Origin of the sequence: Paracoccus sp. SMMA_5_TC, assembly GCF_009696685.2 — a bacterium.
Taxonomy (GTDB): domain Bacteria; phylum Pseudomonadota; class Alphaproteobacteria; order Rhodobacterales; family Rhodobacteraceae; genus Paracoccus.
Map to the genome: position 1 here is coordinate 1,593,603 of NZ_CP102355.1, position 56,820 is coordinate 1,650,422.

Here is a 56,820-nt window from a genome sequence, read left to right on the forward strand (position 1 = left end):
CGCCATGACACCCGCGATGCGGCCGGGTTGCGCGCGGCTTACCTGGCGCGTCTGGGCGAACGCCGGGCGCTGCTGGCGCAGGCGGCGCAGACCGCCGGCTGGCATTTCGGCGCCCATGACAGCAGCCAGCCCGCTGCGCAGGCGCTGCTGTGGCTGTGGTCGGTGCTGGAGGGCTGATGCTGCTGCTGGGGCCCTTGGGTTTTTCCGTGCCTTGGCTGCTGGCGGCACTGGCGGCCTTGCCGGTGCTGTGGCTGATCCTGCGCGCCATGCCGCCGGCGCCGCGCCGCATCCGCTTTCCCGGCACGCGGCTGCTGCTGGGGCTGCGAGATCCGCGGCCGGTGGCGCGGCACACGCCCTGGTGGCTGCTGCTGATCCGGGTGCTGGCGATCGCGGCGCTGATCCTGGGCTTTGCCGGCCCGGTCTGGAGGCCGGCGCCGGATCAGATCGGGCAGGGGCCGCTGCTGATCGTGATGGATGCCGGCTGGGCCGCGGCGCCCGACTGGCCGCAGCGGCAGGCGCGCGCCCTGCGGGCGTTGGATCAGGCCGCCACGTCTGGCCAGCCCGCGGCGCTGCTGATCGCGGACGGCCGCAGCCAGGGCGCGCTGGCCTTTCAACCCGCGCCGGAACTGGCGCCGGTGCTGCGTGGCCTGCGTCCCGCCGCCTGGCCCAGCCGCTACCCCCCTTCGCCGGACGACACCCTGGCCGAGGCGCCCGCGGGCCTGCGCACTCTGTGGCTTGCCGACGGGCTGGATCACCCCGGCCGTGCCGATTGGCTGGCGGCGTTGCGCGCGCGCGGGCCGGTGTTGGTGGTTCCGCCTGCCGGTCCGCGCCTGGCGCTGGACCCTGGGGCCGGGGATCAACCCGCGCTGCGGCTGCGCAGCACTGGCGGTCCGGTGCCGCAGGTTCGCGCCATCGGCGTCGATCCGCAGGGGACGCCGCGCGAGCTTGCCTTGCTGACCCCGGCGGCCGGAGAGGTTCGCGATGGCATCGTCACCCATGCGGTGCCCCTGGACCTGCCTTCGGAATTGCGCAACCGCATTACCCGGTTCGAGGTCGTCGACCATGCCTCGGCCGGGGCGGTGGTGCTGGCCGATGATGCCCTGCGCCGGCGCAAGGTCGCGCTGATCGGCAGCGAGCGCGACGGCGAGGGGCAGCGGCTGCTGTCGCCGCTGCATTACCTGCGGCGCGCGCTGGCGCCTGTCTCGGATCTGGTCGAGGGCGGGCTGGACGAGGTCTTGCCGGCGGCCCCCGATGTGATCGTGCTGGTCGATCAGCCCGGCCTGCCGGCGACAGGTCCGCTGCGCGACTGGGTCGAGGGGGGCGGCACGCTGATCCGCTTTGCCGGTCCGCGCATGGCCGCCGCCACGCAGCTGGCGCAAGAGCCGCTGCTGCCGGTGCGGCTGCGGGCGGGGGGGCGCGATGTGGGTGGCGCGCTGAGCTGGGGTGCGCCGCGCGGCATCGCCGCTTTCGCCGGCGATGGCCCCTTTGCCGGGCTGACGGTGCCGCGTGATGCGCTGGTGCGGGCGCAGCTGCTGGCCGAACCCGCGCCCGACCTGGCCAGCCGCAGCATTGCCAGCCTGGTGGACGGCACGCCGCTGGTCACCCGTGCGACCCTGGGTCAGGGGCAATTGGTGCTGTTTCACACCACGGCCAATGCCGAATGGTCGAACCTGGCCTTGTCGGGACTGTTCGTCGAGATGCTCGAGCGGCTGGTGCGCAGCGCGCGGGCCGGGGCGGGGCGGGCGTCGGATGCGCCGGTTGCCCCCGAACAGACGCCCTGGGTGCCGGAACAGGTGCTGGACGGCTTTGGTCGGGCGCTGCCTGCGGAAAACCTGCAGCCCGTCAGCCCGGCGGATTTCGCTGCCGCCCCGGCCCCCGGCGCGCCGGCGGGGCTTTATCGCGCGGGTGAGCGGGTGGCGGCGCTGAACGCGGGGTCGGCGCCGATGGTCCGCGCCGACTGGCCCGGCGCCCGGATCGAGGCCGCCGCCCAGCCCCCCGGCATCGATCTGCGCGGCTGGTTGGTCGCGCTGGCGGCGCTGCTGCTGGCGCTGGATGCGCTGGCCAGCGCGCTGCTGGCGCGCGGCCGCGGCCCTTTGGCGGGGATGCGCCCATGATCCGCGCGTTGCTGCTGATGACGCTGATGCTGTGGGCGCTGCCGCTGCGCGCCCAGCAGGACCCGGACCCCCGGCTGGTCAGTGCCGCCGATCAGGTGGCGCTGGCCTATGTCGTCACCGGCGACGCGGCGGTGGACGCGGCATCGAAGGCCGGATTGCAGGGCCTGTCGCAGATCCTTGCCCAGCGCACCACGGTCGAGCCCGGCCCCCCCATCGGCGTCGATCCCGACCGGGACGACCTGTCGCTGCTGACGTTTCTGTATTGGCCGGTGACGGATGCGCAGGCGGCGCCCTCGCCACAGGGTTATGTGCGCCTGAACCATTTCCTGCGTTCGGGCGGGATGATCCTGTTCGACACCCGCGACGGCGATATCGCCGGGCTGGGCGGGCCGGATGGCTCGGACGCGTTGCAGGCGCTGGCCGCGCCGCTGGACATCCCGCCGCTGGCCCCTGTGCCCGCCGATCATGTGCTGACGCGCACTTTCTATCTGCTGCGCGATTTTCCCGGCCGCTATCAGGGTGCACCGCTGTGGGCCGAGGCGCCGCCCGCGGATGCCCAGGCAGCGCAAGGCGTGCCCTTTCGCAACCTCAACGATGGCGTCTCGCCGGTGCTGATCGGCGGCAATGCCTGGGCCGAGGCCTGGGCCGTGGACGCCAACGGCCTGCCCATGTTCAGCATGGGATCGGCTTTTGACGGCGAGGAACAGCGCGAGATGGCCTATCGCTTTGGCGTGAACCTGATCATGTATGTGCTGACCGGCAACTACAAATCCGACCAGGTGCATGTGCCCGCCCTGCTCGAGCGTCTGCGCCAGGAGGAGGTGCGATGAGCGCGCTGGTGCTGGATCCGATGTTGCCCTGGCCCATGGTGGCGGCGCTGGCCGGGTTGGCGCTGCTGGTCGGGGCCTGGGCATTGTGGCGCGGCCTGCGCGGCTGGGCGCTGCGGGCGCTGGCCGGGCTGGCTGCGGCGGCGGCGCTGGCGGGGCCGGCACTGGAAAGCGGGCTGCGCCAGCCGCTGTCCGATATCGTCATCCTGCTGGATGACCGCAGCGCCAGCCAGTCGCTGCCCGGCCGCAGCGCGCAGACCGACGCGGCGGTCGAGGCGATGGCCCGCCAGCTGGCGGCGTTGCCCGACACCGAAATCCGCCGGGTCAGCGTCGGCGACGACCCCGATGGCACGCTGATCGGCAAGGCGCTGACGCGCGCGATCGCGGCCGAACCGGCCGGGCGGCTGGCCGGGGTGATCGCGGTGACCGACGGCCTGGCCCATGATGCTGCCAACCTGCCGACCGAGGCGCCGGCCCCCATCCATGTGCTGCTGACCGGTCAGCCTCGCGACTGGGATCGGCGGCTGGTGATCGAACAGGCGCCGGCCTATGGCTTGATCGGCCAGCCCGTCACCATCCGCCTTCGGGTCGAGGATGAGGGCGCCGTTCCCGCCGATGTCGCGGGCAAGCCTGCGCGTCTGCGCATCCTTCTGGACGGGGAGGACAGCCAGAGCCTCGACCTGCCGCCCGGGGTCAGCATGGATCTGGCCGTGGTGACGCGCCATGCCGGTCAGAACGTGGTCTCGATCGCCTTCGATGCGCCGGACGCCCAGCCCGCCGAACTGACCGACCGCAACAACAGCGCCGCGATCCGGATCGAGGGCGTGCGCGACCGGCTGCGGGTGCTGCTGATTTCGGGCGAGCCCCATGCCGGCGAACGCACCTGGCGCAACCTGCTGAAATCGGACGCGAATGTCGATCTGATCCATTTCACCATCCTGCGACCGCCGGAAAAGATAGATTTCGTGCCGGTCCAGGAAATGTCGCTGATCGCCTTTCCCACGCATGAGTTGTTCATGGAAAGGATCACCGATTTCGACCTGATCATCTTTGATCGCGACCGCGTGCGTGGCATCCTGACCCCGCAATATTACGAAAACATCCGCAATTACGTCGAGCAGGGCGGCGCGGTGCTGGTCTCGGCCGGGCCGGAAATGGCCTCGGTCGAAAGCCTGAACCTGTCGCCGATGGGGGCGATCCTGCCGGCGCGACCGACCGGTGTGATCTACCAGGAGCCGTTTCTGCCGCGTCTGACCGAGGCGGGCGAACGCCACCCTGTCACGGCAGGCCTGCCCGGCGCCCCGGCCGAAGGCGCGGCCCGGCATTGGGGGCGCTGGCTGCGCATGTCCCAGGTCGTCCCCGATCCGCAGGCGCAGGTGGTGATGACCGGTGCCCAGGGCGCGCCTTTGCTGATTCTGGACCGCGTGGGCAAGGGGCGGGTGGCGCTGCTGACCTCGGACCAGGTCTGGCTGTGGGGGCGCGGGTTCGAGGGCGGCGGGCCGCAGCTGGAATTGCTGCGCCGGATCGCGCATTGGTCGATGCAGGAACCCGAGCTTGAGGAAGAGGCGCTGCTGGCCGATGTCGCCGGCGACATGACGGTTACCATCACCCGTCGCAGCATGCAGCCGGTGGCGGGGCCGGTGCGCATCACACATCCCGACGGCCGGACCGAGGATGTTGCGCTGCGCGAGGCCGGGCCGGGCCGCTTCACCGCCCGCTGGACCGCGCCGGGGCCGGGGCTCTACCGCCTGGCCGATGGCGACATTCGCCGTGTTCTGGCGCTGGGCCCGTCCGCCCCGCGCGAATTCGAACAGACAGTGGCCGCGGCGCAGGTGCTGGCGCCTGTGGCGCAGGCGACCGGCGGGGCGGTGCTGCAATTGTCCGAAGGTGTGCCGGTGCTGCGCAGCGTGCGACCCGGACGGCCGGCCCATGGCCAGGGCGTCGGCGGGCCATGGATCGCCATCACCCCGCGTGGCGCGGCCACCGTCAGCGGCATGACGCACCATCCGCTATTGCCGGCCTGGGGCTGGCTGGGGGTGATTGCCGGGCTTGCGCTGTGCGGCTGGCTGCTCGAAGGGCGCGTCCGCCGCGGCTGACGCGCGAACTTGCCAAGCCCTTCGCCCGTTGCTAGGCAAATGAAAACGCTTCACGAGGACGCGCATGGCCGCCGATCAGACCGACTACATCCCGCCGACAGCCGTCGATCTTGCCATGATCAAGCGGATCCTGCCGCACCGTTACCCCTTTCTGCTGGTCGATCGGGTGCGCGACATCGTGCCAAATGTCAGTTGCGTGGGCGTGAAGATGGTGACCTCGAACGAGCCGCATTTCGAGGGGCATTTTCCGCAGGAACCGGTGATGCCCGGCGTGCTGATCATCGAGGCGATGGCGCAATCGGCGGCGGTGCTGGTCGGCGTCAGCCTGAACCTGGCCGACAAGGGCATGGGCACCTATTTCATGTCCATCGACAAATGCCGCTTTCGCCAGAAGGTTGTTCCCGGCGACGTGCTGGAACTGCACATGAAAACGCTGCGCGGTGGCGGCAAGGTGTGGAAATTCGAAGGCCGCGCGATGGTCAATGGCGAGCTGGCGGCCGAGGCCGAGGTCATGGCCATGCTGAACCGCGGCGACAATGGCTGATCTGAGCATCCACCCCTCGGCCGTGGTGGACCCGGCGGCCCGGATCGAGGATGGCTGCGAGATCGGCCCGTTCTGCGTTGTGGGCCCCCAGGTCGCGCTGGGTCGCGGGGTTGTGCTGAAATCGCATGTGGTGGTGACCGGCAACACGGTGATCGGCGATGAGACGGTCGTATTCCCCTTTGCCTCGATCGGCGAGGTGCCGCAGGATCTGAAGTTCCGCGGCGAGCAGGTGCGGCTGGAAATCGGCGCCCGAAACCGCATCCGCGAGTATGTGACGATGAACCCGGGCACCGAAGGGGGTGGCGGGGTGACGCGCGTGGGCAACGACGGGCTGTTCATGGCTGGCAGCCATGTCGCCCATGACTGCCAGATCGGCGACCGGGTGATCCTGGTCAACAATGCCTCGGTCGCGGGCCATTGCCATCTGGGCGATGACGTCATCATCGGCGGCTTGTCGGGCGTGCATCAATGGGTGCGGATCGGCCGCGGGGCGATGATCGGGGCCGTGACCATGGTGACGGCCGATGTCATTCCCTATGGCCTCGTCCAGGGGCCGCGCGGGCATCTGGACGGGTTGAACCTGGTGGGCCTGAAGCGCCGCGGCGCCTCGCGCGAGGAAATCCAGTCGCTGCGCGAAATGCTGTCGCAGCTGGGCGAGGGCAGCTTTCGCGACAAGGCCCGCCAGCTGTCGGATTCGGCCAGCAGCAGCATGGTGCGCGAGGTGCTCGACTTTATCCTTGGTCCCTCGGATCGCAGCTTTCTGACCCCACGGACATGAGCAGAATCGCCCTGATCGCCGGCGAGGGAGTTCTGGCCCCCGCCATTGCCCAGGCGCTGGATCAGCCGCTGGTCTATGCGCTGGATCATCTTTCGCCGCAGCTTCCCGCGCGCCCGTTCCGGCTGGAGCGACTGGTGCCGTTCCTGGACGAGCTGATAGATCAGGGCGTGGACCGCGTGGTCTTTGCAGGGGCCATCCGGCGCCCGCGGATCGAACCGGAACTGTTCGATCCGCGCACCATGGCGATTGTGCCGCGCATCCTGATGGGGATGCAGTCGGGCGATGATGCCGCCCTGCGCGCGGTGCTGGAAGTTTTCGAGGAAACAGGCATAAATATCCTGTCTGTCGATCAGATATTGCCCGAACTTGTCCCCGGCGAAGGCATTCTGGCTGGCGCGCCCGGACCGGGCGATCAGAAGGACGCCGCCCGGGCGGCCCAGATCGTGCAGGGCCTGGGCGATCTGGATATCGGGCAGGGCGCCGTGGTGGCCCAGGGTCTGTGCCTTGCTGTCGAGGCGCTGCCGGGCACCCAGGCGATGCTGGAATTCGCCGGTCTGCATGTCGGGTTGCGGCCCAACCCCAATGGGCCTCGCGGCCTTCTTTACAAGGCGCCGAAGCCCGGACAGGATCGCCGCATCGATCTGCCGACCATCGGGCCCGACACGGTGCATCAGGTGGCAAGGGCCGGACTGGCCGGCATCGCCTGGCAGGCTGGCGGTGTCATCGTGCTGCAACGCGACGAGGCTATTGCGGCCGCCGAAGCAGCGGGGTTGTTTCTGTGGGCGCGGGCGTGATCCGGCCACGCCGGCGCCAATGTTACGGCCGGCCGTCTATCGCCAGTCCGGCATCCCGATGACCAGCAGCAGGACGCCATGAAGTTCTTTGTGATCGCGGGCGAGCCTTCGGGCGACAATCTGGGTGCGGCACTGATGGCGGGGCTGCGGCAGTTGCAGCCCGACGTCGTCTTTGACGGCATCGGCGGCCCCGCGATGGCGGCGCAGGGGCTCGACAGCCGCTTTCCCATGCAAGAGCTGAGCCTGATGGGCATATGGGAGGTTCTGCCCCGCTATCGTGCCTTGCAGGCGCGGGTCCGGGAAACCGCCCAGGCCATTGCAGAGGCCCGGCCAGATGCGCTGATTACCATCGACAGTCCGGATTTCTGCCTGCGGGTGGCGCGGCAGGCGCGGGTGCTGCACCCCGGCCTGCGCACGATCCACTACGTTGCGCCGTCGGTCTGGGCCTGGCGGGCAGGGCGCGCGCGCAAGATGGCCCAGGTCATCGACCATGTTCTGGCGATTCTGCCCTTTGAACCGCCGTTGATGCAGGCTGCGGGGATGAGCTGCGATTTCGTCGGCCATCCGATCGTTGCCGAGCCTGTGGCCGGCGCGGCCGAGGCTGCGGCCTTTCGCCAGGCCCACGGTATCGCGCCCGATGCGCCGCTGATCCTGTGCCTGCCGGGCTCGCGCCGGACCGAGGTGGCGCGTCTGGGCCCCCGTTTTGACGAGGCGCTGATCCGCTTGCGCGACCGGGTGCCGGAAATCCGGGTTGTGATCCCGACCGTGCGGGGCGTGTCGGCCCTTGTGCGCGACATGGCGCGGCGCTGGCCCACCGCCCCGGTGGTGGTCGAGGCTGCCGAGGAAAAGCGCGCGGCCTTCGCGGCCGCCGATCTGGCGCTGGCGGCTTCGGGCACGGTCAGCCTGGATCTGGCGGCCAATGGCGTGCCCATGGTGATCGGCTATGACGTGGCACCGCTCAGCCGGTTGATCATCGGGCTGATGTTGAAAACCGATACGGTGACGCTGGTCAATCTGGTCAGCGAGACGCGTGTCGTCCCCGAATTTCTGGGCAATGCCTGCCAGCCGGGGCCGATGTCGCAGGCGCTGTTCCGCCTGCTGGATCATCCCGAGGAACGGGCCGAGCAGATGGCGGCGATGGAACTGACGATGACGCGCCTGGGGCGCGGCGGCGAGGCACCTAGCCTGCGCGCCGCGCGTTCGGTGCTGGACGCGATCAGTTCTGCGCCGCGACCACGATGATTTCGACCTTGTAGTCGGGCGTTGCCAGCGCCGATTCGCCGGTGGCGCGGGCGGGGGCATGGCCGGCGGGCACCCAGGCGTCCCAGACCGCATTCATTTCGGCGAAATCGGCCATGTCCGCCAACCAGATCTGCGCGCTGAGGATGCGGGTCTTGTCCGAGCCGCATTCCGCCAGCAGGCGGTCGATCTGGGCCAGAACCTGCTGGGTCTGGGCAGTGACCGATTCGCCGGGGTTCCCGACCTGGCCGGCCAGATAGATGATGCCGTTATGCACCACGGCCTGGCTCATGCGGGTGCCGGTCTCGATGCGTTTGATGTCGGACATGTGCAATCCTTTTCGGGGTTGGGGGCGTCAGAACAGACGCCAGAAAAACAGCGCCGTCATGCCAAAGCCGACCGCTGCGATCAATGCCCGCAACATCGGCATCGGGATTCGGCGCGCCAGCGGGGCGCCCAGATAACCGCCCAGGATGGTGCCCAGGCTCATCACAACTGCGGGGCCCCAGGCTACCTGGCCGCCGATGGCGAATATGACAAAGGAAATGACCGACAGGGCAAAGGACAACCAGCTTTTCAAGCCATTCATCTGGTTCAGGTCGGTCATGCCCCAAAGCGCGAACAGGGCCAGCAGGATGATGCCCAGCCCGCCGTTGAAATAGCCGCCATAGATCGCCACCGGCAGCATGGTGCCGATTCCGAAGGGGACGACTGCGCTGCGGTGGCGCGCCGCCCAGCTGCGCACCTGCGCCCCCCAGATGAATACCGATGTCGCCCCCAGCAGCAGGAAGGGCACCAGCACCGCAAAGGCCGCGTTCGACGATACCAGCAGCAGGCACGAGCCGACGATGCCGCCCACCAGGGTCCACAGCGTCAGGCGCAGCACCACCCCGCGTTCGATGTGGGCGATTTCGTGACGAAAGCCCACCGCCGCCGACAGATAGCCCGGCAGCGCCGCCACCGTGCTGGTGGCGTTTGCCGACACGACCGGCACCCCGCTGGCGACCAGGGCGGGGAAGGTGATGAAGGTGCCGCCGCCGGCAACCGCGTTCAGCATTCCGCCCAGAAAACCGGCGGCCAGCATCAGCAGGGTTTGGGCCATGTGTTCACCTGTGGGCTGAAACTGTTTCCTGCTTAGCCGCAGGAGGCCGCGGGGTCCACCCGCCCCCGACCGGATCGCATGAAAACGCCCGGGAAAAGACCCGGGCGCAGCAAGAAAGATCGGGGGTCGGGTCAGAAGATGCCGGTCAGATACAGCAGGATGATCACGAAGATCGGAACCCCCAGAAACCAGGCCACAATGCCTTTCATCAGCTCCCTCCTCTGGAATGCAGCGTCAGGGCGGAACGCGGCGACTTGCTGTCGGGTTCCGCTGCGAAAAACGGGCACCGACATCCAGGGTTCGAGGTGAGGCTGGTGCTGCGAGAGAGGATTGAACTCTCGACCTCTCCCTTACCAAGGGAGTGCTCTACCACTGAGCTACCGCAGCATCGTGGGCGGGGCTTTAGACCGAACTGCGGGGGGCGCGCAAGAGGAAATGAGAAAAAAATCGGTCGGCGCGCAGCCGTCGCGCATGCCGGTGCGGCTGGACGCAAGCGGGCAGGGGCGCTAACACATGGGCCATGACCAGGCGGCCCGGACAGGATTCTTCCCCCCAGACGCGCGAGGCTCGGCTGAAGGCCGCGCTGCGGGCAAATCTTGCCCGTCGCAAGGCGCAGGGGCGGGCGCGCGCGCAGGAGGCGCAGGATGACATGGGGCAGGGCGCATCGCCGCAAGGCGTGTCCGCACCACAAGACGCGCCCGGAAACGAGGATTGAATGGACCAGATCATTGTGCGCGGCAACGGGCCGCTCAAGGGCGAGATTCCGATTGCCGGCGCCAAGAACGCCTGCCTGACGCTGATGCCGGCAACGCTGCTGACCGATCAGCCGCTGACGCTGACCAATGCGCCGCGCCTGTCGGATATCCGCACCATGACCGAACTGCTGCGGTCGCTGGGGGCCGAGGTCGCCAGCCTGCAGGACGGCCAGGTGCTGGCCCTGTCCAGCCATGATCTGAGCAGCCATACCGCCGAATACGATATCGTGCGCAAGATGCGGGCCTCGATCCTGGTGCTGGGGCCGATGCTGGCACGCGACGGTCATGCGATCGTGTCCTTGCCCGGCGGCTGTGCGATCGGCGCGCGTCCGGTCGATCTGCATCTGAAGGCCTTCGAGGCGATGGGGGCGGAACTTGACCTGCGCGACGGCTATGTCCACGCCAAGGCGCCGGCCGGCGGGCTGCGCGGGGCGGTGGTGGAATTTCCGCTTGTCAGCGTCGGCGCGACCGAAAACACCCTGCTGGCGGCAACGCTGGCCCGGGGCACCACCGTGATCCGCAACGCGGCGCGCGAACCCGAAATCGTCGATCTGGTGCAGTGCCTGCGGCGCATGGGCGCCCAGATCGAGGGCGAAGGCACCTCGACGATCACCGTGCAGGGCGTGCAGGCGCTGGGCGGCGCGACCCATCCGGTAGTGACCGACCGCATCGAACTGGGCACCTACATGCTGGCACCGGCGATCTGCGGCGGCGAGGTCGAGTGCCTGGGGGGGCGGATCGCGCTGCTCGAGGCATTTTGCGAGAAGCTGGATCAGGCCGGCGTCGAGGTGGTCGAAACCGAACGCGGGCTGAAGGTGTCGCGCAAGAACGGTCCGGTGCGGGCCGTCGATGTGGTTACCGAGCCTTTCCCGGGCTTTCCCACCGATCTGCAGGCGCAGATGATGGCGCTGCTCTGCACGGCCGAAGGCACCTCGGTGCTGGAGGAGCGTATCTTCGAGAACCGCTTCATGCACGCGCCCGAGTTGACGCGCATGGGCGCCCGGATCGAGGTTCACGGCGGCCATGCCACCGTCCACGGCGTCGACAAGCTGCGCGGGGCGCCGGTGATGGCCACCGACCTGCGCGCCTCGGTCAGTCTGATCCTGGCGGGGCTGGCCGCGCAGGGCGAAACCGTGGTCAGCCGCGTCTATCACCTTGATCGCGGCTATGAGAAGGTGGTGCGCAAGCTGCGTGGCGTGGGTGCGGACATCGAAAGGGTGCGGGGGGTGTCGTCCGATGGCTGATGCGCGTTTCACCGATGTCGATCCGGCGCCGCTGGCGCTGATGGCCGAGGATGCCCAGGATCTGGCGGTCATCTCGGCGCTGGTGCAGGATGCGGTGCTGACGGCGGGTGACATGTCCTATGATGGCCGCCGCCGGCAACTGGCGCTGCTGGTCAACCGCTTTCGCTGGGAAGATGCCGATCATGCCCGCCGCGAAGGTCGCCCGTTCGAGCGGGTTCGGGCGGTGCTGCTGGTCTCGGATGCGCTGCGGGTTCAAAGCGACGGCATTGATCGCAAGGATCGCGACCTTGTGCTGGAATTGCTGGCCCTGCGTTGGCTGCCTGATACGGACGGAACCGGCCGGCTGCTGCTGGAATTTGCCGGGGACGGCACGTTGGCGGTCGATGCGGAATGCCTGAATGTCGAGTTGCGCGACGTGACCCGGCCCTATGCAGCCCCTTCGGGGCAGGCACCGCAACATTCGCTGGACTGACGGTTACGGCCGGGTGAACGCTGTCGTTCAGTCCTCTGTCGCCGCTTGAGCCGCTGCGATGCAGTCGCTAACAAGGTCCGATCACGACGAGAGCGACCATGCCCATCCTGCTTGACACCACTCAGCCTGATTTCGATGCGCGCTTCGAGGCACTGCTGCATATGAAGCGCGAGGATGCCGCGGATGTGAATGACGCGGTGCAGGCGATCATCCATCAGGTGCGCGAGCATGGCGATGCGGCGCTGACCGAACTGACGGCGCGTTTCGACCGTCTGACGGTCAGGGCGGACGGACTTGCCTTTTCGCGCGATGAGATTGCACGACACATTGCCGGGATCGCTGCCGAGGATCGCGAGGCGCTGACCCTGGCGGCCGAACGCATCCGTGCCTATCATGCCCGCCAGATGCCGCAGGATGAGCGCTGGACCGACGAAACCGGCGCCAGCCTGGGCTGGCGCTGGACGCCGGTATCGGCAGCGGGGCTTTATGTGCCCGGCGGACAGGCCAGCTATCCGTCCTCGGTTCTGATGAATGCCATTCCGGCCCGCGTGGCGGGTGTCGAGCGGCTGGTGGTCTGCGTGCCGACGCCGGACGGGGTGGTGAACCCGCTGGTGCTGCTGGCGGCGGAACTGGCCGGAGTCGATGAAATATATCGCATCGGTGGGGCTCAGGCGATCGCGGCAATGGCCTATGGCACCCGGACCATCCGGCCGGTGGACAAGATTACCGGCCCGGGCAATGCCTATGTCGCCGCGGCCAAGCGCCATGTGTTCGGCCGCGTCGGAATCGACATGATCGCCGGCCCTTCCGAGGTGCTGATCATTGCCCAGGGCGCGCAGAACCCTGAATGGCTGGCGCTGGACCTGTTGGCGCAGGCCGAACATGATGCCGATGCGCAGTCGATCCTGGTCACCCCCGATGCCGATCTGGCGCGGCAGGTCATGGCCGAGGTCGACCGGCTGCTGCCCGATCTGCCGCGGTCGCAGGTGGCCGGGGCCAGCTGGCGCGACTATGGCACCGTGATCGTCACGCGCGATCTTGATGAGGCCGCGGCCCTGTCCGACCGCGTGGCGCCCGAGCATCTGGAACTGTGCGTGGACGAACCCGAGGCGCTTCTGGACAAGGTCCGGCACGCCGGCGCCATCTTCCTTGGCGGATGGACGCCCGAAGCAGTTGGCGATTATGTCAGCGGCCCCAATCACGTCCTGCCGACCGCGCGTTCGGCCCGGTTTTCCTCGGGGCTGTCGGTGATGGATTTCCTCAAGCGCAGCACCATTGCCCGGCTGACCCCCGAATCGCTGGCCGCCATCGGGCCGGCGGCAGTGCTGCTGGCCAATTCGGAAAGTCTGACCGCACATGGTCTGTCGGTTTCGGCCCGGCTGGCCACCCTGAACGGAGAGGACCAATGACCACCACCACCGACCGGTTGTGTCATATCGAAATCGACGACAGCGCGCTGCCACCGCCCACCCCCGAAATGGAACAGGACCGGCGCGTTGCCATCTTCGATCTGCTCGAGGACAACAGCTTTCGCCTGCCCATGCGCGAGGGTAGCCCCATGGTTTCGGGGCCCTATGCCCTGGCGCTGGCAGTGCGCGAAAAAAGGCTTGTGTTCGATCTGACCACGGAAGCCGGTGCCAAGGTCGTCGAGTTTCACTTGTCGCTGGGTCCGTTCCGCCAGACGGTCAAGGATTACTTCCAGATCTGCACCAGCTATTTCGATGCCGTGAAACGCCTGCCGCCCGCCCAGATCGAGGCGATCGACATGGCCCGGCGCGGCATTCACAACGAAGGGGCCCGCACCTTGCAGGAAAGGCTGGAAGGCAAGGCCGAGGTGGATATCGACACGGCGCGGCGGTTGTTCACCCTGATCTGCGCCGTATTCCCGGAGTGAGGCATGACGGGCCCCATTCCCCATTCGGTTCTGTTCTGTTGCGACCACAACGCGGTTCGCTCACCGATGGCGGAGGGGATGATGAAGAAATTCTACGGCCGCGCCGCCTATGTGCAGTCGGCGGGGGTCAAGAACGACATGGAAATCGACGGCTTTGCCGTGGCGGTCTGTCAGGAAATCGGGGTCGAATTGTCGTCGCATCGATCGCGCTCCTTTGAAGAGATGCAGGCCTGGGGGGATGACCTGAGCAGTTTCGACCTGATTGTGGCGCTTTCGCCCGCCAGTCAGCGTCAGGCGCTGGAACTGACCCGGATTGCGCATCTGGATGTCGAATACTGGCCCATCATGGACCCCACCGGACTGGCCGAGGGGAGAGAAGCGAAGCTGGCGCTTTATCGCGGCGTGCGTGACCAGATCCGGGCGCGCATGATCCAGAGGTTTGGCCCGCCCAACGCTGAATAGACGTGGCTGCTAACGGAATCTTAGTTCTTGGATGCGATGGTGCTGAAAACTCAACACCGGAGCATGTCGGGAATGACCTGCCTTCAGCAAACGCATCACGATCTGGATTGGGCCATGCGCGCCGTGCACATGCATCGCGCGGTGCTGATTCTGGATCGCTCGGGCCGTATCGTCGCCATCAACGAAGTGTGTCTTTCCATGTGCGGCTATCGCCGCCAGGAGCTTATCGGCCGGCCTGTCGGTCTGTTGCTGGATCCGCAGGAAAGCTGTGCCAACAGCTTTCTGTGCGCGCTGGATCAGGCGGGGGGCGAACCGGTCCAGATCCGCCAGATGGCGCAGGTCAACAAGTTCGGTCGACGCTTTCTGGTCGAGGCCTTGATCTGCCCGATCCGTGACCAGGACAACCAGCATTGCCTGACAGTGCTTTTCCTGCGCGAACCCGCAGACAACAGCCCCATGCCGGCTTTCCTGTGCGCTCGACCCGCGCAATCGGCCCAGATCATCCAGCTGCCGACGCGATCCCCGCAAGCGCCCGATTCGCCTGATCGCGGTGCCAGGCATCTGTCCTGATGCGGATGGGTGGCCGCGTCTACACCACCACCGCCGCACCCTCTGTGGCGGGGCCGACCTGCGCGCGGAACATGCTGAACAGTTCTCGCCCCAGACCCTCGGACGCCACGGTGGGATCGTAGGGCACGGCGGGACGTTGATCGAAATCGGGCTCAAGACAATCCAGATGGCCGTTTGCGGCGTCCAGCCGCAGCATGTCCCCATCGCGCAGCCGGGCAAGGGGGCCGCCATCCGCCGCCTCGGGCGAGACATGGATCGCCGCCGGCACCTTGCCCGAGGCGCCCGACATCCGGCCATCCGTGACCAGGGCCACCCGCAACCCGCGATCCTGCAGAACTGCAAGAGTCGGGGTCAGCGAATGCAATTCCGGCATGCCATTGGCGCGCGGTCCCTGAAAACGCACCACCACGATCACATCCTGTGTGAACTCGCCGCGCTGGAAAGCCTGTTTCACCTGCTCCTGATCGGCAAAGACCCGGGCGGGCGCTTCGATCACGTGCCGTTCAGGCGCAACGGCAGAGACCTTGATGACGCCGCGCCCCAGGTTGCCGGCGAGCTGGCGCAGCCCGCCGCTGGCAGCGAAAGGGTCGGATGCGGGGCGCAGGATCCTGTCATTGAGCGATTCGCGGGCACCCGGAACCCAATCCAGGCGGCCGTCGCGCAGCTGCGGCTCTTGCGCATAGGCGTCAAGACCCGCCCCCGCGACGGTGCGCACATCCTGATGCAACAGCCCCGCCGACAACAGTTCCCCGATCAGGAAACCCAGGCCACCGGCGGCGTGGAAATGGTTCACATCGGCCAGACCGTTCGGATAGACCCGCGCCATCAGCGGCACCGCCTCGGACAGGTCGTGAAAATCCTGCAGATCAAGGATGACCCCGGCGGCACGCGCCATCGCCGGCAGATGCAGGACCAGGTTGGTGGATCCGCCCGTAGCCATCAAGCCGACGATGCCGTTGACAAAGGCGCGCTCGTCCAGGATCTCGCCCGCGGGCAGGTAATCGTTACCCAGTCGCGTGATCGCCGCCGCCCGCTGGACGGCAGCCACCGTCAACGCCTCGCGCAGCGGTGTGTTCGGGTTCACGAAGCTGGCACCCGGCAGATGCAGGCCCATGAACTCCATCAGCATCTGGTTGGTGTTGGCGGTGCCGTAGAAGGTGCAGGTGCCCGGGCCATGGTAGCTGGCCATTTCCGCCGCCATCAGTTCGGCGCGCCCCACCTGACCGGTGGCGAATTGCTGGCGAATGCGGGATTTTTCGTCGTTGGGCAGGCCCGAGGGCATGGGCCCGGCCGGCACGAACACCGCTGGCACATGGCCAAAGGTTGCCGCGGCGATGATCAGCCCCGGCACGATCTTGTCGCAGACCCCCAGATACAGCGCGGCATCGAACACGTCATGGGTCAGCGCCACGCCAGCAGCCAGCGCGATCACGTCGCGCGAAAACAGCGACAGCTCCATTCCCGGTCGGCCCTGAGTCACGCCGTCGCACATGGCCGGCACGCCGCCCGCCACCTGCGCCGTCGCCCCTGCGTCGCGCGCCGCCGCGCGGATCAGGCGAGGATAATCCTCATAGGGCTGATGCGCCGACAGCATGTCGTTATAGGCGGTGACGATACCGATATTGGGCTGACTGGTCGTGGCCAAGACCTGCTTGTCGGCCATGGCGGCATAGGCATGGGCCTGATTTCCACAGGACAGATGGGCGCGACGCGGCCCTTCCTGGGCGGCCCGGGCGATGCGCTCCAGATAGGCGCTGCGGCTACGGGCCGAGCGTTGGCGAATGCGGTCGGTGACCTGGGCGACGATGGGGTTCAGGGGCATGGCTGGCTCCGACTGGTTCGGGACAAATTACACCGTTAGCGGTAACAATGCAACCGTCCCGCTCTTGCCGCGCCGCGACAGCCGTGGCAATCCTGCCGCGTTCGCACAAGGGGATCCCATGGCCGCCGATTTGCCTGTCATCAGACTGCGCCCCAAGTCCAAGCCGCAGGCGATCCGCCACGGCTTTCCCTGGGTCTTTGCCGACGAACTGGTGACCGACCGGCGCACCCGCGCACTTCCCCCCGGCAGCTTCGCCGTGCTCGAGGATGCCGAGCGCCAGGCCCTGGGTTTGGTCACCGTCAACCCGCAGTCTCGCATCATCGCCCGGGTCATGGACAGCGATCCGAGTGCCACCATCGACCGCGACTGGATCGCCGCCCGCCTGCGCCGCGCGCTTGCACTGCGCGAAAGACTGTTCGACGCGCCCTATTACCGGCTGATCCATGCCGAGGCCGACGGGCTGCCCGGCACCATAATCGACCGCTTCGGCGATGCCGCCGTGATCCAGCCCAACGCGGCCTGGGCCCAGGCCAAGGTGTCCGAGATCGCGCAGGCGCTGCGGGACGTCTGCGGCCTGCAAACCGTGATCCTGAACGGGCAGGGCAGGGCGCGCGCGCTGGAGGGGCTGGACGAACGGCTGGAACTGCTGTCTGGCAGCGTCGATGGACCGATCGAGGTGCCAATGAACGGTGCCATCTATCTGGCTGATCTGATGCAGGGTCAGAAAACCGGCCTGTTCTATGACCAGCGTCCGAATCACGCCTTTGCGCAACGGCTGGCAAATGGCGCGCGGGTGCTGGATGTGTTCAGCCATGTCGGCGGCTTTGGCCTTGCGGCGCTGGCGGCGGGGGCCAGCCACGCAACCTGCGTCGATGCCTCGGCCGCGGCGCTGATGCTGGCGCAGGGCGGTGCTCGTGCCATGGGGGCCGAAGCCCGCCTGACCCTGCGTCAGGGCGACGCCTTCGACCAGTTGCAGTCCCTGCAGGATGAAGGCGCGAAATTCGACCTGGTGATCTGCGACCCTCCGGCCTTCGCGCCGTCGAAGCCCGCGCTTGAGGCCGGGTTGCGTGCCTATGAACGGGTGGCGCGCCTTGCCGCGCCGCTGGTGGCGCCGGGTGGCTATCTGGTGCTGTGTTCGTGCAGCCACGCGGCAGATCTCACGGCATTTCGCAATGCCAGCGCCCGAGGCATCGGTCGTGGCGGCCGGCGGATGCAGTTGCTGCATACCGGTCAGGCGGGACCGGATCACCCAACCCTGCCGCAACTGGCGGAAACGGGCTATCTCAAGGCGCTATTCTTCCGGCTGGACGGATGAAGGCGGTTCTGGACGCCTGCGTCCTTTACCCCGCCATCCTGCGCGAACTGCTGATCGGCGCGGCGCGGGAAAATCTTTTCCAACCGGTCTGGGCGCCCAGGATTCTCGAGGAATGGCGCCGCACGGCCGAACGTCACGGACATTCCGTCGACGCGGACATCACCCTGTTGAAGCAGGAATTTCCCCAGGCGCTGACCGAGCCGGTCGGGGTGGTGCTGGGCGTGGACCTGCCCGACCCCGCCGATCTGCATGTGGCCGAAGCGGCCGTTGCCGCCGGGGCCGCCCGAATCGTGACCGCCAATCTGCGCGATTTTCCCCAGCGTCGGCTGTCGTCCATCGGCCTGCGCGCCACTCATCCCGATGAATTTCTGCGCGATCTTTGCCGCCAGCACCCGCAAGCCCTGCGCCGTATCGTGGATCAGGCGCTGGCGCGCGCCCGCGCGGCTGGCAGCAGCCTTGATCAGAGAACAATGCTGCGGCTGGCGCGACTGCCGCGCTTTGGCAAGGCAATGCTGCGCATGGACGCGCAGGATGCTGGCTGAAGCATACGGGATGCGTGGTCCTGGGGGCGTGATGGGCTGCGAGACCGTTGCGCCAAAGGACTTGATGTTATCGCTAACATCGGATAATCCGACACTCAGCCATGAGGAGGGCGCGATGGTCTCACGCATCATTCCGGTCGAGGATTTCGACCTTGTGATCTTTGGCGCGACCGGCGATCTGGCGCGGCGCAAGATCGTTCCGGGCCTTTTCCGGCGCTTTCTGGCGGGGCAGATTTCCGACGATTCGCAGATCATCGGGGCGGCGCGGACGCGCCAGACAGATGAGGAGTTTCGCGCAGATATGCGCGCGGCACTGCTGGAGTTCGTGGGCGAACAGCCCGATCCGGGCCGGATGGACCAGTTCCTGAACAGGTTGGGATATGTGGCCGTCGATGCCAAGGGTGTCGATGGCTGGTCCGACCTCAAGGCCAGGATCAGGCCCCAGGTGGTTCATGCCTTTTACTTTTCGGTCGCGCCATCGCTGTTCGGCCCGATTGCCGAACGTCTGGCACAGCACGGTCTGGCCGATGGACAAAGCCGCATCGTCGTGGAAAAGCCCTTTGGCCGCGATCTGGCGACAGCGCGCGAACTGAACGCCACGCTGGCGCGCCATTTCACCGAACGCCAGATCTATCGCATCGATCATTACCTGGGCAAGGAAACCGTCCAGAACCTGATGGCCGTTCGCTTTGCCAACATCCTTTTCGAGCCCTTGTGGAATGCACAATATGTGGACCATGTGCAGATCACGGTGGCCGAAACCGTCGGCGTTGGCGGTCGCGGCGAATATTACGATCATTCCGGCGCCATGCGCGACATGGTGCAGAACCACCTGATGCAGCTTTTGTGCCTGATCGCGATGGAGCCGCCCTATCACATCGATTCCGACGCGGTGCGTGACGAAAAGCTGAAGGTTATCCGTGCACTGGAACCCGTCGCCCCCGAGGATATCGTTCGCGGCCAGTATCTGGAGGGGCCTGATGGTCCGGGTTACCTGCAGGATGCCGAAAACCCCGAATCGCGCACCGAAAGCTTTGTCGCGCTGAAGGTGCGGATCGCCAACTGGCGCTGGACCGGCACGCCTTTCTACCTGCGGACCGGCAAGCGGCTGCGCGCCCGCACCAGCGAAATCGTCATCACCTTCAAGGAACCGCCACATTCGCTGTTCGACGACGGCGGCACGCACAAGGCCAATCAGCTGGTCATCAAGCTGCAACCGAACGAAGGCATGCATCTTTCCGTGATGATCAAGGAACCGGGGCCGGGCGGCATGCGTCTGGTCCAGGTGCCCCTGGACATGAGCTTTGCCGATGCGCTGGGGCCAGAGGGGACGGATATGCCTGATGCCTATGAACGACTGATCATGGATGTGATACGCGGGAACCAGACATTGTTCATGCGCGGCGACGAGGTCGAGGCCGCCTGGGCCTGGACCGATCCGATCATCGCCGCGTGGGAAGGGGGCAGCGCCCGGCCCGAGCCCTACGACCCCGGCTCAAGCGGCCCGGAAGAGGCGCTGCGCCTGTTGCATCGCGACAATCGTCGCTGGCGGGAGATCAGGCCATGACTGTCGAATTTGTCGAATATCCGGATCGCGAGATGCTGTTCCTGTCGCTGGCCGGGCGAATCTCGGGGGAACTTGCACAGCATCTGCGTGTCAATGACAGCGCGACCCTGTGCGTGCCAGGCGGCACCACACCAGCACCGGTGTTCGAATACCTGTCGGGCACCGACATCGAATGGCCTCGCGTCACCGTGGTGCTGACCGATGAACGCTGGGTCGATGGCGAACATCTGCGCTCGAACGGCCGGCTGTTGCGCCGCCACCTGCTGAAGGACCGGGCCGAAGGCGCGCGGGTGATCGACCTTTACACCGGCGATCCTCGCCCCGAGGATGCGGTGCCAGCCCTGACCGAACGTCTGGCCCCGCATCTGCCGCTGACCGTGGCGCTGTTGGGCATGGGCACCGACATGCATACCGCCAGCCTGTTCCCCAACGCCTCGGAAACCGTGCTGGCGCTGGATGCGGATGGCCCTGCGGTCATGGCGATCAACAGCGTCAAGGATGAACCCCGCATTACCCTGACCGCTGCGGCGCTGGGCCAGGCGATCCACCGCCATCTGCTGATTACCGGAGAGGACAAGCGCGACGCCTTTCTGCGCGCGCAGGAACTCGATCCCACTCAGGCCCCGATCAAGGCGTTCCTGAAAGACATCACCGTTCACTGGGCTGCATGACATGAGCGATATCTGGCACAGGCTTGCTGCGCATCGCGCGGCACAACAGGGGCTGCGCATCGAGGCGCTGTTCGACCGCGATCCGAACCGTGCGGAAACCTTCAGCACCGCCGCCGACGGGCTGGTGCTGGACTGGTCCAAGACCACGATCGACATGAGCGCGCGCGATCTGCTGCTGGAGCTTGCGGCGGATGTGCCCAGCCGGCGCGAGGCGATGTTTTCCGGCCAGCGCATCAACGAAACCGAAAATCGTGCGGTCCTGCACACGGCGCTGCGCAATCTCGACGGGCAGGTGCTGGTCGATGGCCGGGACGTGATGCCCGATGTGCGCCAGACACATGCGCGGTTGCGCGATTTTGCCAGTCGCGTCCGCGACGGGCGCTATCGCGGCCAGGGCGGGACCATCACAGATGTGGTCAATATCGGCATCGGCGGCTCGGATCTGGGCCCGGCGATGGCGACGCGGGCGCTGACGCCCTGGCACGACGGGCCGCGGGTGCATTTCGTCTCGAACGTGGACGGGGCCGATATTGCCGACACGCTGCGCGGGCTGGATCCGGGCCGCACGCTGGTCATCGTGGCATCGAAAACCTTCACCACCATCGAAACCATGACCAATGCCCAGACAGCGCGGGCCTGGATGGGACGGCTGGTCGCCGATCCGGCGGCGCAGTTTGCGGCGCTTTCTTCGGCTACGCAGCTCACCACCGAGTGGGGCATTGCGCCCGACCGTGTCTTTGGTTTCGAGGACTGGGTCGGCGGACGCTATTCGGTCTGGGGCCCGATCGGGCTGGCGCTGATGATTGCCATCGGCCCGGACCAGTTCGACCGCTTTCTGGCCGGCGGTGCCGCGATGGATCGGCATTTCCGCAGCGCCGAGCCGCTGGCGAACCTGCCGGTGATGCTGGCGCTGGTCGGGATCTGGCACCATCAGGTCTGCGGTTACGGCACACGCGCGGTGCTGCCCTATGACAACCGCCTCGCGCGTCTGCCCGCCTATCTGCAACAGCTCGAAATGGAATCGAACGGCAAGCGCGTGGCCATGGATGGCAGCGACCTGACGCTGCCTTCGGGGCCGGTGGTCTGGGGCGAGCCGGGAACCAACGGTCAGCATGCCTTCTATCAGCTGATCCATCAGGGCACGGCGGTGGTGCCCTGCGAATTCATCGTCGCCGCGCGCGGGCACGAGCCCGACCTGGCCCACCACCACCTGCTGCTGGTGGCCAATTGCCTGGCCCAGTCCGAGGCGCTGATGCGCGGCCGTTCGCTGGAGGCCGCGCGGGCACTGATGCGCGCCAAAGGGCTGAGTGGCGACGAACTGGAAAGGCAGGCGCGGCATCGGGTCTTTCCGGGAAATCGTCCCTCGACCACGCTGCTGATCCCGGAACTGACGCCCTACAGCCTGGGCCAGATCGTGGCGCTTTACGAGCACCGGGTATTCGTCGAAGGCGTGATCCTGGGCATCAACAGCTTTGACCAATGGGGGGTCGAACTGGGCAAGGAACTGGCCTTGCAGGTGGCGCCGCTTTTGCAGGGGCAGGGTGGGGCGGGCCACGATCCTTCGACCCTGCGACTGGCCGGCCTGGTGCGCGCTGCCCGCGATGACTGCTAGGGCGGACTAGCGGGGCCGGCTCAGAACCATTGTCCCGGCTCCATCAACCCCAGATCCATCAGCTGTTGCGAATTCCACTGGAACGGGGTCGAGTTGCGCCAGCGAAAGCCCGAGATCTGCCAGCGCGACCCCGGATTGCGCGCCAGCGCCTTGGCCACCCGGAACGAGGCGATCGCCGCGGTCAGGTTGTGATGCCATGGACAGGCATAGGTGTTGTATTCGGCGATGTTGAACCGGTGATCCGGCAGCAGCCGCAGGTCGGGTCGGGCCTGAAACAGCGCGATCCGGTCGATACGGCGCCGGTCGGCGGGAATGTGTTCCTCGAACCGCCAGCGCAGGCCGCCATGGAAATCAAGCTGACGTTCCAGCTGTCGGCCGTCACGGTCGCAGCGCGCCAGCGCGTAATAGTCCAGCCGGTCGAACATCGCCTGATCCAGGCTGACCGCATCGGGCCATCTTTGCAGATCAGGGGCGTAAAGGTCGATGACATAGGACAGCATTGCCTGACGCCTTTCCTCGGCGTGAAAGGCCAGCATTTCGCCGACGCTGCGACTTTCGGCAAAAGGATAGAACAGGAATTCGGCGTTATAGCCGTAATAGAGCCAGGTCCGGGGCGCAGCAGCCTGAATCACGGCGTTGACCGCCGCGACATGCGCCAGCGGCTGGCGGCTGTCGTGGTGCAGGTTGACGATGCGGCCTTCGGCTGCCGGGGGAATGACCTCGGCGGGCAGGGGTTCGGGTGACAGCGCCAGAATGTGCCGAAACCCTATCCGCAGATGATGGGCAAGTGTTTGCGCGACGGCGGCATCGTCCTCGATCAGCAGGATGGCGATGGGGCCGGCGGCCGGAACCCCGTGGCGAAGATATTGCGCAAGGCTGCGAAAGGTCATGGTGCGGGCGTTCCGTCGGCGCGGGCGTCAACATCGGCTGCGTCCGCGTCGCGCGATTGTATCTGGCCGCGTGCAGCGGCCGCGATGGCCTGTTCCGCGGCGAGCTCTGCGGCATCTGCCGCATCCATCGGGGGCGCGGATGTTTCGAGCGGGAGGATTTTTGGCGGGGTCGGCTGGACCTGCGCGCTGCGTTCAGCCTGATGTGGCGTGCCCAGCCAGTAAAATCCGCCGGCCAGTGCCAGCACCAGAATCGCGATCAGGGCAGGAAGCAACGGCATGGGGCGTTCGTCCATTCAGGCCATACCGCTCTATGCCATGGCGCCGAGGCGTGGAAAAGCACCTGCGGGCTTTCCCGCGCCCCGGTCGATGGCGCCAGCCGGGCAAAGGCCAGCGAATCCGGTTGAAAACATGGGGTCACGCGATTATTTACCGGCCAAAACCTCTGGCAACATAAGGAACACAGCCATAGCCCGCAGACCGCATAATGCTCCGCCCGCTCGTGACACCGGCCCCCGCGTGAACGAGCGTATCCGCGTTGCCGAAATTCGCCTGATCGGCGCCGATGGTGAAAACATCGGTGTCGTTTCGCCCGCCCGCGGGCTGGAGCTTGCTCAGGAAGCCGGCCTTGACCTGGTCGAGATTTCGCCCAATGCCGTGCCGCCGGTCTGCAAGATCATGGATCTTGGCAAGTTCAAGTACGAACAGCAGAAGCGCGAGGCCGAGGCGCGGAAAAAGCAGAAGATCATCGAGATCAAGGAAATCAAGTTCCGTCCCGGCACCGACACTCATGACTATGAGGTCAAGATGCGGTCGGTGATGAAGTTCCTGGGCGAAGGTGACAAGGTCAAGGTCACCCTGCGATTCCGCGGGCGCGAAATGGCACACCAGCAACTGGGTCTTGAACTGCTGAACCGCGTCGCTGCCGATGTCGGTGAGGCGGGCAAGATCGAATCCATGCCCAAGCTGGAAGGTCGCCAGATGGTCATGATGATCGCGCCGAAATAGGCCATGACGGCGGCAGTGACGATCAGGGTGCTGCGCGAGCCGGGTGCCGATCCGTCGCTGCCGCTGCCGGAATATCAGACGGCGGGCGCGGCCGGTGCGGATCTGTGTGCCGATCTGGGCGGGGCGGACCTGCTGTTGCCGCCCGGGCAGATCCGTTTGGTGCCCACCGGCTTGCGCGTTCAGATCCCCGAGGGTTTCGAGATGCAGCTGCGCCCGCGATCCAGCCTGGCTCTGAAACATGGCGTGACGCTGCCCAATACCCCTGGCACCATCGACAGCGATTATCGCGGCCCGCTGGGCGTGATCCTGATCAACCTTGGCGATCAGCCCTATGTCATTCGCCATGGCGAGCGCATCGCCCAGGCAGTGATCGCGCCGGTCATCCGGGCGCGCTATGTCTTGGCCGATGCCCTGGACGAAACGGCCCGGGGCGCGGGTGGTTTCGGCTCGACCGGCCGGGGTTAGGTCGTGATCCTGTTCCTGGCAATTCTGGGCGTGCTGGTGGCCGCGCGGCTGCTGGGCTGGCCGGCGATGCGGGGGCTGGCGCTGGCGGCCGGGCTGTGGCTGCTGGCCCTCGCGGTGCTGATCGCCGCACCCGGCAGCATGCTGGCGCGGCTGGCGGGCGGTGATGCCCGCGTCTGGGCGCTGCTGGGCGGGATCCTTGCACTGCTGATGGCCTATCGCGCCGGGCTGCGCCGCCTGCACCGCCGCGCAGCGCTGCCGCAAGCCGCGCCCGAGCCGCCGCAGGCCACCCCCGAGGCGGGTGATGGCGCGGCGCTGACCGACCCCGAACTTGACCGCTACGCCCGCCATATCGTGCTGCGGGAACTGGGCGGGCCCGGCCAGATGGCTCTGCGCCGCAGTCGGGTGCTGGTGGTGGGCGCCGGCGGGCTGGGCGCCCCGGTGTGCCTGTATCTGGCGGCGGCGGGGGTGGGGCATCTGACGGTGGCGGACGACGACCAGGTCAGCCTGTCCAACCTGCAACGCCAGGTGATCTTTCGCAGCCAGGATGCCGACCGCCCCAAGGCCGAGGCCGCGCGTCAGGCGATGCTGGCGCTGAACCCGCATGTTGCGGTGACAGCGCTGAACCGCCGCATCGGACCCGAGGATGCGGCGCTGATCGCGGCGCAGGATCTGGTCATCGACGGCACCGACAGTTTTGCCTCGCGCCAGGTGGTCAATGCGCTTTGCGTTGCCGCGGGGGTGCCGCTGGTCGCTGGCGCCATCGCCCAGTGGGAAGGCCAGGTGACGATCTGGGATCCACGTCGCGGTGCGCCTTGCATGGCCTGCATCTTTCCGCAGGCCCCGGCCCAGGGGCTTGCCCCCGCCTGCGCCGAGGCTGGCGTGGTCGGCCCCCTGCCGGGGGTGATCGGCAGCCTGATGGCGCTCGAGGCGATCAAGACGCTGACCGGGGCGGGCGAGCCGCTGCGCGGGCGCATGCTGATCCTTGACGGCCTGTTCGGCGAAAACCGCGTCATGCGCATCGCCCGGCGCCCCGACTGCGCGGTTTGCGGTCAGCAAGATATCGCGCCGGGATGAAACACCCGGCCCACGGGAAAGGAAACAGCCGATGAACCCCGAACTTGTGCATTGGAGCGGCCCGCACGGCTTGCCGCGTTTCGACCTGATCCAGGATCGGGATTTCGCCGCAGCCTTCGACATCTGCCTGCAGGGGGCGGCCGATGCCGTCGAGCGCATCGCCGCCAATCCCGAGCCGCCCAGCTTTCAGAACACCGTCGCGGCATTGGAAACCGCCGAAGAGCCGCTGAACCGCCTGTGCGCCGTGTTCTTTACGCTGTGCGGCGTCGATTCGAACCCGCTGCGCGAGGAACTGCAACGGCAAATGGCGCCGCGGCTGGCTGCGCATGGCAGCAAGGTCAGCATGGATCCGCGCCTGTTCGATCGGGTCGAGGCGGTGATGCAGGATGCAGATGCCTTGTTGCCGCAGGACCGCCGCCTGACCGAACTGACCCTGCGCGGATTGCGCCGGGCGGGGGCCGGGCTGGATGAGGCGGCGCGCCAGCGCATGGCGACCATTCGCGAGCGTCTGGCGGTGCTGTCGACCCAATTTGCCCAGAACGTGCTGGCCGATGAACGCGATTTCGCGCTGCCGCTGGCCGACGACCAGTTGTCGGGCCTGCCTGACTGGCTGGTGCGGGCCATGCGCGCGGCGGCGCGCGAACGTGGACTGGACGGGCAGGTGGTGACGCTGAACCGTTCCCTGATCGTGCCTTTCCTGGAATATTCCGACCTGCGGCCGCTGCGGGAACAGGCCTGGCGGGCGTGGACTGCGCGCGGTGACGGCAGCGGCGCCGGTGGCGCGGCCACCGACAATCGCGCCATCGCCGCCGAAATCCTGCAGCTGCGCCACGAACGCGCGCAGTTGCTGGGCTATGCCGATTTCGCCAGCTACAAGCTGGAAACCGAAATGGCGCGCGATGCCGAAACCGTCGAGACGCTGTTGATGCAGGTTTGGCAGCCGGCCCTGCACCGCGCACAGGCGGATGCCGAAGCTCTGACCCAGATGCTGCGCCAGGATGGCCTGAACGACGCGCTGCAGGCCTGGGACTGGCGCTATTACGCCAATCGCCGCCGTCAGGCCGAACACGATCTGGATGAGGCCGAGGTCAAACCCTATCTGACGCTGCAGGCGATGCTGGCGGCGGTATTCGACACCGCCCAGCGTCTGTTCGGGCTTCAGATGCAGGAATTTTCCGCGCCCTTGTGGAGCGCAGATGTGCGCGCCTGGCAGGTGCTGCGCGACGGCCGTCCGATGGCGGTATTCTTGGGCGATTTCTTTGCCCGGCCCGGCAAGCGGTCGGGGGCCTGGTGTTCCTCGTTGCAGCAGCAGCACACGATCGGCGCGGGACAACGACCCATTGTGGTGAATGTCTGCAACTTCACCCCGCCCGAGGCCCCCGGCGCTCCCAGCTATCTGTCCTGGGACGATGCCCATACGCTGTTTCACGAATTCGGCCATGCGCTGCACCATATCCTGTCGGATGTGACCTGGCCGTCGATGTCGGGCACCGCGGTCGCCCGGGATTTCGTGGAACTGCCCAGCCAGCTGTTCGAGCATTGGCTGGAACAGCCGCAGGTGCTGGATCGCCACGCCCGTCATGCCGAAACCGGCCAGCCCATGCCAGCGCCGCTGCGCGACCGGCTGCTGGCCGCCGCCAATGCCGATCAGGGTTTTGCCACGCTGGAATATCTGCAAAGCGCACTGGTCGATCTGGATTTCCACCGCGGCACGCCGCCCGTGGATCCGATGGCGCGCCAGGCCGAGGTGCTGGCGCGGCTGGGCGCGCCCGCGGCGATTCCCATGCGCCACGCCACCCCGCATTTTGCGCATGTCTTTTCGGGCGATGGCTACAGCGCCGGATACTACAGCTACATGTGGTCCGAGGTGATGGATGCCGACGCCTTCGACGCCTTTCGCGAGGCGGGCGACATTTTCGACCCCGATACCGCCGCCCGGTTGGAACGCTGGATCCTTTCCAAAGGCGATTCCCTGCCGGCCGATGAACTTTGGCTGAATTTCAGGGAACGAAAACCGGGGGTTCACGCTTTGTTGAAAGGACGCGGGCTTCTGGCCTGAGGCGCCTGAAAACAAGGGAGAATAGGATGACTTTGCGCAAACCGCTTATCGCCCTGGCCGCCGTGGCCAGCCTGGGTATCATTGCTGCCTGCGACCAGGTGGCCCCCGCCAGCCCCGAGCCGACCCCGGGCCCGGTGGCGCAGAACAACGCGCTGAACGGCACCTACAACCTGCTGCAATCGGGCTGCGGCGATCCGACCAGTGACAAGTCGCTGGTGATCGACGGCAACAAGTTCATGTTCCCGGCCGCCACCTGCACCGTGGCCAATTCCGAACAGCAGGTTAACCGCACCCGCGTTACCCTGTCCTGCCAGGGCTCGCCGGCGGCGGGCAACCGCGTGGTCGACCTGCAACTGCGGCCCGGGGTGCTGCGCATGACCGAAGGCTCGATCACCTTGAACTACTTTCAATGCATGAAAGCTCAGGCCAGCAGCGATTCGCTGGTAGGCCAGACCATGTGATCCGGCGGCAGGCCATGGACAATCAAGGGTTGTTCATGGCCTGCAAGCATCAGCGCAACGGCTGAAAAACCTGTCCAATCGGGCAGGGGGGGCGGTTCAGGTTGATCCAACGGCCGCGCCCCTCCTATCCTGTGGTTACTCCCCCGTTCTGTCTGGCCCGTTCGGGTGCAGCTTCGCGAGGATGCCATGCCCGATGCCCCGGTTCTGAAAAGCGTTGACGAAATCCCGATCGACAAGATGGGGCTTGCGCATTACTTCGCCAATTACGACCGGTATCTTGGCCCCTTGCGCGACCGCCCGATCCGCTTGCTGGAACTGGGCGTTGCGCGCGGCGATTCGCTGAAGCACTGGGAAAGCTGGTTTTCGCGGGCCGAGATCACGGGGTTGGACATCAACGCCTGCGATGCGCGTTTCGAAAGCGGCCGCGTGCGCTGCTATGTCGGCGAACAGCAGGATACCGCCTTGCTGGACCGCATCGCCGCGGAGCGCGCGCCCGAGGGGTTTGATGTCATCATCGACGATGCGGCCCATGTCGGGCAGCTGGCGCGGCTGTGCTTCTGGCATCTGTTCGACCACCACCTGAAGCCGGGCGGCTATTATTTCATCGAGGACTGGGGCACCGGCTACTGGCCGCAATATCCCGACGGCAAGTATTATCGCCCCGAACTGCCACGGCGCGCGGCACATGAGCGCTTTCTGGACCGGCTGCACAAATCGGCAATGGTGCAGGCGGTCTATCCGCTGCGCAAGGCAACCGGCTGGATGCGCTGGCACCTGGTGCGCCGGCGTTTCCACGGCCATGATCGCGGCATGGTAGGTTTTGTTAAGGAACTCGTCGATGAATGCGGGGCCGAGGACATGACACACCCCAGTTTCGGCATCGGCGCGCCGCGTCGCTCGCGGTTTGACTGGATGCGGATCTCGCTGGGCCATGTCGTGATCCGCAAGGCCGAATGACCGCCAATCCGGTCAGTCGCGGATTTCTTCGGGATCCACACCCCACAAGGCGGATTTGGGGGCCCAGCCTTTTTCGCCTGCGCCCGAGACCCGGCACCAGTCGCGGTTGCATTCGTGCAACCGCACGATGGCCCCGGCCTCGGCCCGGGCGACGACGGGGGCGCGCTCTTCAGGGCGTGACAGCAGCTCCAGCATGTCGCGGGTCACGATGGCTGTGCGCACGCCCGACAGCAGCGAATAATGCACCCAGCCGCCGACGCCATCCTGATCCTCGACCCGACGCCAGTGACCGAATTCGGCCACGACGCGCAAGGGCATGCCGGCGTGGCGGAAAACCCAGTCGATGCGATGCGACAGGCTGGGACCGCGGCGGGCGTTGCCCTCATTACCCTTCAGGCTGACATAGCGCGGCAGCGGCAGGTTGGTGACCGGCCCCTTGCCGGGATCGCGGACCCCGTCCTGGTGGCGGCTGATTGCGGCATCGGCAGAGATGCCCGGAACCTCCTTGGCGTCCAGGGTCTCGCCCGGGTCGGTCGCTTGGGCAAAGGTCTGGCCTGCCCAGCCCGTGGCAATTGCGATTGCCGCGGCGACTGTCCAAAGCTGTCGCTGCATCATCTGCTCGTCCCGTATGTGCAGGGTCTTGTGCCGGCCCCTCATCACGGGCACTTTGCCAAAAGCCGGCCGGATATGGAAGATGGGACGGCAAAACCAGAGGGGGAGTGCCATGCCAGCCGCAGAATCGATCCGCGCCCGTCTGAAGGTCACCGTCACCCGGCGCCTGCCCGAGGTGGTCGAGACCCGCATGTCGGAACTGTTCGATGTCACGCTGAACGCGGACGATCACAAGATGGAACGCGACGAACTGGTTGCGGCCATGCGCGTGTCGGATGTGCTTGTGTCGACCATTACCGACCACATCGACGCCAATATGCTTGCGCAGGCGGGCGACAAGCTGAAACTGATCGCGAATTATGGGGCAGGGATCGATCGTGTGGATGTCCATTCCGCCCGTCAGCGCGGCATCCTTGTGACCAATACGCCGGGCGTGGTGACCGAGGATACCGCCGACATGGCCCTGGCGCTGATCCTCAGCGTGACGCGGCGCCTGCCCGAGGGCATGGCGGAAATGCAGGCCGGTCGGTGGAGGGGCTGGTCGCCCACATCGCATCTTGGCGGGCGGCTGGGCGGACGCCGTCTTGGCATACTGGGCATGGGCCGGATCGGTCAGGCGGTGGCGCGCCGGGCCAATGTGTTCGGCATGCAGGTGCATTATCACAACCGTCGCCGTCTGCGCCCCGAAATCGAAAGCGAATTGCAGGCGACCTATTGGGAAAGCCTGGATCAGATGCTGGCGCGCATGGATATCGTCAGCGTGAACGCGCCCCATACGCCTTCGACCTTTCACCTGCTGAACGCCAGACGGCTGAAGCTGCTCAAGCCCAGCGCAGTGGTCATCAACACCTCGCGCGGCGAGGTGATCGACGAAAACGCGCTGACCCGGATGCTGCGCGCGGGCGAAATCGCCGGGGCAGGGCTTGACGTTTTCGAGCATGGCCACGAAATCAATCCGCGCCTGCGCGAGCTGCCCAATGTGGTGCTGCTGCCGCATATGGGCTCGGCCACCTATGAAGGTCGGGTCGAGATGGGCGAAAAGGTCATCATCAACATCAAGACCTTTGCAGACGGTCATCGGCCGCCGGATCTGGTGCTGCCCAGCATGCTGTGACCCGCAAGCTTCGCCCCGGCCCTGCCGGGGCGTTTGCGTCCGATTCATCGGCAAAATGCGTCATGTCGCTTTTTGCCGTGAAAATGTCGCACATACGATACGCAGGCGAAGCTGCTCTGTCAGAAATCCGACAAGGAAGCCTACGCGCGAAAAGGAGTTGCTTGCGATGAAAACCCATGTGAAGGCCCTGGTGGTCGGCGGCGGCGCAGTTGGCTGCGGCATTACGCTGCACCTGGCGCGCGCGGGCTGGGACACGATGCTGGTCGAACGCGATGAGCTGACCGCGGGTTCGACCTGGCATGCGGCGGGGCTGCTGCCGCTGTTCAACATGGGCTACGCGACCAGTCACATCCACGATTATTCGGTCAAGCTTTACGCCGGGCTCGAGGCGGAAACCGGGCTCAACGCCGGCTTTACCCGTTGCGGCAACCTGCGCATGGCCCAGACCCAGGACCGCATGGACGAATTCATGCTGTATTCCGCGACTGCGGAAACGGTGGGCATCGAACATGAGTTCCTGACTCCGGCGCAGATCAAGGAACGCTGGCCGCTGGTCAATGTGGACGGGCTGAAGGGGGCGCTGTTTCATCCGACCGACGGCTACATCAACCCCGCCGACGTGACGCAGGCGATGGCCCGCGCCGCGCGCATGGCCGGGGCCAGCATCGAACGCAAGATCCAGGTCAACGGCTATCGATGGACGGGCAGCGAATGGATCGTCAGTTGCGACCGCATGATCGAGAAGGGCGGCAATCTGGTCGCCGCCAACGAACCGTTCGAGATTCGCGCCGAACATGTCGTCACGGCCACCGGAAACCATGCCCAGCGCACCGCGCGCCTGCTGGGAATCAAGATCCCGGCCATCCCGGTCGAGCATCAATACATCGTCACCGAGCCTGATCCGGCACTTGTCGCCTGGCGTGCCGCCGGGAATCCCGAACATCCGGTGCTGCGCGATGCCGATGCGAAATGGTATGTGCGCGAGGAACGCGGCGGCTGGATCCTGGGCCCCTACGAGGCCGGTGCCCCGGCGCGCTTTCCCTATGACGTGCCCGACAGCTTCCGCGCCGACCTGTTCCCGCTGGACCTCGAGCGGATCGAGCAGGAATACATGTCGATGATCCACCGTATCCCTTCGTCGGAAACGGTGGGGCTCAAGGACGATTTCAACGGGCCGATCTGCTACACGCCCGACGGCAACCCGCTGGTCGGGCCGGCGCCTGGCCTGCGCAACATGTGGCTGGCCGAAGGCTTCAGCTTCGGCATTACCGCTGCCGGTGGCGTCGGCCATTACCTGGCGCAGATGATGACCGCAGGCGAGGCGGAAATCGACATGGCCTCGCTGGATCCGCGCCGCTTCGGCCAGTGGATGACCACCGAATACGGCATCCGCAAGAACGAGGAATGCTACGAACACGTATTCATCCTGCATCACCCGGATGAAGAGCGCGAGGCTGCACGCCCGCTGCGCACCGCCCCCGCCTATGACCGCCAGATCGCGGCAGGGGCGCAGATGGGGCAGGTCAACGGTTGGGAACGGCCGAACTATTACGCGCCGCCGGGCTTTGACGATCACGCCGCGCGCAGCTTCCGTCGCGGCGGCTGGTGGCAATACGCGCAAGACGAGGCGCAGGCGATCCGCTCGACTGCGGGGCTGATCGACGCCTCGGCCTTCAGCAAGCACCGGGTGCATGGGCCCGGCGCCACCGCTTTCCTCGACTGGTTCACGACCAACAGGCTGCCGAAGGTCGGGCGCATCAACCTGACCTATGCCTTGACCGACACCGGCACCACGCGCACCGAATATACCATCGTCCGCCTGGCCGAGGATGATTATTACCTGATTTCGGCCGGTGCCTGGACAGATTACGACGGCGACTATCTGCGCAAATCGGCCGAGGACAAGCAGGCCGATTTCGGTCAGATCATCGTGCAGGACATCACCACGCAATGGGGCGTCTTTGCCATCGCCGGACCGAAATCCCGCGACATCCTGAAAGAGATCGTTCGCGACGCCGACCCGCAGACCGTGCTGGGCAACAAGCGGTTCCCATGGTTGTCGATGCGCAATATCGAGCTGGGCATGTGCCCGGTGCGTGCCATTCGCGTGGCCTATACCGGCGAGCTGGGCTGGGAACTGCACCATCCGGTCGAATTCGGCCGCTATCTGTGGGATCAACTGGTCGCCGCGGGCGAAAGGCACGGGATGAAGCTGGTGGGCGCGCGGGCGCAGAACTGGCTGCGTCAGGAAAAATCCTATCGCGCCTTCGGCACCGAACTGGGTCGCGATGCCACCCCGCTCGAAGCCGGTCTCGACCGGTTCGTCGATCTGGACAAGGATTTCCGTGGCAAGCAGGCGATGATCCAGACCGGCATCCGCAGCAAATGCGTGACGCTGCTGATCGACGGGCCTGCGGATGCCGACCCCTGGGGACGCGAGGCGCTTTATACCGCCGATGGCGTCCGGGTGGGCCGGTTGACTTCGGGCGGGTGGTCGGTCGCTTTCGGCAAGTCGATCGGCATGGGCTATGTGCGGCCCGATCTGGCGCAACCGGGCACAAGGCTGCGCGTGCGGATGCAGCGTGAACTGTGGGATGCGGTGGTGACCGAGGACAGCCCCTATGACCCTGAAAACAAGGTGATCCGCGTCGACGGCTGACCCTTCCTTGTCATCCTGGTGCCGGGTCCGACCGTTGGTCGGGCCCTTTGCCTTGCCAATATCCCCATCAATCGTGATTTGTTCGGCAAGTGTTCATTGTCTGTCCAAGGTCGTTCAACATTTGAATTGAATGATCTCAAAAGATGGCACGAATGACCCCGGCGCTTGCGCGGCCGCGCAACGGGATCCAAAGGATTGGACTGGGCAACACGGCCCGTTCGGACGGGTGGCGCACTGTCCCGCCGGACGACATCAGCGGCGCAGCGCTTCAAGCCGCTGGTTGAGTTCGTCGCTGAGCGCCACCCGTTCCTCGGGGGCCAGGAATGCGCCCAGTTCGACCTCGCGCCTGCCGTCGGTCAGAACCAGATAATCCTCGACCGGGCCGCCCTGACGCAGGCTGACGCGCACCCAATAGGGGTTCGTCTGCCAGCTGCGGTCGGGCTTGCCGGGGTCGCTCCGCCGCAGTGCCAGCCGGTCGCGCGACAGGTCCATCACCTCGCGTGGGCAACGATAGCTGCGACGGATGGCCGCCCACAGCGCCCAGACCGCCAGCCCGGCAAAGGGCAGCAACCCCCATAGGGCCGTGCGTCCGATCACCGCAACCAGCGGCAACGCCAGAAACCCGGCGGTAAGCCCGATTACCCAGACAAACCCCTGTGGCGGCAATGATCGGTGCGGCCACAGTTCCAGCCTATAAGACAAGGCCCCGGATTGCTCCGGGGCCTGCATGTGCCATGCATAGGGCATGGGGATCAGTGCGCGTGGCTGCGGTCCCAGTCCTCGCGCTTGGGCAGCGTCTCGAACGTATGTTCGGGCGGCGGCGAGGGCAGGGTCCATTCCAGCGTGTCGGCATGTTCGTTCCAGTAGTTCGGAACGTTCACGCGCTGCCCCTTGAACAGGGTATAGAACACCACGCCGATGAAGAACACGAACGAGGCAAAGGACAGATAGGCGCCCAGCGACGAGATGTTGTTCCAGTAGGCAAATTCCACCGGATAGTCGATGTAGCGGCGCGGCATGCCCTGACGGCCCAGGAAGTGCTGCGGGAAGAAGATCAGGTTCGACCCGATGAACATGGTCCAGAAGTGCAGCTTGCCCGCCCATTCCGGATACTGGCGACCCGACATCTTGCCGATCCAGTAGTAGACACCGGCAAAGATCGCATAGACGGCGCCCAGCGACATCACGTAGTGGAAGTGCGCCACGACGTAGTAGGTGTCGTGATAGACGCGGTCCAGCGGCGCCTGGCTCAGCACCACGCCGGTGACGCCACCGACGGTGAACAGGAACAGGAAGCCAAAGGCCCACAGCATCGGGGTCTTGAACTCGATCGAGCCGCCCCACATCGTCGCGATCCAAGAGAACACCTTGATGCCCGTGGGCACGGCGATGGTCATGGTCGCCAGCATGAAATAGGCCTGCTGGGTCAGCGACATGCCGGCCGTATACATGTGGTGCGCCCAGACCACGAAGCCCAGGATCCCGATGGCCGCCATGGCCAGGACCATCGGCAGATAGCCGAAGATCGGCTTGCGCGCGAAGGTCGAGATGACATGGCTGATGATGCCGAATCCGGGCAGGATGATGATATAGACCTCGGGGTGGCCAAAGAACCACAGGATGTGCTGATACAGCACCGGGTCACCACCTCCGGCCGGGTTGAAGAAGTTGGTGCCGAAGTTGCGGTCCATCAGCAGCATGGTGATGGCGCCGGCCAGCACCGGCAGCGACAGCAGGATCAGCCAGGCGGTGATGAACACCGACCATGCGAACAGCGGCACCTTGAACAGCGTCATGCCCGGGGCGCGCATGTTCAGGAAGGTGGTGATGATGTTGATGGCCCCCAGGATCGACGAGGCCCCCGAAACGTGGACGGCAAAGATGGCCAGGTCCATCGAATAGCCCGATTCCGTCGTCGACAGCGGCGGATACAGAACCCAGCCCACGCCCGAACCCGGCTGGTCCGAACCGCCCGGTGCCAGCAGCGACGCGATGCCCAGCGCCACGCCACAGACATACATCCAGTAGCTGAGGTTGTTCAGCCGCGGGAAGGCCATGTCCGGCGCGCCGATGTGCAGCGGCATGAAATAGTTGCCAAAACCGCCGAACAGTGCCGGAATCACCACGAAGAACATCATCAGCACCCCGTGATAGGTGATCATGACGTTCCACAGATGGCCGTTCGGCGTGCATTCGGCCGATGCGTCGGCGATGAAGCGCGCACCTTCCAGGCACATGTATTGCACGCCCGGATGCTGCAGCTCCATCCGCATGTAGACGGTGAAGCATACCGAGATCAGGCCGACGAGGCCGGCCGTGAACAGGTAAAGGATACCGATATCCTTGTGGTTTGTTGACATGAACCAGCGGGTGAAGAACCCGCGGGTGTCATGATGGTCTCCGTGGCCGTGAACGGCTGCGTCTGCCATGCGTGGACTCCCTAATCGTGCGGCGGGCCGGCCGGGCCGGCCGACGGACTCGGTTCCGTTTCTAGACCGAAATCATACCCCTCGCAATGCGCGGTGCTTAGTAAAAAATGCGCCACCGGGGCCTTTGTGGCCGCGGAGGCGCAGTTGTGTCCTGCGAACGACAGGTGTCGTCAGTTCGAGGCCGGTGCGCCCTCGGCCGCGGCTTCGCCCTCGGCGGCTTCGGCCGGGGCCTCGGCAGCGGTTGCCGCGCCAGCGCCGGCGTCGGGCGAATGCTGGGCCAGGAAGGCGACGATATCGGCCTGGTTCTTGGCCATCTTGAAGGTCATCTTGGTTTTCAGGGACTTGTCGCCGACCTTTTCCTCGACATACTTGTTCGGATCGGTGATGTAATGCTCGAGATCCTCGGGGGTCCAGATTTCGCCCGCCTCACCCAGCTTGATCAGCGCGTTCGAGAATTTGAAGCCTTCGGCCGTGCCCGCCTTGCGGCCGACGACGCCATAAAGGTTCGGGCCGGTCTTTCCGCCCTTGATGATGTCGGTTCCATCGGGGGCCTGGACCATGTGGCAGGCCTTGCACTTGGCGAATTCCTTTTCGCCCTTGGCCGGATCGCCAGCGTCCTGCGCGGCCGCGGGCAGGGCGAGGGCAACGGTGGCCAGAGTGGCGTAGATACTGAGTTTCATATCGGCTCCTCCGAAATTGGCTGCTGCCGGGACAATCGGCCCGGGCGATGCGGGCGCAAGGCCTATCACGCTGGCCGGCATCCGAACACAGCCAAAACGCCGCAGCAAGGAAAAGCTGCATCTAGATTCCGGCAAAAATTCCGTGATCAACCCGCCAGCGGCGGAAAATGGCGCATGAAGTTGCGCTGCAAGGCCAGATCGAGCTCGGCCATGCCGACAGGCAGGCCCATATCGACCAGGCTGGTCACGCCATGGCCCTGAATGCCGCAGGGAACGATGCCGGAATAATGCTCCAGGTCGGGTTCGACATTGATGGAAATGCCGTGAAAGCTGACCCATTTGCGCAGCTTGACGCCGATGGCGGCGATCTTGTCCTCGCGCATCGAACCGTCGGCCAGCCGGGCCTTGTCGGGGCGGGCGATCCAGACCCCGACGCGCCCCGGGCGGATCTCGCCCCGCAGGTTGAATTCGGCCAACGCGTCGATGACCCAGTTTTCCAGGCTCTGGACAAAGGCGCGCACGTCGCGCCCGCGCCGGTTCAGGTCCAGCATGGTATAGACCACGCGCTGACCGGGTCCGTGATAGGTATATTGACCGCCGCGGCCGCTGGCATGGACCGGAAAGCGCGCGGCCAGCAGATCCTGGGGGCGCGCACTGGTCCCGGCGGTGTAAAGCGGCGGATGTTCGACCAGCCAGACCAGTTCGTCGGCCTCGCCGGCGTGAATGGCGGCGGCCCGCGCCTCCATCAGGGCGACGGCATCGGCATATTCGGTCAGGCCGGGTGCGGTAATCCATTCGGTCATGGCTGGCAGATAGGCCGAAGCCAGCAGCGCCGCAAGAGAAACGGCAGATCATGAATCCTGCGCATGATGATTGTGCGCATGATGAATTTCACTAAAAGCCGCAGGCGCTGTATACAGATGCCTTCATCAGACCCGGATACCGCCATGACCCTGCCTGTTTCGCCCGTCTTTGCCGCCCTGCGCGATGCTGCCCGCCAGCGCATCCTGATCCTGGATGGCGCCATGGGCACGCAGATCCAGCAGCTGGGACTGGCCGAGGCCGATTTTCGCGGCCATGGCACCGGCTGCGGTTGCGGGTGCCACCCGCCTGCCTCGGGCGATCACCCGCAACAGGGCAACAACGACCTGCTGAACCTGACCCAGCCGCAGGCGATCGAGGATATCCATTACCGCTATGCCATGGCCGGGGCCGATATCGTCGAGACGAACACCTTTTCGTCCACGACCATCGCCCAGGCAGATTATGGCATGGAATCAGCGGTCTATGACCTGAACTATCACGGCGCGCGCCTGGCACGCCGCGCGCTGGACCGTGCCACCGCCGAGGATGGGCGTCCGCGCTGGGTGGCGGGCGCGGTCGGGCCGACGAACCGCACCGCCTCGATCAGTCCGGACGTGAACAATCCGGGCTATCGCGCGGTTACCTTTGACGATTTGCGCGCGGCCTATGCCCAGCAGATTCGCGGCCTGATCGATGGCGGCGCCGATCTGATCCTGATCGAGACCATTTTCGACACGCTGAATGCCAAGGCCGCGGTCTTCGCCTGCGAAGAGGTGTTCGCCGACATCGATCTGCGGCTGCCGGTCATGATTTCCGGCACGATCACCGATCTGTCCGGCCGCACCCTGTCTGGGCAGACGCCGACCGCCTTCTGGTATTCGCTGCGCCACGCCCAGCCGATCACCTTCGGCCTGAACTGTGCCCTGGGGGCCGAGGCGATGCGGCCGCACCTGGCCGAACTCTCGGCGGTCGTCGACACGCTGATCTGCGCCTATCCCAATGCCGGCCTGCCCAACGAGATGGGCCAATACGACGAATCGCCCGAGGACATGGCCCGGCAGGTGGCCGATTTCGCGCGCGAGGGGCTGATCAACGTGGTCGGCGGCTGCTGCGGCTCGACCCCCGAACATATCGCCGCCATTGCCCGGGCCGTCGCCGAATTTCCGCCCCGCCCGCTCCCGCAGGTCGAACCGCGGCTGCGGCTGTCGGGGCTGGAGCCTTTTACCAAGACCGACGACATTCCCTTCGTCAATGTGGGCGAGCGCACGAATGTCACCGGCTCGGCCCGGTTCCGCAAGCTGATCACCAATGGCGACTATGCGACGGCGTTGGACGTGGCCCGCGACCAGGTCGAAAACGGCGCCCAGATCATCGATGTGAACATGGACGAGGGGCTGATCGATTCCCGTCAGGCCATGGTCGATTACCTGAACCTGATCGCCGCCGAGCCCGACATCGCCCGCGTGCCGGTGATGATCGACAGCTCGAAATGGGAGGTGATCGAGGCCGGGTTGAAATGCGTCCAGGGCAAGGCGGTGGTCAATTCGATCAGCCTGAAAGAGGGCGAGGCCGCTTTCTTGCAGCAGGCCGACCTGTGCCGGCGCTATGGCGCGGCGGTGGTGGTGATGGCCTTTGACGAAACCGGCCAGGCCGATACCGAAAACCGCAAGGTGGAAATCTGCACCCGCGCCTATGAACTGCTGGTCAACAAGGTCGGCTTTCCGCCCGAGGACATCATATTCGATCCCAATATCTTTGCCGTCGCCACCGGCATCGAGGAACACGACAACTACGGGCTGGACTTCATCAACGCGACGCGGCGCATCGTCCAGACGCTGCCGCATGTGCATGTCTCGGGCGGGGTGTCGAACCTCAGCTTCAGCTTTCGCGGCAATGAACCCGTGCGCGAGGCGATGCACGCGGTATTCCTGTATCACGCCATCCAGGCAGGGATGGACATGGGGATTGTCAATGCCGGCCAGCTGGCGGTCTATGACCAGATCGATCCGGCACTGCGCGAGGCCTGCGAGGATGTGGTGCTGAACCGCCGCCCTGCGAGCGGGGGAACCGCGACCGAAAACATGCTGGAAATCGCTGCGCGCTTTCGCGGCGAAGGCGGGGCCAAGGCGCGCGAAAAGGATCTGGCCTGGCGCAGCTGGCCGGTGGACAAGCGGCTGGAACACGCCCTTGTCAACGGCATCACCGAATATATCGAACAGGATACCGAAGAGGCGCGACTGGCCGCGGAACGTCCCCTGCATGTCATCGAAGGGCCGCTGATGGCGGGGATGAACGTGGTCGGCGACCTGTTCGGCGCCGGCAAGATGTTCCTGCCGCAGGTGGTGAAATCGGCGCGGGTGATGAAACAGGCCGTCGCGCATCTGCTGCCCCATATGGAGGCCGAAAAGGCTGGCGGGGCCTCCAGCGCCGGCAAGGTGCTGATGGCAACGGTCAAGGGCGACGTGCATGACATCGGCAAGAACATCGTCGGTGTTGTTCTGGCCTGCAACAATTATGAGATCATCGACCTGGGCGTGATGGTGCCTGCGGCCAAGATCCTAGAGGTGGCGCGGGCGGAAAAGGTCGATATCATCGGCCTGTCGGGCCTGATCACGCCCTCGCTGGACGAAATGGTGCATGTCGCGGCGGAAATGGAGCGCGAGGGCTTCGACATCCCGCTGCTGATCGGCGGCGCGACCACCAGCCGGGTGCATACTGCCGTCAAGATCCATCCCCGCTATGCGCGTGGCCAGGCGGTCTATGTGACCGACGCCAGCCGCGCTGTGGGCGTGGTGGGCAACCTGCTGTCGGGACAAAAGGCGGCCTACCTTGACAGCATCCGCAGCGAATATCTGGATGTGGCCAATCGCCACGCCCGGTCCGAGGCCGACAAGAAGCGCCTGTCGCTTGCGGCTGCGCGCGACAATGCGCTGCGCATCGACTGGGACGCCTATCAGGCGCGCACACCCCAGTTCCTGGGTGCCCGTGTAATCGATGATTTCGACCTGGCCGAGATTGCCCGCTATATCGACTGGACCCCATTTTTCCAGACATGGGAGATGAAAGGAGTCTATCCCCGCATCCTTGAGGACGAGACCCAGGGCGCGGCCGCGCGGGCGCTGTTTGCCGATGCCCAGGCCATGTTGCGTCGGATCATCGAGGAAGGCTGGTTCACGCCGCGCGCGGTGATTGGCTTCTGGCCGGCCAACCGGGTCGGCGACGACATCCGGCTGTTCACAGCAGACGATCGCCAGAAGGAACTGGCGGTATTGCATACCCTGCGCCAGCAGGTGCCCAAGCGCGACGGTCGCCCGAACGTGGCCCTGGCCGATTTCGTGGCCCCTGTCGGACAACCGGATTATGTCGGAGGCTTTGTGGTGACGGCCGGTGCCGAAGAGCAGGCGATTGCCGACCGCTTCAAGGCCGCGCATGACGACTTTTCGGCCATTCTGGTGCAGGCACTGGCCGATCGATTTGCCGAGGCCCTTGCCGAAATGATGCATGAACGCGTGCGCAAGCAGTATTGGGGCTATGCCACAGAGGATTTTACCCCCGAGGAACTCATCGGCGAGCCTTATGCCGGGATCCGTCCGGCGCCGGGCTATCCTGCGCAACCCGACCATACCGAAAAGCTGACCCTGTTCCGGTTGCTGGATGCCACTGAGGCCACGGGTGTCGAATTGACCGAATCCATGGCGATGTGGCCCGGGGCTTCGGTATCGGGCCTGTATATCGGCCATCCCGACGCCTATTATTTCGGTGTCGCCAAGGTCGAGCACGATCAGGTTCTGGATTACGCCGCGCGCAAGGGGATCACCCCGGCCGAGGCCGAGCGCTGGCTGGCGCCGATCCTGAACTATACCCCGCAGGCGGCCGTGGCGGCCGAATGATGGCCGGGCGGATGAAAATGCCCCTTTTCATCCGTCCCGCAACCGTCTAATAGACCCAAGCCTGCGAAGATGCGGTCGTGGCGGAATTGGTAGACGCGCAGCGTTGAGGTCGCTGTTCCCTAACCGGAGTGGAAGTTCGAGTCTTCTCGACCGCACCATAAATCATTGAAAGTATTGCGAATTTCAGGCAGCAGCCTGCGGCGTGGCAATGGCCGGCGCTTGCGCGGGTTGCGGTGCATTTCGCCTTGCTTTCCTTTTTCACGGCCTCGCAGCGCGCCTGACGATGCGCATTTGCCTGCTGCTTGCCCTGCGCCAGGACGGGAACGGTTTCTGGCCCGATTCGGCCGTATCCAGCGGGGCATGTCTCCAAGGGTGCAGCGGATCGACTGGCCGGAGTTTTGCGGCCGGTTCGGGCATTTGCTCGACACCAAGGGGCAGCATATGGCCGCAGCCGGTGCCGCACAGCTTTTTCGGGCGGTTTCCGATCGGCTGTCAGGCCAGACGGGTGGCCTCGTCGAAAGACAGGCGCGGCAGCCGCGGATGTAGCCCGGTCGGGTCGCCATACCCCAATGTGCAGATGAAATTGGCGCGCACCGTCCCGCCCGGGAAAAACCGCGCCTCGACCGCCTTGGCGTCGAATCCTCCCATCGGCCCGGCGTCCAGACCCAGCGCCCGCGCCGCCAGCATCAGATAGGCGCCCTGCAGGGACGAATTGCGCAGGGCGTGCATTTCGATCGTCCTGTCATTGCCCGAGAACCATGGGCGGGCGTCGGCATGGGGGAAAAGCATCGGCAGCTTGTCGCAAAACTCCAGGTCCATGCCGATGATCGCGGTGACAGGGGCCGCAAGGATCTTGCGCGCATTGCCGGAGGAAGCCATTGCCGCCAGATCTGCCTTGGCCTGGGCGCTGCAACACCACACGATCCGCGCGGGCGATGAATTGGCCGACGTCGGGCCCAGGCGTGCAAGTTCCCAGACGTCGCGCAAGGTCGCTTCGCTGACCGGCCGGTCGGTGTAGCGGTTGTAGCTGCGGGCGTTGCGAAACAGCAGATCCAGGGCGCGATCATCCAGCCGTTCAGCATGGTGTCGCGTTTGCGGGGCGGTATCGGTCATGGGCGGTTCGGTCCAGAGGGCAGCCAGAGGGCAGGATAGGCCCATCATGACGTGATGGTTGCGGTTTGGCCACGGTTTCCTTTCCGGGGGTGCGTGCGGGCGCTTGCGCCATCCTGCGGATGCAGGGCCAGGCCGACGGGATCATGCCCTGGCCTGCCGCTTCCCGATTTCTGTGGCGTTGTCGACGCTTATGCGCCAGTCTCACCGCGACCAACACACGAGGTTTCCATGTCCGACAACTGGGGATTCGACACCAACGCCATTCATGCGGGCGCCGCGCCCGATCCGGCCACCGGCGCGCGCCAGGTGCCGATCTATCAGACCACGGCCTATGTCTTTCAGGATGCGGCCCACGCCGCGCGGCTCTTTGGCCTGCAAGAGGTCGGCTATATCTATTCGCGCCTGACCAATCCGACCGTGGCGGCCCTGCAAACCCGCATCGCCGCGCTGGAGGGCGGGGCAGGTGCGGTCTGCTGTTCGTCGGGCCATGCGGCGCAGATCATGGCGCTGTTCCCGCTGATGGGGCCGGGGCGCAACATCATCGCCTCGACCCGGCTTTACGGGGGCACCATCACCCAGTTCAGCCAGACCATCCGCCGCTTTGGCTGGTCGTGCAAGTTCGTCGATTTCGACGATCTGCAGGCGCTGCGCGCGGCGGTGGACGGCGACACCCGGGCGATCTTTTGCGAATCGATCTCGAACCCCGGCGGCTATGTGACCGACATTCCGGCGGTGGCTGCGGTTGCCGACGAACTTGGCCTGCCGCTGATCGTCGACAATACCTTGGCCACGCCCTATCTGTGCAAGCCCATCGAACTGGGGGCGACGCTGGTTGTCCACAGCCTGACGAAATACATGACCGGCAACGGCACCGTGACCGGCGGCGTGGTGGTGGATTCGGGGCGTTTCGACTGGTCGGCCTCGGACAGGTTTCCCAGCCTGTCCCAGCCCGAGCCGGCCTATCACGGGCTGAAGTTCCACCAGACCTTCGGCGCGCTGGCATTCACCTTCCACGGTATCGCCATCGGGCTGCGCGATCTTGGCATGACGATGAACCCGCAGGCTGCCCATTACACGCTGATGGGGATCGAGACCCTGGGCCTGCGCATGGCGCGGCATGTCGAGAACGCCCGCCAGGTGGCCGAGTGGCTGGAACAGGATCCGCGCGTGATGTCGGTGACCTATGCGGGGCTGGCCTCCTCGCCCTGGAACGATACCGCGCGGCGCGTCTATCCCAAGGGTTGCGGGGCGCTGTTCACCTTTTCGATCAAGGGCGGCTATGACGCGGCGGTGCGGCTGGTCGACAATCTCAAGCTGTTCAGCCATGTCGCCAACCTGGGCGATGCGCGGTCGCTGGTGATCCATTCGGCATCGACCACCCACAGCCAGCTGACCGACGAACAGAAGATCGCCGCCGGCGCCGGACCGGATGTGGTGCGGCTGTCCATCGGCATCGAAGATCCGGCCGACATCATTGCCGATCTGGACCAGGCGCTGGCCGCCGCCACCGGCTGACGGCAAAATGCCGGCGCGGCATCATCGCCGCGCCGGCCATTATCTGGGTTCAGTGTCGGTTCAGTTGGCCGGCGGTGCCTCGGGCGCGGGCTCATCCTCGGCCTCGGCAGGGGCGTCGGCCGGCAGCATCGCATAGACGGCGGTGACGCTGGCGCTGATCGACAGTTCGCCGGCCTCGATCGGTGCGCCGCCCGATGCCTTGGCATCGGCCATCATCGCCATCGGCCGCGGGGGCGGGGCATCCTGACCCTCGGACAGGGCGATCAGCCGGCCCAGCCGCATGCCGGCGGCTTCGGCCATGATTTCTGCACGGCGGCGGGCATCGACGACGGCGTCGGCGCGGGCCTTATCCTCGGCCTCGGTCATGTCCTCGCGCGAAAAGCTGATGCCGCTGATTTCATTGGCGCCCGAGGCGACCAGCTTGTCCAGCACCGCGCCCAGCCCGGCGATGTCGCGCACCTTGACGGCCACCGTGTTCTGCGCCGCATAGCCGGTCAGTTTCGGCGCCTGGTCCTGGGCATATTCGATCACCGGCGACAGGTTCAGCCCCGAGGTCTGGATGTCGCGCGCCTCGATCCCCTCGGCCTTCAGCGTCTCGATGACCTTGGCCTGCGCGGCCGAATTCTGGCTCATCGCCTCGGCCGCGGTGGCGGCGCGGGTGCTGACGCCCAGATCGATGCGCGCCATGTCGGGCTGCGCAGTCGATCGGCCCTGGCCGGTCACGGTCAGGCGGGCGGCGGGGGCGTGGTGTTTCATGGCGGCATGTCCCATCGGGGCCGGAGGCGGCGTCACCGGGCTTGCAGGCTGGGCGATCAGGGGCGAGGCGCCCAGGACGATCACGGTGGCGGCGGTCAGAAGCGGACGAAATCGGGACATGAGGTGTTTTCAACTCCTTGAGGCGCGGCATGGTGCCGTGCCGCTATCGATAGGGTGGATATAACCCGCGAAATCGCATTTGGCTGCCTCACAATCCGGTGTTTGGCTTTTCACGCTGCGTGATCTGGGTTAGTCGGTGAAACAGAACATAAGAACGCGCGCAGGCGCCGCAACCGCAGAGCAGAGCCCATTGATGTCGCTGGATCCCGTCACCGAATATGCCCTGTCCTTCAGCGAGGATGCCGTGCATCTGCAACGGCGGGAGCGACCCGCGCTTGGTGCGGTGGTTCGGCCGCAGGCGTGGCGGCATCTCGGCTCGGTCGATTTCGACTCGGCCTCGTTCCGCGAGGAACTGATGCGACTGCGTTCGATGGCGGGGGCGGAGTCAAGCGCCGCGGCGCTGCCCGTCACGGTCATCATTCCCGATGACCAGATCCTTTATACAGACCTTGCCGTTGCCGAGGGGCCGGGGCGCGGTCAGGCGGTTGCAAGGGCCCTGGATGGGTTGACCCCTTATCCGGTGGCCGAACTGGCCTTTGATTGGGCGGGGCAGGGGGAAAAGGTGCGGGTCGCTGCCGTGGCGTGTCAGACCCTGCGCGAGGCGCGCGATTTCGCGCAGCAGTATGGTTTTGCGGCCCAGCAATACAGTGCCGATCCAGCGCCCGAGCAGTTTCCCGCTGCGCCCCGCTTCGATCTGCCGGACTTGCCCGAAGAGGCCGGGCCGACGCCCGCCGCAGCCATTGCCCCCTCGCAGGATTCAGTCGCGGATACGGATCTGGATCTTCGGGCCGATGGCGTTAACCAGGCCGTGCCCGCCGATGCCGCCCAGAACGCGGCGCCCGCGCAACCCGATCATGTTGTTGCGGGCGATCTTGTGGTGACGCGCATACCGCCTCATCCGCTGACGGATCACTCGGCGCTGCCGACGCCCTCGCCGACCGTTCCGCTTGAGGTGCCGCAACCGGCCCCGGCCGGCGATGCAACACCCCACTTCGCCGAGCAGCCGGATACCGAAGCCGCGGTTCTGCGGGCGCGCCCCTTGGGTGCAGCCGATGCGGCCGGCCGCCGGGTGCCGACGACCGGGCGCGGCGGGCTGACGGGGCTGGTCGCGATGCTGGGGGCTCTGGTCCTGGGGCTGGTCCTGATATGGGCATTTCTCGGACCACGAGATCGGCAGATGCCGGAACAGGTGGCTGCGATTGCGGCACCCGAAGCCGACGCTGTCGAGAATACCCCTCTGGCGGACACGGAACCTGCCCCCCCGATTGGCGCAGATGCGGCTTCTGCAACGGTGGATGCCCCTGCGCCGTCCTCATCTTCGCAATCCGCCGAGGCTGCGCCGTCCCAGGCGCCCGCACCTTCGGCCCTGACCGAGGCCGAGCGTCGGCGCGTCATGGTTGCGGCCGCCGCCGTGGCCGCCGCGGTGGTGCCCCCTGCTGCGCATACGCCGTCGCAGCCGGTGACGCCGGCGCCATCCGCGCAAGAGACCAGGGCAGAGGCCGCACAACTGCCGGCACCGGCCCAGTCCCCCGCGGCGCCCGCGCAAACCGCCACCCCGGAACAAACGGCGACACCCTTGCCGGCGTCCGCAGCTTCCGCACCCGGTGCAAGTGCCCCGCCGTCCGCGCCTGCGCGCGCGGCCCAGGCAGAAACGCCGGTGACGGCACAGCCGCGCGCCAGCCAGGCGGCGCGGCCGCGTTCGGCGCCCGCGACCCAAGCTGCGGCCACCTCGCGGCAGGTAGCGGCTGCCAGCCCCGGCCTGAGCCGCTCGGCAAGGCCACAGGTCGCACCGCGTCGCAGCGCCCCGCAAACATCGGTTCCGCGTGAAGATAGCGCGCCGCGGGTGCCTGGAAACCCCATTCCTTACGAGGCAAGCCAGCGCCAGCCGCAGATACTGGCGGGCACGCGCCCACCTGCGCGTCGGGCCGTGATCCAGCCGCAAGCCCAGGGCGGCGCGCAAGGCCAGCCTGCCGCGGCAGAACCGCAGGCGCAACCGCGCGGGCCCGTTGCGGCCAGCGGGCGCCCCCCGCAGCGGCCGGAAGGCTCGATGCCCGAGCTGCCTCCGGCGCAACAGGATGATGCGCAGCTGTTGACCCCGCAAGAGCGCGCCCAGTTGCGCGCCCTTGCGCAAGATCTGCGCCTGCATGTTGTGATGACGGTGGCGCCGATCCAGGAAACAACGCGATGGGCACAGGCGCGGCCCCTGCGCAAACCGTTGACGGGCGCCGCACCTGCGACCGCCAGCGATGCCGGGCAGCCTGCGGCCATCGATGCCGCTGTGCGCGCTGCGAATGCGCCGCCGCCTGATCGCCCCGAACGGGCCGCAAGTGCTGCCACGCCCGCCCGGGATTCGGGCGGGCTTTTGCGTGCATCGGCCCGCCCGCGGCCGCGACCCGGCAATGCCGCAGGCAATGCGGGTTCGGCTGCGGCAAGCGCCGCCAGCCTTTCGGGCGGTGCCGTCGAGGCGGCAATCGCTGCGGCCGTCGAGGCCTCGCCATCGACCCCGGGGGCGGTGCAACTTTCGGCCCTGACATCATCGGCGATCCCGCCGCGCCGCAGCGAAAACCGCTCCGGCCCTGCGCCCGCACCGGATGCGGCAGCCCCTGCCACGACCCTGCCCGGCGATGCGACAGCCGCAGCGGCTGCGGCCGCGCCCGTCGCGCCTGCCGCTGCCCCCGGACCGAGCGAGGCGGAACTGGCCGCGCGTCGGGCGCTGGACGAACAGCTGCAAGCCCAGGCCGAGGCCCGCATTCGTGCCCGCGCTGCTGCCGATGCCCGCGCCGAGGCTCAGGCCCGCGCCCAGGCCGAGGCCCGTGCCCGCGCCCAGGCCGAAGCCGAGGAGCGTGCCGCCCGCGCCCGTCGACAGGAATATCGTCCGCCCGAAGTGGATAACGAACCCGAAATCGCTGCGGCCGCACTGTCGCGCGGTTCGTCGTCTGCCACGGTGGCAAAGGCGGCGACCCAGTCGCGGGGGATTGATCTGGGCCGCACGACGATCATCGGCATCATCGGTGCCGGCAACGCCAGCCGGGCCCTGATCCGCCTGCGCAATGGCCGGGTGGTCACTGTCCGGCTGGGCGACCGCATCGACGGCGGCACCATCAATTCGATCGGCGACGGTCGTATCACCTATGTCAAGGCCGGGCAGGTGCGCGAGTTGCGGATGCTGGACGGGCGCTGATGGAAGCTTTTCTGCCGACCGCCACTGTCTACTTGCTGGCAATGGTGATCGCAGTGCCGCTTTCTGCGCGACTGGGGTTCGGGTCGGTCCTTGGTTATCTTATTTCAGGCATCGTCATCGGCCCGGCCCTGGGCATTGCCGGATCTGCCGGCGAAATGGCCGACCTGCAGCATTTTGCCGAATTCGGCGTGGTGATGATGCTGTTCCTGATCGGGCTCGAGCTTGAACCGCAGGCGCTGTGGCAGATGCGCAAGCGTCTGCTGGGTCTTGCGGGGATGCAGATTCTGGGCACCACGGCCCTGCTGTCGCTGGCGGCGCTGGCGCTGGGTCAGGACTGGCGCGTGGCGCTGACGCTGGGGATGATCCTGTCGCTCAGCTCGACCGCCATCGTGTTGCAGACCTTGTCGGAAAAGTCGCTGATGCAGACGCCGGGCGGGCGCAGCGCCTTTGCGGTGCTGCTGACCCAGGACATCGCCGTGATCCCGATGCTGGCCATCATGCCCTTGCTGGCCACGCGCGCTGCCTTGGCCGCTGACGAGGAACACATGGGCGCGGCCTTCATGCACAGCCTGCCGGGCTGGGGCGCGGCGCTGGTGACGCTGGCCGCAGTTGCGGCGGTGGTGCTGATCGGCCAGTTCCTGGTGCGGCCGATGTTTCGCTATGTCTATGCGGCGCGATTGAACGAACTGAATACCGCGCTGGCATTGCTGATCGTGGTCGGCATCGCCTCGATGATGGAAATGGTCGGACTGTCGCCGGCGCTGGGCACGTTTCTGGCCGGGGTGATGCTGGCGGGGTCAGAGCTGCGCCACGAACTTGAAGGCCAGATTGCCCCGTTCAAGGGGTTGCTGCTGGGGCTGTTCTTCATCACCGTGGGCGCGGGCATGGACCTGCGGCTGCTGTTCGAGCGGCCCGGAACCATCCTGGGCGTCACCTTCATCCTGATCGCCACCAAGGCGCTGGTGCTGCATGCGGTGGCGCGTGCCACCGGCCTGCGCGCGCGCGACCGCACGCTGTTCACGCTGTCGCTGGCCCAGGCGGGGGAGTTCGGCTTTGTGCTGATTTCCTATGCGGTTTCGCTGGCGATCCTGCCCCAGCCGCTGGCGCAGGGCTTTCTGCTGGTGATCGCGCTGTCGATGCTGGCGACACCCTTGCTGTTCATCCTGTCCGACTTCATCACCCGACGCATTGCCGAGGACCGCGCCAGCCTGCCCCCCGACGAAATCGCCGAGCAGCAACCGATCATCATTGCCGGGGTTGGCAGATTTGGTCAGGTCGTCAACCGTTTGCTGACAATGTCGGGTTACAAGACCACGGTGCTGGATCATGACCTCGAGGTGATCCAGCTGATGCGTCGCTTTGGTTTCAAGGGTTACTTCGGCGATCCGACCCGACCCGAAATCCTTGCTGCAGCCGGCCTGGGCAAGGCGCGCGTTTTGGTGGCGGCGCTGGACGATCCGGAATCGAACCTGCGCCTTGTGCGTTTCGCCCGCGAACAACGCCCCGATATCGTCATCATCGCCCGGGCGCGCGACAGGGTGAACGTGTTCCAGCTTTATGCGGCACGGGCAGATCACATCGTGCGCGAAACCTTCGACAGTTCCCTGCGCGCGGGCCGCTATGCGCTGGAACAGCTGGGGCTTTCGCCCTATGAGGCATCAGAGCTGGAACGTATCTTCTACCGGATGGACCGTGCGCATTTGCGGCAATTGGCAGAAGTCTGGAAACCCGGTGTGCCTCTGCACGAAAATCCCGAATATGTCAGGCTCAGCCGTGACCTGAACCGGCAGTTGGAAAATGCGCTTATCGAACGCTTTTCAGCCGGCCCCAGCGCCGCGCCGATCGATATCGAAGAGGGTGCCGCGGATCCGCGCCATGCCCGTCCCGGACGACCCGGAGGACGCTAGAGCCGCTTGCGAGCAGCGCCCCAAGCGCCTAGAACAGCCGCCAAATGCCAAGGAAAGTGCCATGCTCGATCATCTGACCTATACCGCCCCGGAACCCAAGGTCATCCAGGGTGCGAAACAGGACTGGGAACTGGTCATCGGGCTGGAGGTGCATGCCCAGGTCAGTTCCAACGCCAAGCTGTTCTCGGGCGCCTCGACCAGTTTCGGGGCCGAGCCGAACAGCAACGTGGCCTTCGTCGATGCCGGGATGCCGGGGATGCTGCCCGTCATCAACGAATTCTGCGTGGCCCAGGCGGTCAAGACCGGGCTGGGGCTGAAGGCGGCGATCAACCTGCGCAGCGCCTTCGACCGCAAGAACTATTTCTATCCCGACCTGCCGCAGGGCTATCAGATCAGCCAGCTTTACCACCCCATCGTGGGCGAGGGCGAGGTGATCGTGGACATGGGGCCCGGCGTTGCCCGTCGCGTGCGCATCGAGCGCATCCACCTGGAGCAGGATGCCGGCAAGTCGATCCATGACATGGATCCGAACATGTCCTTCGTGGACCTGAACCGCACCGGGGTTGCGCTGATGGAAATCGTCAGCCGTCCCGACATCCGCGGCCCCGAGGAAGCCGCCGCCTATGTTGCCAAGCTGCGCCAGATCATGCGCTATCTGGGCACCTGCGACGGCAACATGCAGAACGGCAACCTGCGCGCCGACGTGAACGTCAGCGTCTGCCCGCCCGGCGCCTATGAACGCTATCAGCAGACCGGCGATTTCCGCCATCTGGGCACCCGCTGCGAGATCAAGAACATGAACTCGATGCGCTTCATCCAGCAGGCCATCGAATACGAGGCCCGTCGCCAGATCGCCATTCTGGAGGATGGCGGAACGGTCGTGCAGGAAACCCGGCTTTACGATCCCGACCGGGGCCAGACGCGCAGCATGCGCTCGAAAGAGGAAGCGCATGACTATCGCTATTTCCCCGATCCCGACCTGCTGCCGCTGGATATCGATCAGGAATGGGTCGATGCCATTGCCGCCGGGATGCCGGAACTGCCCGATGCCAAGAAGGCGCGATTTGTCACCGAACTGGGCCTGTCGGAATATGACGCTGGCGTTCTGACCGCCGAGGTCGAGAATGCCGATTATTTCGAGGCCGTGGCCGCCGGGCGCGACGGCAAGATGGCGGCAAACTGGGTCATCAACGAACTGTTCGGCCGACTGAACAAGCAGGGGCTGAGCATCGACAGCTCTCCGGTGTCCAGCCAGCAGCTTGGCGGGGTGATCGACCTGATCGCAAGTGGCCAGATTTCGGGCAAGATCGCCAAGGATCTGTTCGAGATCCTTTGGACCGAGGGGGGCGATCCCGCGCAGATCGTCGAAGCGCGCGGCATGAAGCAGGTCACCGATCTGGGTGCAATCGAAAAGGCCGTGGACGAAATCATCGCCGCCAATCCCGCGCAGGTCGAAAAGGCCAAGGCCAATCCGAAGCTGGCGGGCTGGTTCGTCGGCCAGGTGCTGAAGGCTACCGGCGGCAAGGCCAATCCTGCCGCAGTCCAGGAACTGGTCAGCCAAAAGCTGGGGCAATAATCCTGTCTCATGTGCCGGCGCTGGGGCGTTGCCCAGACGCCGGCCCTGCTGCTAATCTGTGCCCAAGGATAATAACGGCACTGCCGAGCAGCGGAATCATCGACCATGTCCCTTACCCACGTCTCGACCCGGGCGGCGCTTGCGCTGGTCCTGTCGGTTGCCACCCTGGCCGGCTGCGGCCTGGGCCGGCGCCATTCCGAACTGGAATGCATGGAACGCGCCATGTTCTTTGAATCCAACCGTTCCAGCCGCGATGGCATGATCGCCGTGGGCAGCGTGGTGATGAACCGCGTGGAATCCGGCCGCTATCCACGCTCGGTCTGCGGGGTGGTCGGGCAGAAGAACCAGTTCGCGCCGGGCATCATGACGCGCAAGATGAATTCGCGGGCCATGCCGGATGTGCGCGAGGCCGCGCGTGCGGTGATGCATGGCGAACGCCACCCCCTGATCGGCAAGGCGATGTTCTTTCACGCCGCCAGCCATCGCTTTGGCTATGACAACATGCACTATGTGCTGACTGCGGGCGGCAATGCCTTTTACGAACGCCGCGATCCGCAGCGTGTGACCCAGCCGGTGCCGCTGCCACCGATCGAAGGCATCACCCGCCGGCGCTAGGCAACCGGTGCAAACACCGCGTCGCGCTTCCCTTGGATGCGGTTTGCGCCTAACCTGCGCCGCAAAGCGAAAGGCCCTCGCATGAGCAGTTATGAATATACCGTCATTCCCGCGCCGGCCCGCGGCGAAAAGCTGCGCGGCGCGCGCAGCGGCATCGAGCGTTTCGCCGCCACCTTGGCCGAGACATTGAACGCCATGGCCGGCGACGGCTGGGAATACCTGCGCGCCGAAACCCTGCCGGCCGAGGAACGTTCGGGCCTGACCGGGCGCACCACGGTCTATCACAACCTGTTGATCTTTCGCCGCCGACTGCCGGGCGATGACGACCGCGCCGGGCATGAACGTCCGCAGGCGCAGCCGGTGACGCCGCCCGTGACGCCGCCGGCGCAGGCGTCGCAATCCCAGCCGGAACCCCAGCAGCAAGACGCGCCGGCGTCGCAACCCGCCCAATCCGCCGCGCCCACGGTGCTGGGTGGTCCGGGGCGCATGCCCTTCAGCCAGCCGATGCGGCCGGTCGCCAATACCGCGCCGGGGCGCGGCGTCGAGCCGCCGCTGACCCGACCGCAGGCCCCCGCGGCGCCTGCCGGGCCGCGTCTGGGACCGGCGAACCGCTAGCTGCAAGGTCGCATTCGGCGCCCGCTCACCAATGCGGCGGGCGCTGGTCGGCAAGGGGGATGGTGCCGGTCTCGGCCTCGCGCTCGGCCTCGCGTTCCATCAGCAGGCCGACCCGGCGCGCCAGGCGCGCGATCTCGCCCTCTTGCCGGGCGACGACCTCGGACAGATCCTCGGCGATACGCGACAGATGCGCTACCGCCTCCTCAAGCCGCTCGATCCGCTCGTGCTTGTCCATGCCATCACCATCCGCTAGACCGCCGCATGGAAAAGCCCGAGGCAAACCATGGCGAAAGATCAAAAGAAACAACCCCGGCCCAAGGCAGAGACGCCCAAGGGGTTCCGTGACTATTTCGGCGCTGATGTGACCGAGCGCAAGCAGATGCTGGACCGCATCGCCGAAATCTATCATCGCCACGGTTTCGACCCCCTGGAAACCAGCGCCGTGGAAACTGTCGAGGCGCTGGGGAAATTCCTGCCCGACGTAGACCGTCCCAATGCCGGTGTCTTTGCCTGGCAAGAGGCCGAGGTGCCCGGCGGCGGCAGCGGTGACTGGCTGGCGCTGCGCTATGACCTGACGGCGCCGCTGGCGCGGGTGGCGGCACAGTTCCGCAACGACTTGCCCAGCCCCTACCGGCGCTATGCCATGGGACCGGTCTGGCGCAACGAAAAGCCCGGCCCTGGCCGCTTCCGCCAGTTCTATCAATGCGATGCCGATACGGTCGGTTCGGCCTCGGTCGCGGCGGATGCGGAAATCTGCGCGATGCTGGCGGCGGCGCTGGAACATGCCGGCATCCGGCGCGGCGATTACCTGATCCGCATCAACAACCGCAAGGTGCTGAACGGCATCCTGGAATCGATGGGCGTGGCCGCCGGCAAGCCCGCCGACGACGTGCTGCGCACCATCGACAAGTTCGACAAGGTTGGCGCCGATGGTGTGCGCCAGCTGCTGACCCAGGGGCGGCGCGACGACTCGGGTGCCTTTATCGAGGGGGTGGGGCTGTCGCCGGAACAGGCCGAGCCGGTGCTGGCGTTCCTGACCTCGAAAGGTGCCGACAATGCCCGCACGCTGGACAATCTGCGCGCGGCCGTCGGCGGTTCGGAGGCGGGCGCCGAGGGGGTCGAGGAACTGGCCCAGATCGCCCGGATGCTGTCCGCGATGGGCGTGGGCGAGGATCGGGCGATCATCGACCCCTCGATCGTGCGTGGCCTGGGCTATTACACCGGCCCGGTGTTCGAGGCCGAACTGACCTTCGAGATCCTGGACGACAAGGGCCGCAAGCGCCAGTTCGGCAGCGTCGCCGGGGGCGGGCGCTATGATGGGCTGGTCGAGCGTTTCACCGGGCAGAAGGTGCCCGCCACCGGCGTGTCGATCGGCGTGGACCGCCTGTTGGCGGCCCTGCGCGCCAAGGGGCTGATGGGTGGTCAGGACAAGGGCCCGGTGGTGGTGACGGTCATGGATCGCGAGCGCATGGCCGATTATCAGGCGATGGCAGCGGAACTGCGCGCCGCCGGCATCCGCGCCGAAGTCTATCTGGGCAATCCCAAGAACTTTGGCAACCAGTTGAAATACGCTGACAAACGCCAGTCGCCGGTCGCCATCATCCAGGGCCAGGCCGAGGCCGAGCGCGGCGTGGTCCAGGTCAAGGATCTGGTGCTGGGCGCGCGCATCGCCGCCCAGGCCAGCCACGAAGAATGGAAGGCACAGCCTGCCCAGACCGAGGTGCCCCGCGACGCCCTGGTGTCCGAAGTGCGGCGGATCCTGGGATGAGCAAGCGCGAGAAACAGGCGATCGGCCAGCAGATCCTGGCGGCCTTTCGCGCCGCCGGGGCGCAGGAAGTCGCCCCCGATCTGCTGTTGCCCGCCGAAACCCTGCTGGATCTTTATGGCGAGGATATTCGCGCCCGCGCCTATGTGACCCAGGACCCGATCCGGGGCGAGGTGATGCTGCGCCCCGATTTCACCGTGCCGGTGGTGCAGATGCACATGCAATCCGGCGCCGAGCCCGCGCGTTACTGCTATCTGGGCGAGGTGTTTCGCAAGCAGGACCAGGGCGAATATCAGCCCGAACACCCGCGCGACAATGAATACCTGCAGGCAGGGTTCGAGCTTTTTGCCCGCGATCCCGATGCCGATGCCGAGGTTTTCGCGCTGTTTCACGACATCCTGTCGGGCCTGCGGTTGCAGGCGGTGATGGGCGACATGGACCTGTTGATGGATGCGGTGCGGGCGCTGCCCTTGTCGGGGGCGCGGCGGGCGGCGCTGCTGCATCACATCTGGCGGCCGCGTCGCTTTGCCCGGTTGCTGGAACGCTTTGCCAGCCCGGCCACGCCGCGCGACTTTCCCGCCAGTTCGGCGCCTTGGACCGGCCTGCGCTCGCCCGAGGAAATGCAGGCCCGGATCGAGCGGCTCGAGGCCGACGGCGCGGAAAGCCCCCTGGCCCCGGTCTGGGTCGAGCGGCTGCAGCGGCTGTTCGCCATCGATGCCCCGGCCCCACAGGCGCTGGCGCAACTGCGGCTGCTGGCCGCCGAAATTCCCGACATTGCCGAGGCGGCGAACCGGCTTGACCGCAACCTGACCCTGCTGTCGGCGCGCGGCATCGATGTGGCGGCGATCCGTTTCGATGCCAGCCACGGCCGTCACACCATGGAATATTACGACGGCATGACCTTCAGCTTTCTGGCGCCGGGGCGGGCCGACTGGCCGCCGGTCGCCACCGGCGGGCGCTATGACGCGCTGGCGGCGGTGCTGGGCCAGGCGCAGGGGCGTTCCATTCCGGCGGTGGGCGGCATCATCCGCCCCGGCCTTGTCCATGAACTGGGGGGGCTGGGATGATCCGCCTGGGGGTGCCGTCCAAGGGGCGGCTGATGGAACAGTGCTTCGACTGGTTCGCGCAGCGCGGCATCACGCTGTCCCGGGCGGGTTCGGAACGCGAATATGCCGGCCGCGTCGAAGGTGCGGACAATGTGGCCCTGGTGCTGCTGTCGGCCGGGGAAATCCCGCGCGAACTCAAGGCCGGGCGCATCCATCTGGGCGTAACCGGCACTGACCTGATCCGCGAAAAGCTGGCCGGTTGGCGCAGCCATGTGCAGGAACTGGCGCCCATGGGCTTTGGCCATGCCGACCTGATCCTGGCGGTTCCCGCCTGCTGGCGCGATTGCGAGACGCTGGATGACTTCGCCACCATTGCCCGTGATTTTCGCGCCCAGCACGGTTTTCGCCTGCGCATCGCCACCAAATACCACCGGCTGGTGCGCGCCTGGCTTTCAGCCGAAGAGGTCGCCGATTATCAGCTGGTCGACAGTCAGGGTGCGACCGAAGGCACCGTGGCCAATCTGACCGCCGAGGCGATCGCCGACATCACCTCGTCCGGTGAAACGCTGCGCGCCAATCACCTGAAGGTCATCGGGGCGGAACCGATCCTGCGGTCGCAGGCGACGTTGTTCAGATCGCTTTCGGCAGGGGATGACGCTGCGGTGGCTGATTTCGTGGCGCGACTGGGCCTGACGCAACCCTGACCCCTTTGGCGGCGTTGATCGTCAAAAGGGGAGCTTTCGATGCGATTGACGCTGCTGTTGATGTTGGTTGCGGGGCCGGTTCTGGCCTCGGGCCCCGACGAATGGGAAAAGTTCCGCACCGATGTCGAGACCGCCTGTTCCGCCCTGGCCCCGCAAGGGGGCGAGACGGCGATCGAGGTGAACCCCTTCGGCTCGGAAAGCTATGGGGCGGCGTTGCTTATTACCAGCCATCCCGATGGTGCGGCTGACCGCTATGTCTGCATCTATGACAAGGCGCGCGGCACCGCAGAACTGACCGCGCCTTTCACACCGCCGCAGGAACTGGTCGTGCCCTCGGCCAGCCCGTCCGGCAACGTGACCCCGGAAACAACCACCACCACGGCGGCCC

52 protein-coding genes and 2 tRNA genes (2 of these 54 running past the window's edge) are annotated in these 56,820 nt (G+C 66.3%); 39 read left to right on the plus strand and 15 right to left on the minus strand.

Going from position 1 to position 56,820, the window contains the following annotated elements; genetic code table 11:
- The 8 genes from GB880_RS08235 to lpxB form a co-directional block, all read left to right on the plus strand.
- A protein-coding gene (locus GB880_RS08235) for a DUF58 domain-containing protein (protein ID WP_263467041.1) crosses the window boundary here: on the plus strand, positions 1 to 177 show its 3' end. Its footprint begins 696 nt before the window's first position; only the last 177 of its 873 coding nucleotides appear in the window; its start codon lies beyond the left edge, outside the window; the stop codon is at positions 175 to 177.
- On the plus strand, positions 177 to 2,114 hold the full coding sequence (locus tag GB880_RS08240) for a BatA domain-containing protein (RefSeq protein ID WP_442793751.1): 1,938 nt from the start codon (positions 177 to 179) through the stop codon (positions 2,112 to 2,114). Before GB880_RS08235 ends, GB880_RS08240 begins: the two co-directional genes overlap by 1 nt.
- Positions 2,111 to 2,944: a DUF4159 domain-containing protein gene (locus tag GB880_RS15875; RefSeq protein ID WP_442793752.1), complete on the plus strand. Its 834-nt coding sequence runs from the start codon at positions 2,111 to 2,113 to the stop codon at positions 2,942 to 2,944. Before GB880_RS08240 ends, GB880_RS15875 begins: the two co-directional genes overlap by 4 nt.
- The gene (locus GB880_RS08245; RefSeq protein WP_263467042.1) at positions 2,941 to 5,037 is read left to right on the plus strand and encodes a hypothetical protein; all 2,097 of its coding nucleotides are present in this window, start codon (positions 2,941 to 2,943) and stop codon (positions 5,035 to 5,037) included. Before GB880_RS15875 ends, GB880_RS08245 begins: the two co-directional genes overlap by 4 nt.
- Positions 5,038 to 5,101: 64 nt before the next feature.
- On the plus strand, positions 5,102 to 5,581 hold the full coding sequence (fabZ, locus tag GB880_RS08250; RefSeq protein ID WP_154493662.1) for a 3-hydroxyacyl-ACP dehydratase FabZ: 480 nt from the start codon (positions 5,102 to 5,104) through the stop codon (positions 5,579 to 5,581).
- On the plus strand, positions 5,574 to 6,359 hold the full coding sequence (lpxA, locus tag GB880_RS08255; RefSeq protein WP_154493661.1) for an acyl-ACP--UDP-N-acetylglucosamine O-acyltransferase: 786 nt from the start codon (positions 5,574 to 5,576) through the stop codon (positions 6,357 to 6,359). The genes fabZ and lpxA overlap by 8 nt, the downstream gene beginning before the upstream one ends.
- Complete coding sequence (locus tag GB880_RS08260; protein WP_154493660.1) at positions 6,356 to 7,153, plus strand: LpxI family protein; 798 nt, start codon at positions 6,356 to 6,358, stop codon at positions 7,151 to 7,153. Before lpxA ends, GB880_RS08260 begins: the two co-directional genes overlap by 4 nt.
- A gap of 78 nt (positions 7,154 to 7,231) precedes the next feature.
- Complete coding sequence (lpxB, locus tag GB880_RS08265) at positions 7,232 to 8,395, plus strand: lipid-A-disaccharide synthase (protein ID WP_154493659.1); 1,164 nt, start codon at positions 7,232 to 7,234, stop codon at positions 8,393 to 8,395.
- Here lpxB and GB880_RS08270 read toward each other — a convergent pair.
- From GB880_RS08270 to GB880_RS08285, 4 genes are all read right to left on the minus strand, one after another.
- Complete coding sequence (locus GB880_RS08270; protein ID WP_154493658.1) at positions 8,370 to 8,720, minus strand: RidA family protein; 351 nt, start codon at positions 8,718 to 8,720, stop codon at positions 8,370 to 8,372. The genes lpxB and GB880_RS08270 overlap by 26 nt on opposite strands.
- 27 nt (positions 8,721 to 8,747) lie before the next feature.
- Positions 8,748 to 9,494, minus strand: a complete 747-nt coding sequence (locus tag GB880_RS08275) for a sulfite exporter TauE/SafE family protein (protein WP_154493657.1) — start codon at positions 9,492 to 9,494, stop codon at positions 8,748 to 8,750.
- A 131-nt stretch (positions 9,495 to 9,625) separates the two neighbouring features.
- On the minus strand, positions 9,626 to 9,787 hold the full coding sequence (locus GB880_RS08280; protein ID WP_154493656.1) for a hypothetical protein: 162 nt from the start codon (positions 9,785 to 9,787) through the stop codon (positions 9,626 to 9,628).
- A 19-nt stretch (positions 9,788 to 9,806) separates the two neighbouring features.
- A tRNA-Thr gene (locus tag GB880_RS08285) sits at positions 9,807 to 9,881 on the minus strand.
- Positions 9,882 to 10,209: 328 nt separating this feature from the next.
- Between GB880_RS08285 and murA the strand changes: the two genes are divergently transcribed.
- From murA to GB880_RS08320, 6 genes are all read left to right on the plus strand, one after another.
- Positions 10,210 to 11,493, plus strand: a complete 1,284-nt coding sequence (murA, locus tag GB880_RS08295) for a UDP-N-acetylglucosamine 1-carboxyvinyltransferase (protein WP_154493654.1) — start codon at positions 10,210 to 10,212, stop codon at positions 11,491 to 11,493.
- Positions 11,486 to 11,965: a DUF2948 family protein gene (locus GB880_RS08300; RefSeq protein ID WP_154493653.1), complete on the plus strand. Its 480-nt coding sequence runs from the start codon at positions 11,486 to 11,488 to the stop codon at positions 11,963 to 11,965. The genes murA and GB880_RS08300 overlap by 8 nt, the downstream gene beginning before the upstream one ends.
- Positions 11,966 to 12,063: 98 nt before the next feature.
- Positions 12,064 to 13,374, plus strand: coding sequence for a histidinol dehydrogenase (hisD, locus tag GB880_RS08305; protein WP_154493652.1), 1,311 nt, complete (start codon positions 12,064 to 12,066; stop codon positions 13,372 to 13,374).
- On the plus strand, positions 13,371 to 13,859 hold the full coding sequence (locus GB880_RS08310) for a UPF0262 family protein (RefSeq protein ID WP_154493651.1): 489 nt from the start codon (positions 13,371 to 13,373) through the stop codon (positions 13,857 to 13,859). Before hisD ends, GB880_RS08310 begins: the two co-directional genes overlap by 4 nt.
- Before the next feature lie 3 nt (positions 13,860 to 13,862).
- On the plus strand, positions 13,863 to 14,321 hold the full coding sequence (locus GB880_RS08315; RefSeq protein WP_154493650.1) for an arsenate-mycothiol transferase ArsC: 459 nt from the start codon (positions 13,863 to 13,865) through the stop codon (positions 14,319 to 14,321).
- Between the two features lie 72 nt (positions 14,322 to 14,393).
- The gene (locus tag GB880_RS08320) at positions 14,394 to 14,891 is read left to right on the plus strand and encodes a PAS domain-containing protein (RefSeq protein WP_195840809.1); all 498 of its coding nucleotides are present in this window, start codon (positions 14,394 to 14,396) and stop codon (positions 14,889 to 14,891) included.
- 19 nt (positions 14,892 to 14,910) lie between these two features.
- Here the strand turns inward: GB880_RS08320 and edd are convergent, their stop codons facing one another.
- Positions 14,911 to 16,713 carry a phosphogluconate dehydratase gene (edd, locus tag GB880_RS08325; RefSeq protein ID WP_154493648.1) on the minus strand — a complete coding sequence of 601 codons (1,803 nt, stop codon included), beginning with the start codon at positions 16,711 to 16,713 and terminating at the stop codon, positions 14,911 to 14,913.
- 118 nt (positions 16,714 to 16,831) lie between these two features.
- Between edd and GB880_RS08330 the strand changes: the two genes are divergently transcribed.
- From GB880_RS08330 to pgi, 5 genes are all read left to right on the plus strand, one after another.
- Entirely contained in the window at positions 16,832 to 18,028 is a 1,197-nt protein-coding gene (locus tag GB880_RS08330; protein WP_154493647.1) for an RSP_2647 family RNA methyltransferase, read from the plus strand.
- Positions 18,025 to 18,570 carry an RSP_2648 family PIN domain-containing protein gene (locus GB880_RS08335; RefSeq protein WP_154493646.1) on the plus strand — a complete coding sequence of 182 codons (546 nt, stop codon included), beginning with the start codon at positions 18,025 to 18,027 and terminating at the stop codon, positions 18,568 to 18,570. Before GB880_RS08330 ends, GB880_RS08335 begins: the two co-directional genes overlap by 4 nt.
- 115 nt (positions 18,571 to 18,685) lie before the next feature.
- On the plus strand, positions 18,686 to 20,137 hold the full coding sequence (gene zwf, locus GB880_RS08340; RefSeq protein ID WP_154493645.1) for a glucose-6-phosphate dehydrogenase: 1,452 nt from the start codon (positions 18,686 to 18,688) through the stop codon (positions 20,135 to 20,137).
- On the plus strand, positions 20,134 to 20,808 hold the full coding sequence (gene pgl, locus GB880_RS08345) for a 6-phosphogluconolactonase (RefSeq protein WP_154493644.1): 675 nt from the start codon (positions 20,134 to 20,136) through the stop codon (positions 20,806 to 20,808). Before zwf ends, pgl begins: the two co-directional genes overlap by 4 nt.
- A gap of 1 nt (position 20,809) precedes the next feature.
- Positions 20,810 to 22,420: a glucose-6-phosphate isomerase gene (gene pgi / locus GB880_RS08350; RefSeq protein ID WP_154493643.1), complete on the plus strand. Its 1,611-nt coding sequence runs from the start codon at positions 20,810 to 20,812 to the stop codon at positions 22,418 to 22,420.
- Positions 22,421 to 22,440: 20 nt separating this feature from the next.
- Here the strand turns inward: pgi and GB880_RS08355 are convergent, their stop codons facing one another.
- Positions 22,441 to 23,310 (minus strand): glycosyltransferase family 2 protein, encoded by an 870-nt coding sequence (locus tag GB880_RS08355; protein WP_154550619.1) that lies wholly within the window; start codon positions 23,308 to 23,310, stop codon positions 22,441 to 22,443.
- Positions 23,307 to 23,603 carry a hypothetical protein gene (locus tag GB880_RS08360; RefSeq protein ID WP_154493641.1) on the minus strand — a complete coding sequence of 99 codons (297 nt, stop codon included), beginning with the start codon at positions 23,601 to 23,603 and terminating at the stop codon, positions 23,307 to 23,309. The genes GB880_RS08355 and GB880_RS08360 overlap by 4 nt, the downstream gene beginning before the upstream one ends.
- 223 nt (positions 23,604 to 23,826) lie before the next feature.
- Between GB880_RS08360 and infC the strand changes: the two genes are divergently transcribed.
- The 6 genes from infC to GB880_RS08390 all read left to right on the plus strand — a co-directional run bounded on the left by infC (position 23,827) and on the right by GB880_RS08390 (position 29,331).
- On the plus strand, positions 23,827 to 24,315 hold the full coding sequence (infC, locus tag GB880_RS08365) for a translation initiation factor IF-3 (RefSeq protein ID WP_263467043.1): 489 nt from the start codon (positions 23,827 to 23,829) through the stop codon (positions 24,313 to 24,315).
- Between the two features lie 3 nt (positions 24,316 to 24,318).
- Complete coding sequence (gene dut, locus GB880_RS08370) at positions 24,319 to 24,780, plus strand: dUTP diphosphatase (RefSeq protein WP_154493639.1); 462 nt, start codon at positions 24,319 to 24,321, stop codon at positions 24,778 to 24,780.
- 6 nt (positions 24,781 to 24,786) lie between these two features.
- Positions 24,787 to 25,854 carry a HesA/MoeB/ThiF family protein gene (locus tag GB880_RS08375; protein WP_263467376.1) on the plus strand — a complete coding sequence of 356 codons (1,068 nt, stop codon included), beginning with the start codon at positions 24,787 to 24,789 and terminating at the stop codon, positions 25,852 to 25,854.
- Between the two features lie 31 nt (positions 25,855 to 25,885).
- Positions 25,886 to 27,913, plus strand: coding sequence for a M3 family metallopeptidase (locus tag GB880_RS08380; protein WP_154493684.1), 2,028 nt, complete (start codon positions 25,886 to 25,888; stop codon positions 27,911 to 27,913).
- Between the two features lie 26 nt (positions 27,914 to 27,939).
- Positions 27,940 to 28,374 (plus strand): hypothetical protein, encoded by a 435-nt coding sequence (locus GB880_RS08385; protein ID WP_154493685.1) that lies wholly within the window; start codon positions 27,940 to 27,942, stop codon positions 28,372 to 28,374.
- Positions 28,375 to 28,560: 186 nt separating this feature from the next.
- On the plus strand, positions 28,561 to 29,331 hold the full coding sequence (locus tag GB880_RS08390; RefSeq protein ID WP_154493686.1) for a class I SAM-dependent methyltransferase: 771 nt from the start codon (positions 28,561 to 28,563) through the stop codon (positions 29,329 to 29,331).
- A 12-nt stretch (positions 29,332 to 29,343) separates the two neighbouring features.
- On the opposite strand, the gene GB880_RS08395 is transcribed toward GB880_RS08390, so the two are convergent.
- Positions 29,344 to 29,943: an SH3 domain-containing protein gene (locus GB880_RS08395; protein ID WP_195840811.1), complete on the minus strand. Its 600-nt coding sequence runs from the start codon at positions 29,941 to 29,943 to the stop codon at positions 29,344 to 29,346.
- Positions 29,944 to 30,055: 112 nt separating this feature from the next.
- Here GB880_RS08395 and GB880_RS08400 point away from each other — a divergent pair, with 112 nt between their 5' ends.
- On the plus strand, positions 30,056 to 31,057 hold the full coding sequence (locus GB880_RS08400) for a 2-hydroxyacid dehydrogenase (RefSeq protein WP_154493688.1): 1,002 nt from the start codon (positions 30,056 to 30,058) through the stop codon (positions 31,055 to 31,057).
- 166 nt (positions 31,058 to 31,223) lie between these two features.
- A complete protein-coding gene (locus GB880_RS08405) occupies positions 31,224 to 33,716 on the plus strand; it encodes a GcvT family protein (protein WP_154493689.1) in 2,493 nt (830 codons plus the stop codon).
- A 252-nt stretch (positions 33,717 to 33,968) separates the two neighbouring features.
- On the opposite strand, the gene GB880_RS08410 is transcribed toward GB880_RS08405, so the two are convergent.
- From GB880_RS08410 to lipB, 4 genes are all read right to left on the minus strand, one after another.
- Positions 33,969 to 34,418: a DUF2244 domain-containing protein gene (locus GB880_RS08410; protein ID WP_442793954.1), complete on the minus strand. Its 450-nt coding sequence runs from the start codon at positions 34,416 to 34,418 to the stop codon at positions 33,969 to 33,971.
- Between the two features lie 50 nt (positions 34,419 to 34,468).
- Positions 34,469 to 36,145, minus strand: coding sequence for a cytochrome c oxidase subunit I (gene ctaD / locus GB880_RS08415; protein ID WP_154493691.1), 1,677 nt, complete (start codon positions 36,143 to 36,145; stop codon positions 34,469 to 34,471).
- A gap of 170 nt (positions 36,146 to 36,315) precedes the next feature.
- Positions 36,316 to 36,825 (minus strand): c-type cytochrome, encoded by a 510-nt coding sequence (locus GB880_RS08420; protein WP_154493692.1) that lies wholly within the window; start codon positions 36,823 to 36,825, stop codon positions 36,316 to 36,318.
- A gap of 146 nt (positions 36,826 to 36,971) precedes the next feature.
- Entirely contained in the window at positions 36,972 to 37,628 is a 657-nt protein-coding gene (gene lipB, locus GB880_RS08425; protein ID WP_154493693.1) for a lipoyl(octanoyl) transferase LipB, read from the minus strand.
- A gap of 144 nt (positions 37,629 to 37,772) precedes the next feature.
- Here lipB and metH point away from each other — a divergent pair, with 144 nt between their 5' ends.
- Positions 37,773 to 41,519: a methionine synthase gene (metH, locus tag GB880_RS08430; protein ID WP_154493694.1), complete on the plus strand. Its 3,747-nt coding sequence runs from the start codon at positions 37,773 to 37,775 to the stop codon at positions 41,517 to 41,519.
- A 71-nt stretch (positions 41,520 to 41,590) separates the two neighbouring features.
- Positions 41,591 to 41,677 (plus strand) — tRNA-Leu (locus GB880_RS08435).
- Positions 41,678 to 42,011: 334 nt separating this feature from the next.
- On the opposite strand, the gene GB880_RS08440 is transcribed toward GB880_RS08435, so the two are convergent.
- On the minus strand, positions 42,012 to 42,632 hold the full coding sequence (locus GB880_RS08440; protein WP_154493695.1) for a malonic semialdehyde reductase: 621 nt from the start codon (positions 42,630 to 42,632) through the stop codon (positions 42,012 to 42,014).
- 228 nt (positions 42,633 to 42,860) lie between these two features.
- Between GB880_RS08440 and GB880_RS08445 the strand changes: the two genes are divergently transcribed.
- On the plus strand, positions 42,861 to 44,147 hold the full coding sequence (locus GB880_RS08445) for an O-acetylhomoserine aminocarboxypropyltransferase/cysteine synthase family protein (protein ID WP_154493696.1): 1,287 nt from the start codon (positions 42,861 to 42,863) through the stop codon (positions 44,145 to 44,147).
- Positions 44,148 to 44,207: 60 nt separating this feature from the next.
- Here GB880_RS08445 and GB880_RS08450 read toward each other — a convergent pair whose 3' ends face one another.
- Positions 44,208 to 45,023 (minus strand): SIMPL domain-containing protein, encoded by an 816-nt coding sequence (locus tag GB880_RS08450; RefSeq protein ID WP_154493697.1) that lies wholly within the window; start codon positions 45,021 to 45,023, stop codon positions 44,208 to 44,210.
- Positions 45,024 to 45,216: 193 nt separating this feature from the next.
- Between GB880_RS08450 and GB880_RS08455 the strand changes: the two genes are divergently transcribed.
- The 5 genes from GB880_RS08455 to GB880_RS08475 all read left to right on the plus strand — a co-directional run bounded on the left by GB880_RS08455 (position 45,217) and on the right by GB880_RS08475 (position 52,917).
- Positions 45,217 to 48,204 (plus strand): hypothetical protein, encoded by a 2,988-nt coding sequence (locus GB880_RS08455; RefSeq protein ID WP_263467046.1) that lies wholly within the window; start codon positions 45,217 to 45,219, stop codon positions 48,202 to 48,204.
- Positions 48,204 to 50,111, plus strand: coding sequence for a monovalent cation:proton antiporter-2 (CPA2) family protein (locus GB880_RS08460; protein ID WP_154494478.1), 1,908 nt, complete (start codon positions 48,204 to 48,206; stop codon positions 50,109 to 50,111). Before GB880_RS08455 ends, GB880_RS08460 begins: the two co-directional genes overlap by 1 nt.
- Positions 50,112 to 50,172: 61 nt before the next feature.
- A complete protein-coding gene (gene gatB, locus GB880_RS08465; protein ID WP_154494479.1) occupies positions 50,173 to 51,687 on the plus strand; it encodes an Asp-tRNA(Asn)/Glu-tRNA(Gln) amidotransferase subunit GatB in 1,515 nt (504 codons plus the stop codon).
- 105 nt (positions 51,688 to 51,792) lie between these two features.
- Entirely contained in the window at positions 51,793 to 52,302 is a 510-nt protein-coding gene (locus GB880_RS08470; protein ID WP_154494480.1) for a cell wall hydrolase, read from the plus strand.
- A gap of 81 nt (positions 52,303 to 52,383) precedes the next feature.
- Positions 52,384 to 52,917, plus strand: a complete 534-nt coding sequence (locus tag GB880_RS08475; RefSeq protein WP_263467047.1) for a DUF4177 domain-containing protein — start codon at positions 52,384 to 52,386, stop codon at positions 52,915 to 52,917.
- 25 nt (positions 52,918 to 52,942) lie between these two features.
- Here GB880_RS08475 and GB880_RS08480 read toward each other — a convergent pair whose 3' ends face one another.
- Positions 52,943 to 53,152 carry a SlyX family protein gene (locus GB880_RS08480; protein ID WP_263467048.1) on the minus strand — a complete coding sequence of 70 codons (210 nt, stop codon included), beginning with the start codon at positions 53,150 to 53,152 and terminating at the stop codon, positions 52,943 to 52,945.
- 48 nt (positions 53,153 to 53,200) lie between these two features.
- Here GB880_RS08480 and hisS point away from each other — a divergent pair, with 48 nt between their 5' ends.
- The 4 genes in view from hisS to GB880_RS08500 are tightly spaced (at most 39 nt apart) and all read left to right on the plus strand, a layout consistent with a single transcriptional unit that may run on beyond the window.
- Entirely contained in the window at positions 53,201 to 54,685 is a 1,485-nt protein-coding gene (gene hisS, locus GB880_RS08485; protein ID WP_154494474.1) for a histidine--tRNA ligase, read from the plus strand.
- Entirely contained in the window at positions 54,682 to 55,749 is a 1,068-nt protein-coding gene (locus GB880_RS08490; protein WP_154494475.1) for an ATP phosphoribosyltransferase regulatory subunit, read from the plus strand. Before hisS ends, GB880_RS08490 begins: the two co-directional genes overlap by 4 nt.
- Positions 55,746 to 56,432, plus strand: coding sequence for an ATP phosphoribosyltransferase (hisG, locus tag GB880_RS08495; protein WP_154494476.1), 687 nt, complete (start codon positions 55,746 to 55,748; stop codon positions 56,430 to 56,432). The genes GB880_RS08490 and hisG overlap by 4 nt, the downstream gene beginning before the upstream one ends.
- A 39-nt stretch (positions 56,433 to 56,471) precedes the next feature.
- Positions 56,472 to 56,820, plus strand: the 5' portion of a protein-coding gene (locus GB880_RS08500; RefSeq protein ID WP_154494477.1) for a hypothetical protein. The gene runs 17 nt beyond the window's last position; the window shows 349 of its 366 coding nt (coding positions 1–349); the start codon lies at positions 56,472 to 56,474; its stop codon lies off the right edge, out of view.

Coding starts and splice junctions, on each gene's coding strand:
- GB880_RS08240 (WP_442793751.1), top strand. CDS start 177: ATGCTGCTGCTGGGGCCCTTGGGTTTTTCCGTGCCTTGGCTGCTGGCG.
- GB880_RS15875 (WP_442793752.1), top strand. CDS start 2,111: ATGATCCGCGCGTTGCTGCTGATGACGCTGATGCTGTGGGCGCTGCCG.
- GB880_RS08245 (WP_263467042.1), top strand. CDS start 2,941: ATGAGCGCGCTGGTGCTGGATCCGATGTTGCCCTGGCCCATGGTGGCG.
- fabZ (WP_154493662.1), top strand. CDS start 5,102: ATGGCCGCCGATCAGACCGACTACATCCCGCCGACAGCCGTCGATCTT.
- lpxA (WP_154493661.1), top strand. CDS start 5,574: ATGGCTGATCTGAGCATCCACCCCTCGGCCGTGGTGGACCCGGCGGCC.
- GB880_RS08260 (WP_154493660.1), top strand. CDS start 6,356: ATGAGCAGAATCGCCCTGATCGCCGGCGAGGGAGTTCTGGCCCCCGCC.
- lpxB (WP_154493659.1), top strand. CDS start 7,232: ATGAAGTTCTTTGTGATCGCGGGCGAGCCTTCGGGCGACAATCTGGGT.
- GB880_RS08270 (WP_154493658.1), bottom strand. CDS start 8,720: ATGTCCGACATCAAACGCATCGAGACCGGCACCCGCATGAGCCAGGCC.
- GB880_RS08275 (WP_154493657.1), bottom strand. CDS start 9,494: ATGGCCCAAACCCTGCTGATGCTGGCCGCCGGTTTTCTGGGCGGAATG.
- GB880_RS08280 (WP_154493656.1), bottom strand. CDS start 9,787: ATGTCGGTGCCCGTTTTTCGCAGCGGAACCCGACAGCAAGTCGCCGCG.
- murA (WP_154493654.1), top strand. CDS start 10,210: ATGGACCAGATCATTGTGCGCGGCAACGGGCCGCTCAAGGGCGAGATT.
- GB880_RS08300 (WP_154493653.1), top strand. CDS start 11,486: ATGGCTGATGCGCGTTTCACCGATGTCGATCCGGCGCCGCTGGCGCTG.
- hisD (WP_154493652.1), top strand. CDS start 12,064: ATGCCCATCCTGCTTGACACCACTCAGCCTGATTTCGATGCGCGCTTC.
- GB880_RS08310 (WP_154493651.1), top strand. CDS start 13,371: ATGACCACCACCACCGACCGGTTGTGTCATATCGAAATCGACGACAGC.
- GB880_RS08315 (WP_154493650.1), top strand. CDS start 13,863: ATGACGGGCCCCATTCCCCATTCGGTTCTGTTCTGTTGCGACCACAAC.
- GB880_RS08320 (WP_195840809.1), top strand. CDS start 14,394: ATGACCTGCCTTCAGCAAACGCATCACGATCTGGATTGGGCCATGCGC.
- edd (WP_154493648.1), bottom strand. CDS start 16,713: ATGCCCCTGAACCCCATCGTCGCCCAGGTCACCGACCGCATTCGCCAA.
- GB880_RS08330 (WP_154493647.1), top strand. CDS start 16,832: ATGGCCGCCGATTTGCCTGTCATCAGACTGCGCCCCAAGTCCAAGCCG.
- GB880_RS08335 (WP_154493646.1), top strand. CDS start 18,025: ATGAAGGCGGTTCTGGACGCCTGCGTCCTTTACCCCGCCATCCTGCGC.
- zwf (WP_154493645.1), top strand. CDS start 18,686: ATGGTCTCACGCATCATTCCGGTCGAGGATTTCGACCTTGTGATCTTT.
- pgl (WP_154493644.1), top strand. CDS start 20,134: ATGACTGTCGAATTTGTCGAATATCCGGATCGCGAGATGCTGTTCCTG.
- pgi (WP_154493643.1), top strand. CDS start 20,810: ATGAGCGATATCTGGCACAGGCTTGCTGCGCATCGCGCGGCACAACAG.
- GB880_RS08355 (WP_154550619.1), bottom strand. CDS start 23,310: ATGACCTTTCGCAGCCTTGCGCAATATCTTCGCCACGGGGTTCCGGCC.
- GB880_RS08360 (WP_154493641.1), bottom strand. CDS start 23,603: ATGGACGAACGCCCCATGCCGTTGCTTCCTGCCCTGATCGCGATTCTG.
- dut (WP_154493639.1), top strand. CDS start 24,319: ATGACGGCGGCAGTGACGATCAGGGTGCTGCGCGAGCCGGGTGCCGAT.
- GB880_RS08380 (WP_154493684.1), top strand. CDS start 25,886: ATGAACCCCGAACTTGTGCATTGGAGCGGCCCGCACGGCTTGCCGCGT.
- GB880_RS08385 (WP_154493685.1), top strand. CDS start 27,940: ATGACTTTGCGCAAACCGCTTATCGCCCTGGCCGCCGTGGCCAGCCTG.
- GB880_RS08390 (WP_154493686.1), top strand. CDS start 28,561: ATGCCCGATGCCCCGGTTCTGAAAAGCGTTGACGAAATCCCGATCGAC.
- GB880_RS08395 (WP_195840811.1), bottom strand. CDS start 29,943: ATGCAGCGACAGCTTTGGACAGTCGCCGCGGCAATCGCAATTGCCACG.
- GB880_RS08400 (WP_154493688.1), top strand. CDS start 30,056: ATGCCAGCCGCAGAATCGATCCGCGCCCGTCTGAAGGTCACCGTCACC.
- GB880_RS08405 (WP_154493689.1), top strand. CDS start 31,224: ATGAAAACCCATGTGAAGGCCCTGGTGGTCGGCGGCGGCGCAGTTGGC.
- ctaD (WP_154493691.1), bottom strand. CDS start 36,145: ATGGCAGACGCAGCCGTTCACGGCCACGGAGACCATCATGACACCCGC.
- GB880_RS08420 (WP_154493692.1), bottom strand. CDS start 36,825: ATGAAACTCAGTATCTACGCCACTCTGGCCACCGTTGCCCTCGCCCTG.
- lipB (WP_154493693.1), bottom strand. CDS start 37,628: ATGACCGAATGGATTACCGCACCCGGCCTGACCGAATATGCCGATGCC.
- metH (WP_154493694.1), top strand. CDS start 37,773: ATGACCCTGCCTGTTTCGCCCGTCTTTGCCGCCCTGCGCGATGCTGCC.
- GB880_RS08440 (WP_154493695.1), bottom strand. CDS start 42,632: ATGACCGATACCGCCCCGCAAACGCGACACCATGCTGAACGGCTGGAT.
- GB880_RS08445 (WP_154493696.1), top strand. CDS start 42,861: ATGTCCGACAACTGGGGATTCGACACCAACGCCATTCATGCGGGCGCC.
- GB880_RS08450 (WP_154493697.1), bottom strand. CDS start 45,023: ATGTCCCGATTTCGTCCGCTTCTGACCGCCGCCACCGTGATCGTCCTG.
- GB880_RS08455 (WP_263467046.1), top strand. CDS start 45,217: ATGTCGCTGGATCCCGTCACCGAATATGCCCTGTCCTTCAGCGAGGAT.
- GB880_RS08460 (WP_154494478.1), top strand. CDS start 48,204: ATGGAAGCTTTTCTGCCGACCGCCACTGTCTACTTGCTGGCAATGGTG.
- gatB (WP_154494479.1), top strand. CDS start 50,173: ATGCTCGATCATCTGACCTATACCGCCCCGGAACCCAAGGTCATCCAG.
- GB880_RS08470 (WP_154494480.1), top strand. CDS start 51,793: ATGTCCCTTACCCACGTCTCGACCCGGGCGGCGCTTGCGCTGGTCCTG.
- GB880_RS08475 (WP_263467047.1), top strand. CDS start 52,384: ATGAGCAGTTATGAATATACCGTCATTCCCGCGCCGGCCCGCGGCGAA.
- GB880_RS08480 (WP_263467048.1), bottom strand. CDS start 53,152: ATGGACAAGCACGAGCGGATCGAGCGGCTTGAGGAGGCGGTAGCGCAT.
- hisS (WP_154494474.1), top strand. CDS start 53,201: ATGGCGAAAGATCAAAAGAAACAACCCCGGCCCAAGGCAGAGACGCCC.
- GB880_RS08490 (WP_154494475.1), top strand. CDS start 54,682: ATGAGCAAGCGCGAGAAACAGGCGATCGGCCAGCAGATCCTGGCGGCC.
- hisG (WP_154494476.1), top strand. CDS start 55,746: ATGATCCGCCTGGGGGTGCCGTCCAAGGGGCGGCTGATGGAACAGTGC.